The sequence below is a fragment of the Taibaiella lutea genome (assembly GCF_008629695.1).
Lineage (GTDB): Bacteria > Bacteroidota > Bacteroidia > Chitinophagales > Chitinophagaceae > Taibaiella > Taibaiella lutea.
This window is the reverse complement of sequence record NZ_VWSH01000004.1, coordinates 573,981-631,651: the sequence shown is the minus strand read 5'-3', so window position 1 is coordinate 631,651 and position 57,671 is coordinate 573,981. Positions and strand designations below refer to the sequence as shown.

Annotated in this window: 51 protein-coding genes (2 of these 51 cut by a window edge); 21 read left to right on the top strand and 30 right to left on the bottom strand. The window is 39.6% G+C overall.

Features of this window, described 5'->3' with window-relative positions; genetic code table 11:
- Together F0919_RS17725 and F0919_RS17720 are read left to right on the top strand one after the other, a co-directional pair.
- Positions 1-647, top strand: partial view of a metallophosphoesterase gene (locus F0919_RS17725; RefSeq protein ID WP_150034146.1) — the 3' portion only. The gene continues 616 nt to the left of window position 1, outside the view; 647 of the gene's 1,263 nt are visible here — the last part of the coding sequence; the start codon falls outside the window, past its left edge; the stop codon is at positions 645-647.
- 171 nt (positions 648-818) lie between these two features.
- Positions 819-1,430 carry an outer membrane beta-barrel protein gene (locus F0919_RS17720; protein WP_190277427.1) on the top strand — a complete coding sequence of 204 codons (612 nt, stop codon included), beginning with the start codon at positions 819-821 and terminating at the stop codon, positions 1,428-1,430.
- Positions 1,431-1,501: 71 nt separating this feature from the next.
- On the opposite strand, the gene F0919_RS17715 is transcribed toward F0919_RS17720, so the two are convergent.
- From F0919_RS17715 to F0919_RS17695, 5 genes are all read right to left on the bottom strand, one after another.
- Positions 1,502-2,629, bottom strand: coding sequence for a cysteine desulfurase family protein (locus F0919_RS17715; protein WP_150034143.1), 1,128 nt, complete (start codon positions 2,627-2,629; stop codon positions 1,502-1,504).
- 196 nt (positions 2,630-2,825) lie between these two features.
- Positions 2,826-3,275 (bottom strand): hypothetical protein, encoded by a 450-nt coding sequence (locus F0919_RS17710; RefSeq protein WP_150034141.1) that lies wholly within the window; start codon positions 3,273-3,275, stop codon positions 2,826-2,828.
- Between the two features lie 136 nt (positions 3,276-3,411).
- Positions 3,412-3,804 carry a hypothetical protein gene (locus F0919_RS17705; protein WP_150034138.1) on the bottom strand — a complete coding sequence of 131 codons (393 nt, stop codon included), beginning with the start codon at positions 3,802-3,804 and terminating at the stop codon, positions 3,412-3,414.
- Between the two features lie 162 nt (positions 3,805-3,966).
- Positions 3,967-5,598, bottom strand: a complete 1,632-nt coding sequence (locus tag F0919_RS17700; RefSeq protein ID WP_150034135.1) for an ABC-F family ATP-binding cassette domain-containing protein — start codon at positions 5,596-5,598, stop codon at positions 3,967-3,969.
- A 123-nt stretch (positions 5,599-5,721) separates the two neighbouring features.
- Positions 5,722-7,197 carry a carboxypeptidase-like regulatory domain-containing protein gene (locus tag F0919_RS17695; RefSeq protein WP_150034133.1) on the bottom strand — a complete coding sequence of 492 codons (1,476 nt, stop codon included), beginning with the start codon at positions 7,195-7,197 and terminating at the stop codon, positions 5,722-5,724.
- A 186-nt stretch (positions 7,198-7,383) separates the two neighbouring features.
- On the opposite strand from F0919_RS17695, the gene sucD reads away from it, so the two are divergent.
- Positions 7,384-8,265 carry a succinate--CoA ligase subunit alpha gene (sucD, locus tag F0919_RS17690; RefSeq protein WP_150034131.1) on the top strand — a complete coding sequence of 294 codons (882 nt, stop codon included), beginning with the start codon at positions 7,384-7,386 and terminating at the stop codon, positions 8,263-8,265.
- A 53-nt stretch (positions 8,266-8,318) separates the two neighbouring features.
- On the opposite strand, the gene F0919_RS17685 is transcribed toward sucD, so the two are convergent.
- The 7 genes from F0919_RS17685 to F0919_RS17655 form a co-directional block, all read right to left on the bottom strand.
- Positions 8,319-8,669, bottom strand: coding sequence for a hypothetical protein (locus F0919_RS17685; RefSeq protein WP_150034129.1), 351 nt, complete (start codon positions 8,667-8,669; stop codon positions 8,319-8,321).
- 15 nt (positions 8,670-8,684) lie between these two features.
- Entirely contained in the window at positions 8,685-9,422 is a 738-nt protein-coding gene (locus F0919_RS17680) for a DNA-formamidopyrimidine glycosylase family protein (protein WP_150034127.1), read from the bottom strand.
- Between the two features lie 71 nt (positions 9,423-9,493).
- Positions 9,494-12,175, bottom strand: a complete 2,682-nt coding sequence (gene ligD / locus F0919_RS17675; RefSeq protein ID WP_150034125.1) for a DNA ligase D — start codon at positions 12,173-12,175, stop codon at positions 9,494-9,496.
- Between the two features lie 252 nt (positions 12,176-12,427).
- A complete protein-coding gene (gene trxA / locus F0919_RS17670; protein WP_150034123.1) occupies positions 12,428-12,730 on the bottom strand; it encodes a thioredoxin in 303 nt (100 codons plus the stop codon).
- Between the two features lie 185 nt (positions 12,731-12,915).
- On the bottom strand, positions 12,916-13,845 hold the full coding sequence (locus tag F0919_RS17665) for an alpha/beta hydrolase (RefSeq protein WP_150034120.1): 930 nt from the start codon (positions 13,843-13,845) through the stop codon (positions 12,916-12,918).
- Positions 13,842-14,906 carry a cytochrome-c peroxidase gene (locus F0919_RS17660; protein ID WP_150034118.1) on the bottom strand — a complete coding sequence of 355 codons (1,065 nt, stop codon included), beginning with the start codon at positions 14,904-14,906 and terminating at the stop codon, positions 13,842-13,844. Before F0919_RS17660 ends, F0919_RS17665 begins: the two co-directional genes overlap by 4 nt.
- Before the next feature lie 7 nt (positions 14,907-14,913).
- Positions 14,914-15,477, bottom strand: a complete 564-nt coding sequence (locus F0919_RS17655) for a hypothetical protein (protein ID WP_150034116.1) — start codon at positions 15,475-15,477, stop codon at positions 14,914-14,916.
- A gap of 137 nt (positions 15,478-15,614) precedes the next feature.
- On the opposite strand from F0919_RS17655, the gene gldB reads away from it, so the two are divergent.
- The 3 genes from gldB to F0919_RS17640 all read left to right on the top strand — a co-directional run bounded on the left by gldB (position 15,615) and on the right by F0919_RS17640 (position 18,744).
- Positions 15,615-16,646 (top strand): gliding motility lipoprotein GldB, encoded by a 1,032-nt coding sequence (gene gldB / locus F0919_RS17650; protein ID WP_150034114.1) that lies wholly within the window; start codon positions 15,615-15,617, stop codon positions 16,644-16,646.
- A 79-nt stretch (positions 16,647-16,725) separates the two neighbouring features.
- Positions 16,726-17,733 carry a DUF3078 domain-containing protein gene (locus F0919_RS17645; RefSeq protein ID WP_150034112.1) on the top strand — a complete coding sequence of 336 codons (1,008 nt, stop codon included), beginning with the start codon at positions 16,726-16,728 and terminating at the stop codon, positions 17,731-17,733.
- A 174-nt stretch (positions 17,734-17,907) separates the two neighbouring features.
- Complete coding sequence (locus tag F0919_RS17640) at positions 17,908-18,744, top strand: segregation and condensation protein A (RefSeq protein ID WP_150034110.1); 837 nt, start codon at positions 17,908-17,910, stop codon at positions 18,742-18,744.
- A 68-nt stretch (positions 18,745-18,812) separates the two neighbouring features.
- Here the strand turns inward: F0919_RS17640 and F0919_RS17635 are convergent, their stop codons facing one another.
- The 3 genes from F0919_RS17635 to F0919_RS17625 all read right to left on the bottom strand — a co-directional run bounded on the left by F0919_RS17635 (position 18,813) and on the right by F0919_RS17625 (position 24,452).
- Positions 18,813-20,861, bottom strand: coding sequence for a T9SS type B sorting domain-containing protein (locus F0919_RS17635; RefSeq protein ID WP_150034108.1), 2,049 nt, complete (start codon positions 20,859-20,861; stop codon positions 18,813-18,815).
- 200 nt (positions 20,862-21,061) lie between these two features.
- The gene (locus tag F0919_RS17630; RefSeq protein WP_150034106.1) at positions 21,062-21,355 is read right to left on the bottom strand and encodes a hypothetical protein; all 294 of its coding nucleotides are present in this window, start codon (positions 21,353-21,355) and stop codon (positions 21,062-21,064) included.
- A gap of 160 nt (positions 21,356-21,515) precedes the next feature.
- The gene (locus F0919_RS17625; protein WP_150034104.1) at positions 21,516-24,452 is read right to left on the bottom strand and encodes a M16 family metallopeptidase; all 2,937 of its coding nucleotides are present in this window, start codon (positions 24,450-24,452) and stop codon (positions 21,516-21,518) included.
- 224 nt (positions 24,453-24,676) lie between these two features.
- On the opposite strand from F0919_RS17625, the gene F0919_RS17620 reads away from it, so the two are divergent.
- The 3 genes from F0919_RS17620 to F0919_RS17610 all read left to right on the top strand — a co-directional run bounded on the left by F0919_RS17620 (position 24,677) and on the right by F0919_RS17610 (position 29,057).
- A complete protein-coding gene (locus F0919_RS17620; RefSeq protein ID WP_150034103.1) occupies positions 24,677-25,360 on the top strand; it encodes a response regulator transcription factor in 684 nt (227 codons plus the stop codon).
- Complete coding sequence (locus tag F0919_RS17615) at positions 25,302-26,729, top strand: sensor histidine kinase (protein WP_150034102.1); 1,428 nt, start codon at positions 25,302-25,304, stop codon at positions 26,727-26,729. The genes F0919_RS17620 and F0919_RS17615 overlap by 59 nt, the downstream gene beginning before the upstream one ends.
- A gap of 726 nt (positions 26,730-27,455) precedes the next feature.
- Positions 27,456-29,057, top strand: coding sequence for a hypothetical protein (locus F0919_RS17610; RefSeq protein ID WP_150034101.1), 1,602 nt, complete (start codon positions 27,456-27,458; stop codon positions 29,055-29,057).
- A gap of 95 nt (positions 29,058-29,152) precedes the next feature.
- Here F0919_RS17610 and F0919_RS17605 read toward each other — a convergent pair whose 3' ends face one another.
- Positions 29,153-29,617 carry a GNAT family N-acetyltransferase gene (locus F0919_RS17605; RefSeq protein WP_190277426.1) on the bottom strand — a complete coding sequence of 155 codons (465 nt, stop codon included), beginning with the start codon at positions 29,615-29,617 and terminating at the stop codon, positions 29,153-29,155.
- A gap of 206 nt (positions 29,618-29,823) precedes the next feature.
- A complete protein-coding gene (locus F0919_RS17600) occupies positions 29,824-30,171 on the bottom strand; it encodes a DMT family protein (protein WP_150034099.1) in 348 nt (115 codons plus the stop codon).
- Between the two features lie 176 nt (positions 30,172-30,347).
- On the opposite strand from F0919_RS17600, the gene F0919_RS17595 reads away from it, so the two are divergent.
- The 4 genes from F0919_RS17595 (at position 30,348) to F0919_RS17580 (ending at position 36,058) form a co-directional block, all read left to right on the top strand.
- Complete coding sequence (locus tag F0919_RS17595; RefSeq protein WP_150034098.1) at positions 30,348-31,721, top strand: dipeptidase; 1,374 nt, start codon at positions 30,348-30,350, stop codon at positions 31,719-31,721.
- A 237-nt stretch (positions 31,722-31,958) separates the two neighbouring features.
- Positions 31,959-34,406, top strand: coding sequence for an outer membrane beta-barrel protein (locus F0919_RS17590; protein WP_150034097.1), 2,448 nt, complete (start codon positions 31,959-31,961; stop codon positions 34,404-34,406).
- A gap of 136 nt (positions 34,407-34,542) precedes the next feature.
- A complete protein-coding gene (locus F0919_RS17585) occupies positions 34,543-34,800 on the top strand; it encodes a hypothetical protein (protein ID WP_150034096.1) in 258 nt (85 codons plus the stop codon).
- A gap of 382 nt (positions 34,801-35,182) precedes the next feature.
- Positions 35,183-36,058, top strand: coding sequence for a T9SS type A sorting domain-containing protein (locus tag F0919_RS17580; RefSeq protein ID WP_190277425.1), 876 nt, complete (start codon positions 35,183-35,185; stop codon positions 36,056-36,058).
- A 119-nt stretch (positions 36,059-36,177) separates the two neighbouring features.
- Here F0919_RS17580 and F0919_RS17575 read toward each other — a convergent pair whose 3' ends face one another.
- Both F0919_RS17575 and F0919_RS17570 read right to left on the bottom strand, forming a co-directional pair.
- A complete protein-coding gene (locus F0919_RS17575) occupies positions 36,178-37,257 on the bottom strand; it encodes a tetratricopeptide repeat protein (RefSeq protein WP_150034094.1) in 1,080 nt (359 codons plus the stop codon).
- 2 nt (positions 37,258-37,259) lie between these two features.
- Positions 37,260-37,832 (bottom strand): RNA polymerase sigma factor, encoded by a 573-nt coding sequence (locus F0919_RS17570; protein WP_150034093.1) that lies wholly within the window; start codon positions 37,830-37,832, stop codon positions 37,260-37,262.
- A 126-nt stretch (positions 37,833-37,958) separates the two neighbouring features.
- On the opposite strand from F0919_RS17570, the gene F0919_RS17565 reads away from it, so the two are divergent.
- From F0919_RS17565 to F0919_RS17550, 4 genes are all read left to right on the top strand, one after another.
- The gene (locus F0919_RS17565; protein WP_150034092.1) at positions 37,959-38,438 is read left to right on the top strand and encodes a GNAT family N-acetyltransferase; all 480 of its coding nucleotides are present in this window, start codon (positions 37,959-37,961) and stop codon (positions 38,436-38,438) included.
- Between the two features lie 69 nt (positions 38,439-38,507).
- Positions 38,508-39,269, top strand: coding sequence for an alpha/beta fold hydrolase (locus F0919_RS17560; protein WP_150034091.1), 762 nt, complete (start codon positions 38,508-38,510; stop codon positions 39,267-39,269).
- A gap of 101 nt (positions 39,270-39,370) precedes the next feature.
- Positions 39,371-40,033, top strand: coding sequence for a CBS domain-containing protein (locus tag F0919_RS17555; protein ID WP_150034090.1), 663 nt, complete (start codon positions 39,371-39,373; stop codon positions 40,031-40,033).
- A gap of 133 nt (positions 40,034-40,166) precedes the next feature.
- Positions 40,167-40,922, top strand: a complete 756-nt coding sequence (locus F0919_RS17550) for an ABC transporter ATP-binding protein (protein WP_150034089.1) — start codon at positions 40,167-40,169, stop codon at positions 40,920-40,922.
- A gap of 81 nt (positions 40,923-41,003) precedes the next feature.
- Here the strand turns inward: F0919_RS17550 and dnaJ are convergent, their stop codons facing one another.
- From dnaJ to F0919_RS17535, 3 genes are all read right to left on the bottom strand, one after another.
- On the bottom strand, positions 41,004-42,173 hold the full coding sequence (gene dnaJ / locus F0919_RS17545; protein ID WP_150034088.1) for a molecular chaperone DnaJ: 1,170 nt from the start codon (positions 42,171-42,173) through the stop codon (positions 41,004-41,006).
- Between the two features lie 87 nt (positions 42,174-42,260).
- Positions 42,261-42,899, bottom strand: a complete 639-nt coding sequence (locus F0919_RS17540) for a nucleotide exchange factor GrpE (RefSeq protein ID WP_235903542.1) — start codon at positions 42,897-42,899, stop codon at positions 42,261-42,263.
- Positions 42,900-43,094: 195 nt separating this feature from the next.
- The gene (locus tag F0919_RS17535) at positions 43,095-44,063 is read right to left on the bottom strand and encodes a polyprenyl synthetase family protein (protein WP_150034087.1); all 969 of its coding nucleotides are present in this window, start codon (positions 44,061-44,063) and stop codon (positions 43,095-43,097) included.
- 159 nt (positions 44,064-44,222) lie between these two features.
- On the opposite strand from F0919_RS17535, the gene F0919_RS17530 reads away from it, so the two are divergent.
- The 3 genes from F0919_RS17530 (at position 44,223) to F0919_RS17520 (ending at position 47,042) form a co-directional block, all read left to right on the top strand.
- Entirely contained in the window at positions 44,223-44,705 is a 483-nt protein-coding gene (locus tag F0919_RS17530; RefSeq protein WP_150034086.1) for a TlpA family protein disulfide reductase, read from the top strand.
- A gap of 105 nt (positions 44,706-44,810) precedes the next feature.
- Positions 44,811-45,758, top strand: coding sequence for an arginase (locus tag F0919_RS17525; protein ID WP_150034085.1), 948 nt, complete (start codon positions 44,811-44,813; stop codon positions 45,756-45,758).
- Between the two features lie 57 nt (positions 45,759-45,815).
- Positions 45,816-47,042 (top strand): 4-hydroxy-3-methylbut-2-enyl diphosphate reductase, encoded by a 1,227-nt coding sequence (locus F0919_RS17520; protein ID WP_150034084.1) that lies wholly within the window; start codon positions 45,816-45,818, stop codon positions 47,040-47,042.
- Between the two features lie 13 nt (positions 47,043-47,055).
- Here F0919_RS17520 and F0919_RS17515 read toward each other — a convergent pair whose 3' ends face one another.
- Both F0919_RS17515 and F0919_RS17510 read right to left on the bottom strand, forming a co-directional pair.
- The gene (locus tag F0919_RS17515; protein WP_150034083.1) at positions 47,056-47,769 is read right to left on the bottom strand and encodes a glycosyltransferase family 2 protein; all 714 of its coding nucleotides are present in this window, start codon (positions 47,767-47,769) and stop codon (positions 47,056-47,058) included.
- Between the two features lie 122 nt (positions 47,770-47,891).
- Positions 47,892-48,344, bottom strand: coding sequence for a hotdog fold thioesterase (locus tag F0919_RS17510; RefSeq protein WP_150034082.1), 453 nt, complete (start codon positions 48,342-48,344; stop codon positions 47,892-47,894).
- Between the two features lie 186 nt (positions 48,345-48,530).
- On the opposite strand from F0919_RS17510, the gene F0919_RS17505 reads away from it, so the two are divergent.
- Positions 48,531-49,859 (top strand): saccharopine dehydrogenase C-terminal domain-containing protein, encoded by a 1,329-nt coding sequence (locus F0919_RS17505; RefSeq protein WP_150034081.1) that lies wholly within the window; start codon positions 48,531-48,533, stop codon positions 49,857-49,859.
- Between the two features lie 79 nt (positions 49,860-49,938).
- Here the strand turns inward: F0919_RS17505 and leuS are convergent, their stop codons facing one another.
- The 6 genes from leuS to rimO form a co-directional block, all read right to left on the bottom strand.
- On the bottom strand, positions 49,939-52,764 hold the full coding sequence (gene leuS, locus F0919_RS17500; RefSeq protein ID WP_150034080.1) for a leucine--tRNA ligase: 2,826 nt from the start codon (positions 52,762-52,764) through the stop codon (positions 49,939-49,941).
- 139 nt (positions 52,765-52,903) lie between these two features.
- Entirely contained in the window at positions 52,904-53,650 is a 747-nt protein-coding gene (locus F0919_RS17495) for a hypothetical protein (protein WP_150034079.1), read from the bottom strand.
- Between the two features lie 112 nt (positions 53,651-53,762).
- Positions 53,763-54,290, bottom strand: coding sequence for a peptide-methionine (R)-S-oxide reductase MsrB (msrB, locus tag F0919_RS17490; protein ID WP_150034078.1), 528 nt, complete (start codon positions 54,288-54,290; stop codon positions 53,763-53,765).
- A 27-nt stretch (positions 54,291-54,317) separates the two neighbouring features.
- The gene (msrA, locus tag F0919_RS17485; protein WP_150034077.1) at positions 54,318-55,016 is read right to left on the bottom strand and encodes a peptide-methionine (S)-S-oxide reductase MsrA; all 699 of its coding nucleotides are present in this window, start codon (positions 55,014-55,016) and stop codon (positions 54,318-54,320) included.
- A 318-nt stretch (positions 55,017-55,334) separates the two neighbouring features.
- Positions 55,335-56,426, bottom strand: coding sequence for an anhydro-N-acetylmuramic acid kinase (locus tag F0919_RS17480; protein WP_150034076.1), 1,092 nt, complete (start codon positions 56,424-56,426; stop codon positions 55,335-55,337).
- Positions 56,427-56,506: 80 nt separating this feature from the next.
- Positions 56,507-57,671: the 3' portion of a 30S ribosomal protein S12 methylthiotransferase RimO gene (gene rimO, locus F0919_RS17475; RefSeq protein WP_150034075.1), read on the bottom strand. Its footprint extends 146 nt past the window's final position; the window shows 1,165 of its 1,311 coding nt (coding positions 147-1,311); the start codon falls outside the window, past its right edge — the gene reads right to left on this strand; it ends in the stop codon at positions 56,507-56,509.

Genomic DNA, 57,671 nt, shown 5'->3' with positions numbered 1-57,671 from the left:
AGGCAGACCTTATATTGTTTACCGGCGATCTGGTAAATAATAAAGCAGAAGAAATAGTGCCTTATAAAGATATATTCAGTAAGCTCAATGCCCCAATGGGCGTATATTCCACCTTAGGCAACCACGATTACGGCGATTATATAGAATGGCCTTCCGCGGAAGCGAAAGTCCGCAATCTCGAAACCCTGAAACAGCATCATGCCGAGATGGGTTGGAAACTGATGATGAATGAACATGTCATTTTTGAAAGAGAACAACAAAAAATTGCTTTAATCGGCGTCGAAAACTGGAGTAATATGGCCAGATTTCCTAAACATGGCGATATGAAGAAAGCAACTGCAGGGCTTGAAGAACAAGATGTTCCTGTTAAGATATTAATGAGCCATGATCCTACACATTGGGATGCTCAGGTGCGGCCTTTATATGGCGATATTGACCTTACATTGGCCGGACATACACATGGTATGCAATTTGGTTTACGTCTGCCCTTTATGCAATGGAGCCCCGTTCAATATGTCTATAAACAATGGGCCGGGCTTTATCAGGAAGGTAAGCAATATCTGAATGTAAACGTTGGCTATGGCTTTTTGGGATATCCCGGCCGGTTGGGAATTTTACCAGAAATTACAGTAATCGAATTGGTATAGCTGAACCTTTATTTGCTTTCATTGTTGATGGTGTGAAACGAAAGATGTCAGGAAGAAATGCTATTTTATTACTAAAGTGTAACATAGCTGTCTGTTAATCGAAGATTGACTGTACCTTGCGCTTCATAACCAAAACCAAACCAAAATATGAAAGCTTTTAAACTAACATTTATGGCAGCTTTGACATGCCTGCTTTTCACAGCCAAATCCAACGCTCAGAAATTATATATAGGTGCCAAAGCAGGTGTAAACCTGAGCAAAACCAGCGGAGATAATCTGGATGGAGATTTTAAAGGATATTTTCTGGGAGGTGCAGTCGTTGGTGTAAAGTTATCTGCAATAAGGGTTCAGGGCGAATTATTGTTTACGCAAACCTCGCTTACTACCGGCGATAATTTCGGAAATGCTTTTGGCAACTACTTAACCACTGCCGGAAAAAACCTTAAGAATGGTACTTTTAAACAAAGCGAAATAGCTGTTCCTGTCACAGTCGGATTTAACCTTATTCCGAAACTGCTTTGGATCTCGGCAGGACCACAATTTTCAGGTGTCGTTTCAACAACCGATGCCAGCGAATTTGTAAAAGATACTAAATCTGTCGTAAAGAAAGGATATGTTTCGGGCGTCGTGGGTGCTGAAGTGCAACTGCCGTTTAAATTGAATGCAGGCGTTCGTTATGTTTTCGGACTTTCGGATATGAATAACGTAGGGGATGTCAGCGATTCCTGGAAATCAAGCCAGGTACAGGTTCACGTAGGAATTACCTTGTTTAACCTGCTGTAAAGAGATTTGCATTATATAAAATAAAGAAGGCTGCGTCACGACGCAGCCTTCTTTATTTATTGTATTTCTTCTCAGATAAATTCTTTTACTTTAGCAACAACAGCATCTACTTCTTCTTTAGTATTATGCCTTGAAAAAGAGAAACGCACAGGAACCTGATTCAGGTTTGTTCCAATGGAATTGATAACGTGGCTGCCCGCATTAGCCCCGCTGCTGCAGGCGCTTCCGCCTGATACGCAAATTCCCGCCATGTCAAGATTGAAAAGAATCATTTCTGTTTTTTCCGTTTTAGGAAAAGCAACATTCAATACCGTATATAAACATCGTCCGTTACAATCGCCGTTGAAACTGATACCTTCGATGTTGGTTTCCAAACGGCTCTTCATGTAATTTTTCAAATCCTGAATGTATGCGCTATCCTGCTCATAACGTGCAGTAGCAATTTCCAACGCTTTTGCAAAACCTATAATACCGTAAAGATTCTCCGTGCCCGCACGCATATTCCTTTCCTGCCCGCCACCGTTAATCATCGGTTTGATACTCACATTTTCATTGACATATAAAATACCGACGCCTTTAGGTCCGTGAAATTTATGGCCTGCCGCCGAAATAAAATGAACATTGATTTCTTTCAGGTTCAAAGGATAATGTCCTACTGTCTGAACCGTATCGCAATGAAAAATAGCATCGTATTCTTTACAAAGCTCACCAACTGCTTTAATGTCCAATAGATTTCCGATTTCATTATTGGCATGCATCAATGTTACCAGACTGCGTTCTGTTGATGCAGCAAGCAAAGCTCTTAAACTTTCCATGTCAACATGCCCTGTCTCGTCCAGTTTTATAAAGCTCAATTTAAGGCCGTCTTGTTTTCCCCAATATTCAACAGAATGCAATGTGGCATGATGTTCAATCGGAGAGCTGATGATATTTTTGCAACCTAAATCACGGATGGCAGCTGTGATTGCAGTATTGCTGCTTTCTGTCCCGCCTGATGTAAAAAATATTTCACCCGGATGCGCGCCCAATATTTTTGCAACCGATTTTCTTGCAGTTTCAATTGCAATTTTCGTTTCTCTCCCATAAGAATAAATGGAAGAAGGGTTTCCGAACTTTTCGGTTAAATAAGGCATCATTACCTCTAATACTTCAGGATCCAAAGCAGTAGTGGCGGCATTGTCGAAATATATTCTTTGCATGAGAACAAAAACTTGTAAATAAATTTATAAAAATGGCAGCCTCACAATAAAACACATTGTTTTTGTCAAAAGGCCCCGCAAAGTTAAATAAATGAAACCAAATTAAATGATGCTATTTGTTCCCGTCAGGATTTAGCAAAAAAGAAAAGCACACCAATTGATGATATGCTTTGGATTATTCATTTGAAACAATACTTTAATTCCTTCTTTTTTTTACATGGCCATCGGTAATTATCATCGCGACTGAATCTTTATTATTTGGTCGTAATTGTGCCTTAAAGATCCACTCATAAAAATTGGTATCATTTCTGTTTATTCTTATAATTTCACCTGATCTTGGATATAAATAACCGTATTTTCCAAATGTTTCAATAGTGCCTCCACCTAATCTATAAGTGTCAATCGGAGGATTCCAGTCAGGAGCATATAGAACGATAATAAGGTCAGCGTTTATTTTTATCTCTGTGGTCCTCCCTTGGTATATCGTCACTTGAGAAGAGTCTAAGACATGCTTAGTCCCATTTATAGTTACAGTGAAATCTTCTAATTTTGGTGCTTCAGGTTTATCATTAGGGGTTTTGGTGCACCCTAATGATAGCAATAAGGCGATTGATAAAGTAATGGTCAAAGGATTTTTTTGAGTCACGTTTTTTAAGATTTAGATATGATTGGAAATGCTTTTATGTGAATTTTTTGCCTTGTTTGGTTACCATTAGCAAGTCCTGAAAGGACGACATAAAACAGGATAGGGTAAAACCCTATCCTATAAAGTTTCAACTAATTTATTGCTTAGTCAATGTAAGTGTCTGCACTTTAGTAGAACCGTCTGTTGATTTCCAAACTTGTTCTTTTCTTTTATCTTCTATGATAAGCCAGCTTTTGGTAAGGTCTGATGTATCTCCTTCAATGCTTATGGTATTTTCATTTATTTTATGCCATTTAAAGGGTGCTTTGTCGGTGTATTCATTTTGAAAAATAGCATATTGAATGTCTTTTACGCCTGTATTGTTTTTGTCGAAAGTGATGGACCCGATATTTGCTACAGAAACGGTTGATTTGCCGGCTTCATTTACTTCGTATTTTTCAATATTCCAGGTTCCGGCCATTCTTGGGGAACAACTTGCAAATAATATAACAGTTCCGGTAATCAATAGATTTTTAGAATAGTTTTTCATAAATTTAGTACGATTTTTTGGTTACGGTTTATATAGCTCAAAAACCGTGCCAGAAATGAATATTCCTCCTTTTTATTTTGACATTAACATATTGTTTGTATTTTTAAATGAAAAAGCCCGCTCAATCAAAGATTAAGCGGGCTTTTATAATAAAGGAATTAATTAAGAAACAGTAACACCGTACATTTCAGCACGTAATTGTTTTACTCTTTCATCAACAATATATTCATCAAAAGGCATTTCCCTGTCTATTAAACCACCCGGAGTTATTTCCAGGATTCTGTCACAAACAGTTTGCGTCAATTCATGATCTCGTGAAGTAAAGATAATAGTGCCCCTGAAATCTTTCATGCCATTGTTCAACGCGGTAATCGATTCAAGGTCAAGGTGGTTGGTCGGTTCGTCAAATGTTAGTACGTTACCTTTCTGCATCATCATACGACTCAACATACAACGTACTTTCTCTCCTCCACTCAAAACATTACATTGTTTTAAAGTTTCCTCACCACTAAACAACATTCTGCCGAGGAAACCACGGATGAAAGTTTCATCCTTCTCTTCGGAATATTGACGCAACCAGTCAACAAGGTTCAGATTTACATTTTCGAAATACTCCACGTTTTCTGCCGGTAAATAAGCAGAAATAGTTGTTACGCCCCATTTAAACTCACCTTCAAAGTCTTTATCCTCTCCGTTGATGATTTTATAGAACGCTGTCGTTGCCAGACTGTTTTCAGAAATAACGGTTACCTTTTGTCCGCGTTTCAGATCAAAATTGATGTCTTTGAAAAGCACTTGGCCATTCAGCGTTTTACCCAAACCTTTTACTTCCAGAATCTGATCGCCCGCTTCCCTTATTTGATTATTGAAAAGGATGGCAGGGTATTTACGGTTGGAAGCCTGCATATCATCCAGATTGATTTTGTCCAATGCTTTCTTACGGCTGGTTGCCTGTTTGGACTTGGATGCATTTGCAGAGAAACGTGCAATGAACTCTTTCAGTTCTGCAATCTTATCTTCCTTCTTCTTATTTTGATCCGAACGTTGTTTCAGCAACAACTGACTTGATTCATACCAGAAAGTATAGTTACCCGTGAAGATATTGATCTTACCAAAGTCGATATCAGCAACGTGTGTACAAACCGTATCGAGGAAGTGACGATCATGCGAAACGACCAAAACAACTTTATCATAATCCGCAAGGAAGTTTTCCAGCCAGCCGATGGTCTGTAAATCCAGATCATTGGTAGGCTCATCCAGCAGCAGAATATCCGGATTGCCGAAAAGCGCCTGTGCCAATAACACACGTACTTTTTCGTTACCATCCAGATCTTTTACATTCATGTAATGCTTGTCTTCCTTAACACCAAGACTGCTTAAAAGCGTTGCGGCATCACTTTCCGCGTTCCATCCTTCCATCTCGCCAAAAGTGGCTTCCAGTTCTCCCGCACGCATACCATCTTCTTCCGTAAAGTCCTCTTTGGCATACAAAGCATCTTTTTCCTGCATGATTTTATACAGAACCTCATTGCCCATAATAACCGTCTGCAAAACCTGCACATCATCATATTTATGATGCTCCTGTTTCAAAACACTCATACGTTGCCCTTTGGGAATCTCAACCTTACCTGTAGTAGGTTCGATATCGCCCGAAAGAATTTTGATAAACGTAGATTTGCCCGCCCCGTTAGCGCCAATGATACCGTAACAATTCCCCTCTGTAAACTTCAGGTTTACATCCTCAAACAAAACACGCTTGCCGTAACGAAGCGATAAATTATTTACACTAATCATATTGAAAAAATACTGTAGAAATTAAAATGAAGGCGTAATTGGTACGCCATTTTCAGGGCGCAAAAGTACGAATATTATAGCTAATATTTTTAAAATTCTATCGTTGATAAAACCCGGCACATTTTACCGCTTATAGTCCAGAGGCAACAGCTTGTCTATCTTTTCATAAGCCCAATATTTCTCCATAAATAAATTGTAAGGATCATAATAATTGCCATTTGGTAAGATATAAATACCGTCCTGATTCCTGATGCTGATAATACTTTCCTGGTTGTCGGGTTTTTTATTGCTTTTAGAAGATTGGAAACCAATATATTCAGGTTCTTCTTGCTCTCCCAAATAGGTGATTTGCAGGAAATCTTTAAATTTAAAATTGACTCCGGCATTTGCATTTCTCGTTACAAAACTGTCTGTCGGCATTTTTTCGCGCCATAATACCTGATAAAGTACATTGGTTCTTTTAGGAAGCGGCACAGGCGAGCCGTCTTTATTGGTAAGCTTTATTTTAGAAGCCGCCATTTTTAGTGCAATGGAATCTACCGGCGTAAAGTTGAAATCGAAATATTGTATCCATATTTCATTATGTTGGTGCGGATTTTTTTTGATAACAAGCTTTTTGTTTACAAGGGAGTCGTCATCCGTACCATTAATTGTTACAGGCATCAGGGCCGCCGGGTCTTTACTCCAGTTTGTAATTAAGGTGGACCATATAGGGACTTCATTTTTACCGTAATTCAGATAAAGTTTAACCATACGGAGAATGAGAGAATCGGTTATGGCATTAAATGTATCCGTCTTGATAGGAACATACCTGCCATATTCCTGTGCGGTAACCCTTTTCAATAACCTTATTTCAAAACTATCCTCATAAACAGAATTATGGTAAACCGAACGCATGAAATGTTGTATGGAGCCACGATAAGCCGATTCGCGGTTGCTTTCCCAGCGTTCATTTGCTTTCTTTTTTCTCGATTCCAAAGCTTCAAATTGTGAATAACCTTTGAAAAACAATTTATGCTTCAGGTAATCTTTTTCGTAATCTTCCAGCCAATAAGTAATTAAATAGCCTGTAGCTTTATTTTTTATCATTAAAGGTTTTCGGGCTGTAACCAACAGTGTATGATTGGCCTTGTCATCCCTAAACTCAATCACTTCCTTATTCAGAATTTCACACTCTTTTGCAAAAGCAGAATAACCTATAAAATCTTTTGTAAACTCCTCGCCATATCTTGCCCAGCCATCTTTTTCGGGGCTGAGAATAACCACTTCGTTTAAATTCTGAATCTTTGGCTCCAATGCTATTTTTATTTCATCGCTTTGCTGTGCCGTTACATTATAAGTTGCTGTTTTATAACCAATTGAAGAAATAATAATCTGATAAGGCGGTACAGGAAAATTTACCATCTCAAAATGCCCGTTCTGATTGGCTTTACATCCGTAAGTCGTATTATTGATATAAACAGATGCTCCGGCAATCGCTTGATGAGTGCCTTTATCTGTTACAGTGCCTTTTAATTGTGCATTTGTATTTACACACAGTAAGAATAATGGTAATGTAAAAATGATAACCCTTAACAGATAATTGGAGCCGGTATTCATTAACAGTTATTATTGTATGGTTTATTGAGAAATTGCTGTGAATGTAATAAATTAATTGATTGTTGAATTCCCCGGCAATCCATTTATAATTTCTCCCTTGCCTATTTCCCATCTTATTGTATATTTGCGCCAATTTCGTACGAACCGGAAGGAAAAAACACAATATTAAATCTCAAAACATAGACAATGGCTGTATTAGTCAATAAAAATTCCAAAGTAATTGTACAAGGGTTTACCGGTACTGAAGGCACATTCCATGCTACGCAAATGATTGAATACGGTACGAACGTTGTTGGTGGTGTAACGCCGGGCAAAGGTGGTTCTACCCATTTGGATCGTCCTGTATTTAACACAGTAAAAGATGCTGTTGTTAAGGCCGGAGCTGATACTTCCATCATCTTTGTTCCGCCTGCTTTTGCTGCCGATGCTATTATGGAAGCTTCTGATGCAGGTATCAAAGTAATTATTTGTATTACGGAAGGTATTCCGGTTCAGGATATGGTTAAAGCACGTGAATATATCAAAGGTCGTGAGTGCCGTTTAATCGGTCCGAATTGCCCTGGTGTTATCACTGCGGGTGAAGCTAAAGTCGGCATCATGCCGGGTTTTGTATTTACTCCGGGCCGTATCGGTATCGTTTCCAAATCAGGTACATTGACTTATGAAGCTGCTGACCAAAGCGTAAAAGCAGGTTTGGGTATTTCCACAGCTATCGGTATCGGTGGAGATCCGATTATCGGAACAACTACTAAAGAAGCCGTTGAAATGTTGATGAACGATCCGGAAACAGATGGTATCATTATGATTGGTGAAATTGGCGGTAACATGGAAGCGGAAGCTGCTATGTGGCTGAAAGATAATATGCGTAAACCTGTTGTTGGTTTCATCGCGGGACAAACAGCTCCTCCGGGCCGCCGTATGGGTCATGCCGGTGCCATTGTTGGTGGTGCGGATGATACTGCTGCTGCAAAAATGAAAATCATGGGTGAATGTGGTATCCACGTTGTAGCAAGCCCTGCTGATATCGGTAAAACTATGGCTGCTGTGTTAAATGGTGTACCGGCTTAATTTTTAGTTCAGATTATTTCTTTTTATAGTAAAGCCTGCAAAATTTGCAGGCTTTACGCTTTTATATTCTTATCATAATAGTAGTTCATCCATTCTCCAAAACAATTTAACCATGCTCCGAAACGGTTCATCCATGCTTCAGAACGATTTATCCGTTCTTTGAAACGATTCAGCAATGCTTCAGAACGGTTCAGCCGTTCCTTGAAACGATTCATCCATGCTTTAGAACGACTTAGCCGTTCTTTGAAACAATTCATCCATGTTCCAAAACGATTCAGCCATGTTCCGAAACGATTTAGCCATGCTTCAGAACGATTTATCCGCTCTTTGAAACGGTTTATCCATGCTCCAGAACGACTCAGCCATACTTTGAAACGATTTAGCCGTTCTTTAAAACAATTCAACCATCCCCCAAATCTCTATGTATATTCTTTTTGGCAATTGTCGCAAAAGAAGCTTCGCCTTTTTGTTTTCCCTGTATGTTGTTTCTTTAGGGGGATATCGCAACGCGGACAGATTTTCTGGTTATAAGCCAGCCAATGTTTGCTCAATGTATATTCCTTTTTCCATTTCAGGAAATCAAAGCTATAATCCCTTGTCTGCTTAATCATTGCCTTCAATCTGGCCGGCGGTATTTTCCCTATGATACTCAGCGGATGAATTTTCGTCATGAACAATACTTCGTTTTTAATGATATTGCCACTACCCGAAAATATATCCTGCTGCAGCAATGCATCACAGGCAAACATATCCGGATGCTCTTTCAGGTGGGCAAGTGCCTGAGTAGGTTTCCAATGTTCAGACATGATGTCTCTGCTCCAGTCGTAATTCTCGTCTGCGGTTCCTTCCAGCAATTTTACTGAGCAAGTGTAAAAGTTAAGTTCGGCATCTTTGAATTGAAGACTTAATCTTGGTGTTGTTTCCTTTCGCTCATTGATGCGGTAAGTGCCAAACATCATCAGATGTATTCTTAGCGTAAAATCTTTGAAGCAAACAAGAAAATGTTTACCCCAGGAACGTATATCCGTAACTTTCTGATGCAATAATCTTTCTTTGTCTATTTTAGCATTGCCTTCCACATGCAGAATTTTCTTCCCCTTCAGGTGCAATGCTTCCACAGCCTCTCTCATAATTACAATCGATGGTCCTTCGGGCATGGTTCTAATGTTTAAATGGTTTTATGTTTGAATTGTAGAATTGTTGTATGGTTGAATCCGCAATCTCTGTATCATAACGACAGCGCATTACTTATAGCTTTTTCCATATCAATGCCCTTACCCAATACAGGCTTGAAAATATCGCCCATGCTTTGCGCTCTTTCCAATGCGTTGAAAATATGGAAGTCCGTCATTTTAAGTCCTTTCTTTACTTCTTCCCATTGCAGTGGCATCGATACCGTTGCTCCCGGTTTTGGCCTGCAGGAGTAGGGCGCTGCCAGCGTAGCCTGGTTCCTGTTCTGAAGAAAATCAAGATACATCTTGCCTTTGCGCGACCGTACATTACGTTCAAGGCTGGTAAATTTTGGTAACTCTTTATGTACAAGCGTTACGATGATCCTCGCAAATTCTTTGCTTTGGTCATAAGTATATTTCGCGCCGAGGGGTATATAAATATGGATACCCGTTGAGCCACTTGTCTTTACATAATTGTCAACCTTCAAATCGTCCAGTATGCGGTGTGTTACCTGTGCCGCTTCAATTACATCATCAAATGAATTTTTGTCAGGATCCAGGTCAATCACACACCAGGTAGGGTATTCAGGTTTTTTTACAGTACTGCTCCAGGGATGTATTTCGATGCAGCCCAGCGAAGCCATGTACAGTAACGTTGCTTCATCATTGCAAAGCAAAAAGTTCTTGTCCTTGTTGTCTCCCTCGCTCTGGTACCCGAATGTCTTCATCCATTCGGGTACTTTACCTGTTACATCTTTCTGGTAAAAACTTTCGCCTGTAATACCATTCGGATAACGGTTCAACGATTGCGGCCTTTCTTTCAGGTAGGGCAGGATATAAGATGCTATGTCATGATAATAATTGATAAGGTCGCGTTTCGTTATTTTTTCTTTCGGCCAGTATATCTTGTTGAGATTGGTAAAAGTCAGTTGATGCCGGTTAACTGTTTTTATAACGCTTTCTGTATCCGAAGTTTCAATGAATGGTTTTCCAGTTTTGGATTTAACAGGTTTTGTTTGCTTGTCTGCCGCTTTGGTTACCGGTTTTGTTTTGGAATGCAAAACTTCTTTTGTGTGTGCAGCTTTTTCCAGCTTTACTTCCTTTGCTTTTTTATCTTCTCTTAGTCCCATAAATGCAGGATGCCGCATCACATTATCTTTGGTCATTTCGGTAAAGGCTACTTCTGCAATAAGCTGTGGCTTCAGCCATGTGGTTGTTGCAATATGTGGTTTGGTGTAAAAATTATAACCGTGGGTTTTTTCCCTTTCTTCAAAAGGGCTTTTGTCGGTAACAAGGGCATTCATTTTTTCAAGCAGCTCTTTCTGCATCTTAATACTGAAACCCGTTCCCACTTTGCCCGTATATATAAATTTCCCGTTCTGAAATACGCCCATCAGTAAGGCGCTGAATGGTTTGCTCGTATCTGCATTTTTAGTGAAGCCTCCAATCACCATTTCCTGCCTGTTATTGTCCTTTATTTTAAGCCATTCCTTGCTTCTGTAATCTGTTTTGTAAAGGCTGTCAGCCTTTTTTGCCATAATGCCTTCCAGCCCTTTTTGCTTTACCTGTTGTAATAATTCTTTTGCACTTGTCTTAAAATCATCACTGAATTGTATGACGGTATCATCCGGCATTATGGATTTAAGTATAGCTCTTCTTTCATTCAGCGGCAATGCGGTCAGGTCTTTTCCCTCAAACCACAGAATATCAAAGACGTAATAGACCAATGTGCCTTCTTCCTCTTTCCCCCAGCTCTGCAATGCTTCAAAATCAGGAATGCCTTTGTTGTTCAATACCACAATTTCGCCGTCCACAATGGCATTCACATTCCATTGCTGTAACGCATCATATACATCGCCAAACTTTTCTTCAAACGAAACATTGTTTCTTGATTTGAGCACCACTTTTCCTTTGTTCATAAAAGCGACGGCCCGGTACCCGTCCCATTTTATCTCGTATATCCAGCCTTCTTCTTCAAATGGCTTATCGACCAATGTTGCCAGCATCGGACTGGCTATAGTGTAAAATGCTTTTCTTTTGCCTTGAGCTGCTATGGCGGTTGCATCAGCTTCATTGTCTTCTTCTCCTGCCGTTTCTTCTTCTTTTGTTTTTGCTGCTTTTTTGGCTTTGCCCGCTGTTTTTTTGGGCGTATATATTTTATCAGGTTGCTTTGCCATCTGTGCAATAGACTTTTTGGAAATAACCGATTTGTCTTTCGTAGTTATATCCGTTTCTCCTGCGTATTTGTCGTTATGTTTAATAAGCAACCATGCATTATCGGCCATGCCTTTGGTCTTTACCAATGCGAATTCGCCTTTCAGCTTCTTGCCATGCAGATTGATTTTTAATGAACCGGCTTTTAATTCTTTCAGCAATTCCTTTTCCTGTGCCCTCTTTCCTGTTATTTTTTCAATAGGTTCATAATAGCCCTCATCCCATACAATGACAGTGCCTGCGCCATAGTTGCCTTCGGGTATAGTTCCTTCAAATGTTCTGTAATCATAAGGATGGTCTTCCACCATCATAGCAAGCCTTTTTACGGTCGGGTTGATAGAAGGCCCTTTAGGAACGGCCCAGCTTTTAAGTACCCCTTCCATTTCCAATCTGAAATCATAATGCAGATGCGATGCGTCGTGTTTTTGTATCACAAAGCGTAGCGCAGTTCCGGCGGCAAGGCCGCCTTTGGGCTCGGGCGTTTCGTCAAAGCTTCTCTTCTGGTTGTATTTAGCTAAACTCATATCTGTTTAATTATGCTGTCGTAAATGAAAACATCAGAATGAGTTTGTTGTTCAATCGGGCGCAGAATAAGCTATAATCAGAAGAGATTATAGTTAGATATTAACAGGAAAATATCATGTCGTGTTTTAATAACAGCGGGCCTGTACACTTGTAGCAGGGAACTCTATGATTTTAAATAGTGTGGAGAAACCCTGAAAGGGTGAAATATAATAGCGATGTGTTTTCAACCATCGTTAAGATGGTTGAAAACACTACAGAGAAGTATATTGCCTGATAATTTTTTCCAGTTGAGCGGCCGGAACAACACCTGCTTGTTGCCAGAGTAATTTTCCCTCTTTAAAAAGCAAAAGCGCGGGAACGCCTTGCACCTGATAAGAAGCAGCCGTAGCGGGATTTTTATCTACATCAATCTTGATGATGCTTATAGAATCACCCATACGCTTTTTAAGGTCTGATAAAATGGGCGACATCATTTTACATGGTCCGCACCAGGTAGCAAAGAAATCAACCAACACGGGTTTCTCAAGTTGTATCAATTCGGAAAAAGGTAACATAACCGTTCATTTTTGATAGCTACAAAAATAACGGTTTTATGTTCACTCTGCTTTTACTAAACAGTCTTTTAATTGTTCAAAAATTCTATCACTGTGAGGGTATCTCACCCGCCATATAATGATAACATCTGTCATAATGCAGATTGAGACATTCATTGCACCATTGCATGAGATAGAGTGTCATATTATTTACAGACGTCTAAAAATTTCTCCACCGTTTCCATCCATTCATTTTTGTAATCATTCAGATAGCTTTCATGACCCGATAAGGGGAAGGTTTTAAGCGTTTTGATACAAGGTAAATTCCGATAAATGTTTTCTATCTCAAAACGCTTTACTCTGTCATCCTTTTCACCGAACAGTAATAGGGTGGGGGCTTGTATTTTTCCGGCATAAGTTTCAGGATTATGCGAAAATGCATTGAACCCGTTTTCTACACCACCCCAGAAAGTAAGCATATCGCCCAAAGGAAAATAAGGCATATGCATCATTTCAAATCTGTTTCTTACAGTCTGACGCATTGTACCAAATGGACATTCCAATATAATTCCTTTTACTGGTAAAGGTTCTAAATATTCGGCTCTCATTACCGCTGCTGCGCCCATTGATGTACCTAACAGATAAATGTTTTTAATGCCTTTTTGCTGAATGTAATTAACGCAGGTTTTCACATTTTCCGCTTCTTTATAGCCAATAGTACATTGATTGCCTTCTGATTTTGATGCACCCATAAAATCAGGCAACATTACATCATATCCCATATCAAGCAAAACATAAGCCCTGTCAAGCATATTTGATTTTTCTCCCCCATAACCATGAAACAAAATTATAGTGCCCTTGCTTTTCCGGGCAGTTTGCATTTGCCATGCATCAATAATAACATTGCTTTTTAAATGGATAGTTGTGAATGGTACTTTCGGAACAATTTTTGTTTCCGGTCTTGGAAGCGATACACCGGTAAACAGCATTCCTATTTTATCAAGAAATCCGATATTATTTGCATCTGTTCTTTGTTTTACGGATGTGCTGAAATGCGTGAATTTATAGGCATGAAACATAGCCATTATATTCACAATGATAAAGAGTGCAAGAATTAATTTTAATACTTTTTTCATTTCACATTAGGATCGCTGAAAGCTTTGTTTTTTATAAAAGAAGAATCCGTCAAAGTATTCAGGAATGCAACCAAATCTTCCTTTTGTTCTTTCGTCAGTCTCAAGCCTCTTTTTAATGGAATAATATGTTCGTCAAGATTAGGGCTTTCCGGATGAATGCCTTCACTGTAGAAATCTATTACTTCGCTCAGCGTTTTATATCGCCCGTCGTGCATGTATGGCGCGGTCAGTGCAATATTTCTTAAAGAAGGTACTTTCATTCGTCCCCGGTCAGTTTCCTTTCCTGTTGTATTGTACAGGCCGGGAAAGGGTAGCGTATCCAGGCCGTTATTTCTGAAATAATTGTCTGTCAACAGAACATCGCTATGGCAATGATTACAGCTTCCGAAACCAAAGAAGATGTCAAGCCCTCGTTCTTCTTTCGGAGTCAGTGCATCTGCCTGCCCTTCAAAATAATATTTATCGAAACGTGTGTTGAAAGAAAGAAGCGTTAATTCAAATTGTGTAATAGCTTTTAATACCATGCCGCTGTTAATGGTGTCGGTTCCGAATACTTTTTTGAACATTGCCGGATATTTGGGATCTTGCTGTAGCTTCGACAAAACCTGTCCCCATGTCGCAGCCATTTCAATTCTGTTAATAACGGGATCGTGCGCCTGTTCTATCAAAGAAGAAGCCCGTCCGTTCCAGAAGTATTTGCGTGCCCAACCCAAATTAAATAAAGGCATGGTGCTGATAATGCCCACACTATCGCCCATTCCCAGGCTCAACGCTTTGTTATCCGCAAAAGCAAATTGCTGTTTATGGCAGGAGCCGCAACTAATGGTATTATTACCGCTTAGTTTTTTTTCATAAAACAATTTACGACCTAATGCAATGCCTTCAACCGTTAAAGGATTGTCAGGATCCAAGGGCATTTTATCAAAATAATCGCCGACAAAAGAAGGTAGGGGCAATGTGTATGGAGTAAGAGCTGCAACTTTTTTTTTATTGTTTTTTCCTGTCAATGATGCAACGAAAAGCAGGCAGATTAAGGTTCCTATAACTTTTACTTTGTTCATATACAGACTAATTTTCAGCTTCAAACCTATTTACGGATAAAGACAAGGCCCTTCGGATGGCTTTTATAATAACACCATTGTCGCGTGGACTGTAACCCAATCTTTTGTAATAACCCTTGTGGCGCATACCGCCTCCCAGTACCAATATGGTCGGCATTCCCATGCCGCCGTAGAAGTCAACTTCCTTTGCGCCTTTTATAAAAATTGCATCCGGTGTAAAACCATTTTCAGTTACCCATTTTTTCATAGTCTTTGCATCTGTTACATCTTCATAAACAGTCTGATAGTATTTTACCCGGCCGGGATGGAGCCTGCGCATGGAAGTTATTATATTCTGCAAGCCTTTGCCTCCGGTAATGCAAGGCCTGCAGTTCATCATTACGTATTCGTGCACAATAACAAAACCACTGTCAAGTTTATTATACAAGTCAATTTCTTTGCCGCTCAAAACATCTTTTTTAACCCAGCGCATGGTATTGTAAATGTCTGATTTGGGAAAAGTATAATCATGCGTATGATTGGCTTCTTCCATGACAAATTGTGCATGTGCATGCTGGAAGCTTGTCATCATTATTATTAAAATCAAAATCCGTGACATGCTTCAAAGATAATTCTAAAAATAATAATCTGAAGGCCGTACAAAAGCATATTGAAAGTCTTGCGTTTATCATTAATTAATTAGTTTCGCACAAATTTCCATATTGGTACATGAATAAGCTTTTTATCTATTTCAGCATTGTTTTCGGTTGCGTTTTATGCCTGTTTTCCGCTTGTAACACACATGAAGGAAAAGATGTCCCCGATGTTTCCAAAGTCGATATTCCTTATCAGTCATATGCATTCTATAAAGATTTCTCGAAATTAAATCCGAAAGATATTGCTCCTGGTTTGCAACAACTCAAAGCAAAATACCCTGAGTTTGCGGATTTCTATCTTGACTCGCTTATAGGATTTGGCTATCATGGTAATTATGCACAGGACATTCCGATGATGGATTCTTTCCTGTTGCAGAAAGACTACCGCAGTTTGTTGGATACGGTGAACCTTGCTTTTCCGGATACAAAGAAATATGATGAATGGCTGAAAAAATCTTTTAAATACCTGGCTTATTACGACAGTACTTTTGATATTCCAGAACATGTCTATTATTTTGTTTCAGGACTGAGCGGCATACCCGCAGAATTACAAAGCGACAAGAATGTCGGCATAGGGCTGGACTATTATTTGGGCAGAGATTTTGTTCCTTATGCACAGATAGGTATTCCCGCCTATGCAACCGTCCGCTTTACAGATGTAAATATTCCCATTTGGTTGGGAAGAGCGATTTATGGCGATAAATATCCTTTCAGTCCTGACGATAAAGATTTGCTGGATTTGATCATCCAACGCGGAAAGGAACTTTATTTCCTTGAGAAATTTGCACCATATCTGGATGAGGAAGTAAAATTCGGCTTCACCAAAGAACAATTGGATTGGTGTAAGAAAAACGAATCAATGATTTATAATTTCTTTATTCAGAATAATCTTTTGTTCGATAAAAACCTTCAAAAAACATTGCGATACGTAAATGATGGTCCTTCCTCTGCCGGTATGCCGCCTGAAAGCCCGGGAAATACAGGCAGTTATATCGGTTGGATGATTGTGAAGAAGTACGTGGAACGTAATTCCGTAAGTATGCATGAACTGCTGGAAACAAAAGATGCCCAGAAAATACTTGATGGCTCAAAGTATAAACCTTAACGTTTTTTTACGATTGAAAATTGCCGGTCTTGTTTTTTTGGCACGATAATTGCTATTACCATTAGAAAATTGAAAAAACATGAGAAAAGCCTTACTTCTTTCAGCGCTACTAATAACAGGATTATATGTAAATGCACAAAATCTTAGTTATGATGAAATGGCAAAAAGATATACAGAAACAAAAAATATGGACACGATTGCCTGGATTTATTCAGGAGCATTGACAATGGGCATTAATCAGGGTATATTACATAACTGGGCAGCAGGTGGTGAATTGGCTTCGTTAACAGTAAACGGCTTGTTTAATGGTAACCTGACCAGATATTACAACCGCTCTGTATGGAGTAATACATTTGATGCGGCTTATGGTTTGTTCTATGCCTATTCCAATAATTTCATACCCCGCAAAACCGACGACCGCATTGACTTTACTTCCAAATACGGATACAGGCTCAGCAAAACAAGCGATTTGTATTTTACAGGCTTGTTAAATGCCAAGACACAGTTCAGTAAAGGTTATAATTATGATGCACCCGCCTGGGATACATTTTCAACTTCTAATTTTCTTTCTCCTTTATACATTACCATTGCTCCTGGTATAGAATACAGAAAAGGAAGCAATCTTACTTTGTTTTTGTCTCCCGCAGCTTCACGCCTTACTTTTGTAAGTGATTATTATACCTTGCAGGATTCGGCAGGTATGTATGGCGTTGAATATGGTAAAACTTTTCGCTTTGAGTTGGGCGCTTATTTTTCAGGGCGTTATATCAAAGATTTTACCAAGAATATTTCTTATCGCGGCCGTTTGGATTTGTACACCAATTATTTAGCCAAAGACAAGAAAGTAGGAACTGATATTGTAAAAAAAGACAATCCCGGTAATGTTGATGTGCTGATAGACAATGCTATTTCATTCAAATTTTATAAGTTTTTCTCCTTAAACATTGGTTTGGTGGCTATTTATGATAATGATGTTCCTTTTGAGAAGGATTTTGAAGATGGCTCCGTTAAAAAAGAACCTATTAATGGCTTAGGCTGGTGGCAGTTGAAGCAATTCATGAGTTTTGGCTTTAATTATAAATTCTAAAGTTTTACATCAATCCTGTTTAAAGAAATTATTGTATTTTGGCAGCCCCGATAAAGAGTCAATAGCCGCCATATCGACCGGAGCGAAGCGAAAAGGAGATATCTCCTAAAAAAATCGCCCTTATAGAGACTTCGCGGCTTTGTTGCACTTTAATGGTAAATGATATTATAGATTATGGCGCATGCAGGTTATCAGATAAAATTGCCGCAGTTTGAGGGTCCTTTCGACTTGTTATTGTTCTTCATTGAACGTGACGAGCTGGATATTTATAATATTCCCATTCATACGCTTACCAAAGATTTTCTGGATTATATACACCATCTCGAAAGCCTGAATATTGAGCTTGCAAGTGAATTCATCCTGTTTATTTCTACTTTGATGCGTATCAAATCGCGCATGTTGCTGCCTCGTAAGGAGCTGGATGCCCAAGGCAATGAGATAGACCCGAGGCATGAACTGGTGGACAAAATATTGGAATATAAAAGATTTAAGGAAGCGGCAGCAAGCATGGCCATGATGGAAGCGGAAAGATTATTGCAGGCCAAACGTGGCAATATCCGTAAAGAACTTGAAGAGTTGGGCCATGTATATGCGGAAGGAACAGAGGTACAGACCGTTTCTGTTTATAAGCTCATGAATACTTTCGAAAAAGTGATGAAACGCTTTAAGGAAAGAAATGAGAAGCCGCAACACGTTGTGGTGAAATATAATTATTCGCAGGAAGGGCAACGTTTATACTTGCTTGAGGAAATGAAAGAAAAGCGTAAGGCTTCTTTCGAGGCAATTTATACCATTTGTGAAAACAGAATTCACGCTATTTTTACATTCCTCGCCATGCTGGAACTGGTGCAGCAAAAATACCTGACCTTATTGGTGGGCATGGGGCGCAACAATTTTATATTGGAATGGAACGATAATCGCCAGGAAGATATCGATTTCAATATTGAGGATGAAATTAATAACAAAGAAGAGAAGCGTGGGGACGGACCCGATTTGTTTTCGGAAAATTGATTTTTTATTTTACAAATAACAAGGCCTGCGAAATTTCGCAGGCCTTGTTATTGTATGTTTCTCTGATTTTATCTGATTAATACAACATCACCTTTTTTCTTTACCAACGTACCTGAAACATCCTTGTACTGAGCATAGTAGAAATAGGTGCCGACATCTGCTTGACCGCTGTTGTAATGCCCGTCCCAGCCATCATTCAGGTCATTGCTTTGAAAAACACATTGCCCGAAGCGGTTAAATATCTTTAATGTAAAAGCCGTCATGCCGGGACAATTAAGTTTCGCTTTCAGTACTTCGTTTTTGTCATCACCATTCGGTGAAAAAGCATTTGGCATAAATATATTGCAGGAACAATCCATCGTCTTAATATTAACTGAATCTATAAAGTCGCCACATACATTGGAAGCTGTCAAAATATAAGTCCCTTCATTGTTGGCGGAAATATTCTCTGAAATTCCGCCAACATTCCATGAATAATTACTTTCAGGATATGCAGTTCCGTGCAGCATGAATGGTTGATTTTTGCAAATGGTAGTATCGGTTTCAACAATATTTACAAAAGGATCCATTATATTCACAAGAATACTGTCCGATTTACTGCATTTTCCGACTGTAACATTCACCTTATACATTCCAGCGTCTGCTGCAGTGTATGTTGGCAAAATGCTGTTATCCTGCCATCTGTAAATAGCGCCGGGTGTTGTTGCATCCAGTGTGATTTCTGTGCCTTCGCAAATATTGGTATCCGCTCCGAGGTTTAAATCGAAATTGATAAAATGAACTTTGAAACTATCAATATAAAGATTGCAGCTATTATAGCCATGTAACCAATAAGCGCCATCCTGGCTGACCGCTACTTCAGGTGTTGTAGCATTGGAAAACCAAAGGTAATTCTGGTAATTATCAGGTGCATGTAAAGTCAGGCTTTCTTCAAAACATAGTGTTGTATCCAGAACTGTTTGCACAAAAGTATCAGCAGAAATGTTGACGAATACTTTATTTCCAAATTCAGATACGAAAAAGACCTGAGGTGAAGTGTAAGCAGGAAGCTGATACACATTACTTACAAACTGACAACCGGCTCCAAGTGTGTTAGGGCTATTAATGACATCAAGATAATTAGAGTTGAAAGCCGAAAGGTAAATTTTATTATCGGGTCCCAGGCGTATAGCAGTGAGATGCGCCGTGTCTAACAGTAATTGCGTACTCTGCACGGCGGCTGTATTTGGCAATAATCCAAGATTAAACTGTATTAATCCTTGATAACTGGAAAGGTACAACTTCGTATTGTCAGGAGAGAATTCTACAAGCCCGCCTGACGATTGGGCAGCCTGAATCGTAAAGAAGGAAGAAAGAACACCTGTTGCTTTATTAAAGTACGATAGTTCAATTTCGTCACTGCTTCTTGCAAGCTGCGTACCATCCGTATTGAATTGTAAGTAACCATAAACCCAGGTAGTAGTGTTTCCTACCAACCCGTTTGAAATAACAGGAGTGGTTGAAATACCGTTATTGTCTATCTTGAAAGCGCGGTATTCGAAACCGAATCTGCTATGTAATATGGCCCAATAGCCCAGGCAATCTGAAGCAGTGGTCATAACAACACCTTCACTGATATCTGTTGTCAGCAATATATTTTTCTGCGTAGGAATTACATCACCTAACCCTCCGTTTAAAGTCATGTCAATAACCGAATAATAAGCATCATACATCTGGTCTTCTATTGCATCTGTAGTGATAATATAATATTGGTTACTGTTGGCCGGATTGGGGACGATAGCAACACCTTTGGAGCTGGAACCAAGATTTCCCGGCCATACACTCGGTGCAACAGGTCCGTTACCGCTCAGGCCTTGTCCGTTTGGCATTAAATTACCATTCCTGTCCCAGTTATAAGCACCGGAGCTGTAAAACAAAAGATTGCCCGCATTGTCGCAAATGCTGGCACTGCCTTCAAATACCCTCATATTTGTTTGGAAGAAAGAAGGCGGGTTAGTATTAAAATTAAATCCGTAACGCTGGCCGAAACACCATTGGTTATTTTCGCCTTGCGCCATTGTAAGAGTGGGAAAGCAGCTGCTTAAAAGAAAAATAAGAACGTAAAAGATTGGTTTCATTATTGGGTTTATTGCGGATATGGAAAATTACAAATATATTTTTGCATTTCGCTGCTCCCTACGTAACTATTTTAATGTCAACCTATCAAATTACTTCTAATTATCACATGCGTTTAAAGAATAATGAGTTATTTTTTGCGTTTCACGAAAAAAGCGTCAATGTATATCATTGACGCTTTTTAAACAAACAAATAGACATTCTAAGCAGAATGTTGTACAGGTAAAAAGCCGTTTTGATCTAAATGAGTCATAATATCTCTTTGGGCATCAAAAAGGAATGTGTTCACTTTGATATTTTCCACATTATTCGCAAGGCCTGCTTCTTTATAAGGCTCACTTTCAATTTTATATACGTTTTGTGTCATCCATTCAGGATTATTAAAATGGTCGTCAATACCGAATTCTAAAATAACCGTATTATTGGTTTCAACAACCGCAGTTCCTGTAATGGGTATAAACAATCCATCCGAATAAACTTCTAATATGTAATTCATCTTTTTGATTTTCTAAATGCTTTTGGTTAGTCAATGAGGTTCCTGCTCTATAAACACATTTTGCCGGAATTTGTTTGAAACCAACTTATAGATCCGGCAATTTTCTTTTAATAAAAAGGCGGCACCGTTAAGTGCCGCCTTCCTCATGTTCTTTTAATAATTAGTATCCGAAGATTTCTTCCAATGTAAGCTTTTTAAAATCGCCTAATTTTTTCATGTCCTCTTCTTTCAATTTATCCTGGTTGGCTACGATGCAATAAGTATATGGTTTATTGCTCAACTCTTTACCATGGAAAGTTTTTAAATCTGCAAAAGTGAAATTAGGTGTTGCGTCATACGTACTCTTACGAATGTCATAATCACGGCCCATACGCTCTGCACTGATATAGCTGAACAAAATGCCGTCTTGTGTAATACGGTCTGTTGCCAATGATTTACGTAAACCTTCTTTGGCATTATCCAAGGCTTTTTGAGATTCAGGTAATTCATTCAGCAATTCATTCATGCCGCCAACTGCTTCGTTGAATTTGTCTGCCTGCGTACCGACATAAGCCATAGCGCTGTTGCGGTATTCCTTACGGCTTGCCAGACTGAAATTTGCATAGGTAGAGTAGGCCAATGCTTTTGATTCACGGATAGTCTGGAATACGATAGAACCCATGCCACCGCCGAAATATTCGTTGAACATAGAAATGGTTGGTTGTTCTGTAGCATTATAATTATCTGCATTACGCACCCAGAAAACTTCTGCCTGTACCATATCATAATTTGCAAACAATACCTTGTTTTTATCCTGTGTCAACTGATCAAATTTCTTGGCAACAGGCAATGGCTTGAAGCTTGCAGGCGCTTTATGAACCGCGAGTAATTGTGTTCCGATTTCGGAAGCCGTTTTTGGTCCGTAATACAGAATACGATGTTGGAAATTGGCAAGGTCGTGCAGGATAGTTACTAACTGATCGGCAGTCAAAGCATCCAGTTCAGCATCTGTCAATTCATTATTGAACGGATTTTGCGGACCGTAAATAGCATAGTTGCGCAAGCCCGACATGATAGCGCCTTTGTTCAGCTTTTTGTTCACACGCGATTTTTTCATGCTCAGCTTATAGGCTGCCAATGCATCCTGATCTACCTTGCAGTTTTGCAAAAGATCCTGAAACAAGCTTACTGCTTTGTTGAAATTATCCTGAAGTCCGTCAATGCTTATGGTTGTGCTTTCGCCGCTTGCCGTAATATTCCAGGTGCTTGCAATCTTGTAAAAATCAGTACTGAACTGTTCGGCAGTTTTATTTTGTGTACCTAAATATTCCAGATAATTCACCGCAACAGGCAGGTATTTATTTGCCCAGCTTCCTGTTTCATATTGATAATACAAACGGAACAATGCATTGTCTTTATTTTGAACAGCCAATACATCATAAGAACCGCTTTTGCCACGTTGAATGTCTTTTTTATAATCCACCCAAACCGGATCTATCTTATTTTCAGGCATTGCATTCACCTTTTTCAGGAAGTCAGATTGCGCCTCACGGTTTACAGAAACAGGTGTAATAGTAGGTTTGTCTACTTTTACGATATTTTTATCCTCACCCTGACGTTTGTAAACGGCTACATAATTATTGCCAAGATATTTATTGGCAAAGGCAACAATATCAGCTTTTGTTATTTTACTTAAATCATTTACATAAGCTACTTTGTCTTTCCAGTCCGTTTCGTCCGTAAAGTTGCTCATCAGGTTGCTGGCGCGGCTTCCGTAATTTTCATTTTCTTCAATGATTCTTTTTCTTTCATTATTTACAATAGAAGAAATAAGGTCATCAGGGAAATTACCTTTTTTAAGATTTTCCAGTTCACCCAATAAAAGATTCTTCACATCATCCAATGATTGTCCGTCCGTAGGGTTACCTTGTAATAATAAAGTGCTGTAATCTTTCAACACATAAGGGAAAGCACCCGCACCCAATAGTTTTTGTTTCTTGACAAGATTCAGGTCAATGATACCCGCAGAACCGTTGGTAAGTATATTGCCTACTAATTCCAACATCTGTGCGTCTTTTGAAGATGCGCCCAGAAAGCGGAACCCAAGCATAATACTTTCAGGAGTCGGCCCGGTAACTTCTTTAATAATAGGATTTGCTATTGGCTTTTCAGGCTCAAAAGTATAAGGTGGAATAGCTTTCTGTTGCATAAAGGCAAAATCCTTGTCTATTTCTTTAATAACCTCATCCGGATTGAAATCGCCTGCCATAATGATGCCCATATTATTAGGCACATAATACGTGTTGAAATATTTCCTGATTTCAAGTAGAGATGGATTCTTCAAATCCTGTACTGTACCAATAGTTGTTTGCTTACCATAATTGTTATTAGGAAAAAGCGTTTCAAACATTTTCTCAATTACTTTTCTTCCATCATTATCAAGACCACGGTTTTTTTCTTCATAAACCGCTTCCAGTTCTGTATGGAACAAGCGTAAAACAGGTGCACGGAAACGTTCAGACTGTACCGCAAGGTATTTGTTCAATGCATTGCTTGGCACATCTTCGGTATAAACCGTTTGCTCAAACGATGTAAAAGCATTGGTGCCTTTAGCACCCATCGCACCCATCATTTTATCATACTCGTTGGCAATGGCATATTTTGCAGCTTCGCCCGAAACGCTGTCGATAGTTTTATAAATTGACTTACGCTTCGTTTCATCGGTGGTAGTATTGTATTGCTCATACAACGCATCAATCTGGTCTAAGATTGGTTTTTCCTTGCTCCAGTCTAAAGAACCAAAAGCATCGGTACCTTTAAAAAGCAAATGCTCCAGATAGTGTGCAAGGCCCGTATGTGTGGACGGATCTGTTTTGCTGCCTGCTTTTACCGCAATATAAGTCTGTATTCTCGGTTCTTTTTTAGAAGGACTCAGAATAACGGTCAACCCGTTTTTCAAAGTATAAAAACGCGCCTGTGTAGGGTCATCAGCAACGTACTTATAGGTATAGCCGCCGGACGTAGCCTGCTTCCATTCTATCTTGTTTTGTGCAAAAGTTCCATAGCTTATGCCCATTGTCATAAGCGCTGCCAGGGAAATAATTTTTACTAATTTCATATGTATGAATTTGTGTTGAGGTTCCAAAAATAGAGTCTATTTGTACTAAAACATCATTTAATCAATAAAAATTTATTTGGAAAGCATTTGAAGTACAGAAAAAAAAAGGTTAGATGTCTTTTGCGCTGTGCGTTTGCTGTTATGGCTTTATGCTGTTGATAAATATCTATGATATTCATAAAAATGACCTTAAATTTGTCCGGCACAACTCTAATTTCACGTAAATGTCCATTACTCGCATATTATTGGTAGAAGATGATTTAAACCTGTCAAAGGAATTGAAGCAGCAACTTCAGAACGAAGGTTTTGAAGTAGAAAATGTATATGACGGAAATACAGCCGAACAATTAATAAATGAAAATAAGTACGACATAATACTTGCGGATATAAATATACCCGGTCAAAACGGATATGAGCTTGTAAAGGGAATCAGGCAACAACAAAACACCGTTCCCACTATAATTATTACCGCCTTTGATGAAATTGATGATAAGCTTCAGGGCTTTGACTGTGGCGCAGATGATTATATTACCAAACCATTTTTTTTCAAAGAATTGCTTGCACGGATAAAAGCAATACTGAAAAGGTCCGATCATCACACCGGTGCCGAGCTGATTGTTCATTCCGATATGATAATCGATGCACGCAAGAGAGAAGTGAAACGCAGGGACGAGTTAATCCGTTTAACTTCGAGAGAGTACGAAATATTATTGATGCTGGCAGATGCCAACGGGCAGCCGGTATCTAAAAAAGATATTCTTACCAAAGTTTGGGGCACATCATTTAGCGCAAATACAAACACTATCGAAGTATTTATTAATTTGCTGAGAAACAAAATAGACAAAAATTTTGAGCCTAAACTTATCAGGACGCGGATTGGCTGCGGGTACTATATCGGAGAGCATTAGGAATCTGCCGTTACGCTATAAATTGACATGGGGATACACTATTGTGTTCACTTTGTTTTTTGCCATAGGCTTTACTACAGTATATATTATTTCCGAAAAGTATCGCAAGGAAGAGTTCTACCAGCGGCTGGAAGACCGGATGCACACTACTTATAAGATATTGGTGCAGGTAGACCAGATAAGCCAGGAATTGCTTAAAATTTTTGACCGGAATACCATCAACAGGCTTTCTGATGAAAAAATCCTGCTTTTTGATGCAGACGGAAATGTTATTTATAACAGTATTGATGATACAAAAATCGCTTATTCAAAAGTGATTCTGAAGCGGCTTATGAACGGAGAAGGCCGTATTGAAATGACAGATGGTAAATACGAATTGCTTGCCCTTCAGTTCATGAATGATAAACAGGTTTTTTATGGCATTACCAAAGCTCACGACCGTTTCGGGAAAAGAAAAATTGCTTTCCTTAAAAACGCATTGATTGTTATATTTTTTACAGTAACGCCGCTCCTTATTCTCACCTGCTTATGGTTGTCGCGTGTTATTATGCAGCCCATAAGCCGTCTTACAAAAGATATTGCCACTATTTCGCCCAAAGACCTTTCGGTGCGCATCAGTGAATCAAGGTCAAAAGATGAAATCAGCATCCTTACAGATAAGTTTAATGAATTGCTCGATAAAGTGGAAAGCGCTTTTAAGTTTCAGTATCACTTTGTCCATCATGCTTCCCACGAATTAAAGACTCCGTTATCTGTTATGATGAGTAACGCAGAAGGAGCTTTAGCTGATGGAAACGTAGAAGCTTTGAAAAAAAGCATGGAATTTCAGAAGCATAATCTGATGGAAGTTTCTTACATCATAAATGCCATGCTGGAAATCTCCAAAACCGAAAATCAGATTAATGATATTTTTTCAGGACCCATTCGTGTCGATGAACTTTTGTTTGAATGCATTGATGAAATCAGTTATCTGGATACGCACCTGCAAATTGATTTTATCTTTTCCCACAAAATAGAAGATAGTGAGATGCTTACCATAAAAGGCAATAGCAGAATGCTTAAGATAGCCTTTATGAACCTGTTGAAAAATGCCATGAATTTTGCCGTTTCCAATCCGGTTATTGAGGTATTGCCGGTTGAAGACAAACTCTTGCTGCGTTTTTCAAATGATGGAGCTATAATACCCGTATCCGATCGGCTTAAATTATTTACCCATTTTTTCCGTGGTGACAACAGTAAGGATAAAAAAGGTTTTGGCTTGGGGTTGGTGCTGGTTCAACGGATTATAAGCCTGCATAACGGGGAAATATCTTATTGTGTTTCTGAAGACGGCAAAAATTATTTTGTTGTCGGCTTTCCCATATCATAACCGGCTTTCCGTGAGGAATCGGGCAGATTAATTGTTTTACTTCTTTTCCCCGCATATAAGCCGCTGAATCTGAGCTGAAACAATAAGGGAGGCATATCAAAAGATATGCCTCCCGGAACAAAAAAACATTCAAAAACTTTACCGGATCAAAAATACTGTGTTTTATCAGACGCAAACATAAAATTCCTTTAAGGAATGATGTGAAGGATCTGTGTGTTATAATAACAACTTCCCTGTTTTGTTAACTTAATGCCTGCATTGCTTCCGCATCTCTCAAACAAAAGATACAGAGGATATTACCTTGTCAGGTGATATATTGAATAGGGTAGAGATAAAAATTCCTTAAGGTCAACGACACCTTTAATGGTGCAACATGCATAAACACTACATCTTATGATTTAGGTGCCTCACCTTAAGGAATTTTTATGTACGTCGCTTTTAAATACTATTATTTTTGTGCCGATAGCTATTAATAGCAGGTTTATATTTTGGAATGCCCTGGATATAACTCATAGAACCTTTTCGTTTTAATAGACCATTTTTTAACCAGTCAGGATGCCGGATTAGATAAACATCAGGTTTGTTTATCGGCATGCGCCTATATAAAACCAAAACAACAAAATACCAGACAAACCTGCCCATAACGAGCATTGCCGTCACATATCGCTTATGGTCAATCTACAATTTTCAATTAACCAAATATCAAATCAAAAAACAATTTACACTATGAAGAAAATATTATACATAGCTGTTGCTTTATTCAGTATTTGCTTTACGCAATGTACCAAGCCCTCGAAGGATTTTACATTCAGTATTAATCCCAACCCTTTCGACCATACGGTTACGATGAATTTTTATGATGCTGCACATCCCGGCACTCCGCCTGCTGGTATCATTATTACAATTAGTGGTCAGGATGCAAATGATGTTTATGAGATCAGTGGTGTAAAGCGTTATAACGTAGTTGACGGAATTTTATCGTTAGGCCTGTTGTATAAAGCAAATCCGACCGATGGAAGTCCTGCTAAATTTACGGTAAAAGCTGAAGCTCCCGGTTATCTGCCGGTTCTTATTCCTGTTACCATTAAAGTTGGTCAGCCGCTTAAACTGATCAATGTAAGTATGATTAATAAAGCAGATCCTCCTGCAGGAGTAAATGTAAACGTAACAACAACAACACTTACAGGCGACAGTACTTCAACTAATGTAGTTATCCCTCCTCCTGCAAGCGCCGGGCCAAATGATCAGGTAGTATCTATTGATATTCCCGCCGGTACTTCTTTTAAGGATGAAGCGGGTAATGTAATCAGCGGTTCAACACTCACCAGCACAGTTGTAAGCTTTAGCTCTACCAGTCCTTCATCCCTTAATGCATTCCCCGGCGGAACTGCATCTGATAATATTAAAGATGCAAGTGGTAACACCGTTGCAGGCCGTTTCCGCACTGCTGGTTTTGCCGACATCACAATGGCTGTAGGCGCTACAGAAGTAAAAACGTTTACTAAGCCGATTACATTGCACATGGGCGTAAGCAGTACGCAGATTAACCCTGCTACGGGTACTGTTTTCTCTGCGGGTCAGACAATTCCGGTATGGAGTTATCAGACTGCTACAGGCCAATGGAGCTACGAACAGGTGGCAACAATTACCAATGGTGCAAATGGCCTTGAAGCAAACTTTCCTACTACCCACCTTACTTATTACAACCTTGCTGTAATGGAAAATATCTGTAACAGCTCTTCTGTTGTATTCAATACCGGACTGACATCATCTGAAAGTTTTCTGATAGATATCTTTGCTGCAAACGATCCTAATATTCCGGTAGTAGCTGGCTTCCTCGTTCAGGTCGCAAATGGCGGAACAGTTACTTTTGACAATGTGCCTACAGGTAACCTGAATGTTAAAGTTTACAGAAATACCGCTGCCAACAGCCAGACAAACTTTATGGTAAGAGACGGAAGCCCGGTCGGCATTTATTCAGGTGCATTATGTGGCAACACGCCAACTATTACATTGAATATTCCAGTATTAACACCCATTACTTTTGATATTCAGGGTCGTTGCCCAAGCAGTTCTGCCAACCCTATTGTAAGGCCTACCGTTGGTGTATGGTATCGTGCGTATGGTTCAGGAAGCGCTTATCAGTTATTGGGCCAGGTAATACAGGGTTATTTCTCAACCACCAATTTGTCGCTGAATGCCAAATATGATTTCAAAGTTATCTGGGGTGGCAATAAAGTTTTCTTAAAAACCAAAATCGTTGACAGCACCAGTTATCACAGAACGGTTGTAGTTCCTCCGGATCAGATTTCAACTTTTTGTCAATAAAAATAACTCTTTGCATTTTATAAAATGAATAATTTCCGGCCAATGTCTATCCGCAAGGATGGCATTGGCTTTTTCTTTTAGCGTAAGAAAATGCACTAACCGTGCCAGCAAATCTTCACGGCCTTCATTTGCGGTATGTCAAGGATGACATTCTCAACTAACTGAAATCCGTTTTTAAGGTAGAAATGCAACGGAGCCCTGTAGGCTGAACCATCCGATTTAAGATATCCTCCTTCATCTATAACCCAACCGCTCAATGCAGCGTTATGTTCTTTAAGGTGGCTTAAAATCCTGCTTCCTGCTCCTTTCCCCTGAAAGTCTTTATTTACAATAATAGCAAACCACTTTTCATTATTCCTTATAAAAGTAACAGCCCAACCGGCAATTACATCATCCGTGTCCATAAAGAAATAATGCGTTACCTCTGCAAGACTGTTCAGATAGTCATCAAGCTGATCAATAGAATTATAAACAATCGTAGAAGGATATGCTTCATTCCAGAGTTTATAAATACATTCCTTCTGGAGTGGATTGATATTCTCGGTTGCTATGATTTTCATGGTTGGCATCTAAGTCTAAGTTGCAGTAAAATAAAGACAGGAGGGAAATATAATAGGTAAGTGCTAACCAGAGATCATTTATTAAGCGCTTAATTAAAACCTGTGAGGTTTTAAAAACCTCACAGGTTTACTAAATACGATCAAATTAAAAATGGACAAGCGTCAATCCTTTAGTTAATGATATTGAATGCAAATTCTATATACCCTTATTTAGAAGAAGGTATAAACATGAAATACACCGCACCTATAATAAACACAAAGGCAACCAGATAATTCCACCTGAACTGTTCTTTCAGGAATACAAGCGCGAAGATGAAAAACACCGATAAGGAAATAATCTCCTGAATGGTTTTTAACTGAAAAGGGCTGAAACCTTCCTGCTTCCCGAAGCGGTTATTGGCCGGCACCATAAAAACATATTCAAAAAAAGCGATGGCCCAGCTGATTAAGATAAGTTTTATCAGCGGCATATTTGTAGTGTCTTTTTTCAAATGGCCATACCAGGCATAAGTCATAAAACAGTTGGAGGCAATCAGGCATAGTATGGTGCGCATATAATCTGGAGATTTTTTTTAAACTTGCCGGAACACGGAAGCCACATTTAAAGTGCTAAAATAAAAAACGAATGCCCTTATTGTTCGAAAATTTTTCTTTTTATTTCTAATTGACCAAGGTATTATCATAATTAAATCATTTCTCTTACTTTTGAACCTCTAAAAACATAAATATCATGCAAGTCTGGAAAGATTATCTTGAAACAAATAAAGACCGTTTCCTTGATGAATTATTGGAACTGTTACGCATTCCTTCCGTTAGTGCCGACAGCAAATATAAAGAAGATGTAGCCCGTTGTGCCGAAGCTGTAAAGCAACACATGCTTGCAGCAGGTTGCGATATGGCTGAAGTTTGTCCTACAAAAGGCCATCCTATTGTTTATGGCGAAAAAATCGTAGATCCTAAACTGCCTACAGTTTTGGTTTACGGCCACTACGACGTTCAACCTGCAGATCCTTTGGAATTATGGACCAGCGGACCTTTCGAGCCTGTTATCAAAGATGGTAAAATATATGCACGCGGCGCCTGTGATGATAAAGGACAAATGTTCATGCACATCAAAGCATTTGAAGTAATGGCTAAAACCAATACTTTGGCTTGCAATGTAAAAATGATGATTGAAGGTGAAGAAGAAGTTGGTTCTGATAATCTTGGTAAATTTCTGGAAGCTAATGTTGAGAAACTGAAAGCTGATATCGTTCTGATTTCCGATACTTCCATGATCAGCATGGAAAACCCTTCTATTGAAAGCGGCTTGCGTGGCCTTGCTTATATGGAAGTGGAAGTTACAGGCCCTAACCGCGATTTACACAGCGGTGTTTATGGCGGTGCTGTTGCAAACCCTATCAATCAGTTGTGCAAAATGATTGCATCTTTGCATGACGAAAACAACCACATCACTATTCCGGGCTTCTACGATAAAGTTCTTGAACTGAAAGCGGAAGAGCGTAACGATTTAAACAAAGCTCCGTTCGATTTGGATGAATACAAAAAAGAATTGAACGTAAGCGATGTATGGGGCGAATTGGGTTATACCACGCTGGAAAGAACAGGTACACGTCCTACATTGGATGTAAACGGTATCTGGGGCGGATATACAGGTGAAGGTGCCAAAACAGTTTTGCCATCCAAAGCTTATGCTAAAATATCCATGCGTCTGGTGCCAAACCAAATCAGCACCGAGATATCCAATTTATTCTCTGATCATTTCAAGAAAATTGCTCCTGCAGGCATTACCGTAAAAGTTACGCCGCATCATGGTGGCGAACCTGTTGTTACGCCTACAGATTCTCCTGCTTATCAGGCAGCGGCAAAAGCTATCAAAGCTACATTCGGTAAAGACCCGATTCCTACACGCGGCGGCGGAAGTATTCCTATTGTGGCTTTGTTTGAAAGCGTATTAGGCTTGAAAACAGTATTGCTTGGTTTTGGTCTGGATAACGATAATATCCATTCGCCAAATGAAAAATATGATGTTTTCAATTATTACAAAGGCATCGAAACAATTCCTTTCTTCCATAAATACTTTGCAGAAAGCGAAGCCAAATAAGGTTTCCATATTCTTTCAGAAAGATTCGGGTTCTAAAGCCCGGATCTTTTTTTATTATAATGAACGTAGCAATTAAATATCGCAAATATTTTTTGTCATTACGAGTTGTTTCGTATGTTTGCTACGAATTGATTCGTAGCGTAGCTTTCGGGAATTATTTTCCAATTTGCACATTGCGGATAGAGGGCGAAAGACAGGGTGGCAAGGCCGGTACATAAATCTTAAACAAAAAACACCATGAATTACAGACTGTCTTATTTACTTCCGCTATTCCTGTTTCTTTCCCTCAACCTCTTTGGTCAGGCTGTCATCTCCAATAGCATTGAAGGTGTGGTGATGAATGAAGACGGAACACCTGTTGACGGCGCCGTTGTGTCTATAATGTATGCCAAAGACTCTTCTATTTTCAAAGTACTGATTACCGAAAGCACCGGAGATTTTGCCGTTGATCAGTTAAAACCTGATCGCTATCTTTTGTACATAACCAATATGGGTTATCACAACTACTGGAGCAGCGCCTTCCTTATAGACTCCGCAACTATGCTGAAACTGCCCGTCATACAGCTGAAGGTTAGCGACAATCAATTGGGAACGGTTACTATTGAAGCTAAAAAGAACCTTGTTGAACGCAAGATTGACAGGACTGTTATAAATGTAAATTCTTTCATTGGCAATGCGGGGAACAATGTACTGGAAGTATTGCAGAAATCTCCGGGTGTTTCTGTCGATGCAAATGACAATATACAATTGAAGGGAAAGTCGGGCGTGGTTATATATATTGACGATAAACCGACTTATTTGTCTCAGCAGGATCTGGCCAACTATTTACGTTCCCTTCCTTCAAGTTCGGTAGATGTTATTGAGTTAATGACCAATCCTCCTGCAAAATACGATGCGGCAGGCAATGCAGGCATTATCAATATACGCCTGAAGAAATCAAAAGCGCAAGGTTTTAACGGAGGCTTTAACCTCAGCTACGGACAAGGCTTTTATGCAAGAACGAGCAACAGCCTGAACTTCAATTACCGTGTCAATAAAGTAAATTTCTTTAGCAATGCAAGCTATAACATCAGCAACAATTATCAGGATCTCTTTATTGAAAGGAATTACTACAAGCCCACGGGAGAGCTGCTTTCCATGTTCAACCAGCATTCTTATATTAAAAGAAACAACAAAGGCGCTAACCTGAGGTTAGGTATGGATTACTATATCAATAAGAAGTCCACCTTCGGTATTGTGCTCTCCGGTTTCAGGAATGTGGACCATAGCCCGGTCAATAACACGGCTTCCATATTCGATTCTACGGGTACCGTTGCAAACAATGTAAAGGCTTATTCGCTTGCAGATAAGGTATTAAAGAACAAAGGCGTCAATCTTAACTACAATTATAAAATTGATTCCTCCGGTAAGGAAATATTGGTGAACCTCGATTATTTGGATTACGACGGGGCCTTAAACAGTTCCTTGCTGAACAGCATCTATATGCCTGACGGCGCTTTCTTAAGCAAAACAAACCTAATTGGCGACCTTCCATCCAATATTAAGATTGCAACCGCTAAGGTAGATTATACGCATCCTTTAAAAAGCCTGGGAACGGTTGGCATTGGTGCAAAGACAAGTTTTATCAAGACAAATAACGTAGCCAATTTTTACGATGAAGAAAACAGCGAACTGACCGTAAACAATGATTTCTCCAATAATTTCACTTACAAGGAAAATATAAATGCTGCTTATGTAAACTATAGTTTTGAAAAAGGGTGCTTCTCCATGCAGGCAGGATTGAGGTTTGAAAACACCATTATCAACGGTCAGCAACTGGGGAATGCCGTAAGGCCCGATTCTTCTTATGACAGAACGATGAACAACTTTTTCCCGACTTTTTACCTGAACTATAAATTGGATAGCCTTGACAATAACCAAATCGGCTTTTCGTATGGCAGAAGGATTGACAGGCCCAATTATCAGGATATGAACCCCTTTACTTACCCGCTCGACAGGTTTACTTTGTATGGCGGCAACCCGTTTTTACGCCCCACTATCTCCAATAATTTTGAACTGTCCCATACATTTAAAAACAAAATCACAACGGCTTTTCAGTTGACCTATACCAAAGATTTGATTTCGGAAACCATTGAGCAATCAAACGGTATTTTCTTTAGCCGTCCCGGTAACCTGGGTGAGCAGCTTTCTTACGGACTGACCATGAATATCAATGTTAATCCTATGAAATGGTGGACACTACAGGTTTACACCGAATTACTGAATGATAATTTTAAAGCCACTCTGTACAATGAGGCTATAAACAACTCAGGTGTGCATTGGGCAGTGAATGCAACCAACCAATTCCAGATTAATAAATCATGGACAGCCGAGCTGTCGGGCTCTTACCAAACCAAAGCATATTACGCACAGTTTATTGTTATTCCCTCCGGAAGTATTTCGGTAGGCGTTGCAAAAAAGATACTGAATGATAAAGCTACCATTAAAGCCAACTTCAACGACCCCTTTTATCTTTACAAAGCCGGCGGCAGCATTATAGGACTTAATAATTCCGATGCCCTCTGGCGCAGCCGTTTCGACAGCCGCGTATTTACGCTTTCCTTCAGTTATCGTTTCAATAAAGGACAAAGCCTCAAAGCAAGATCGAGCGGTGGCTCTGATAGCGAAAAGGGTAGGGTGTCTTAATGTTTTTGCGGTGGCTGAACTTGTCGAAGCCGCAATGGTGAGGAAAGTCCGATAAGTAGTATTGAATTTGCCAAAGCATCGGTGAAGTACCTTCATCAATCGTAACGCATTTGCGTCGGTTGCACAAGCCATTGCGTTGATTGCACAGACCATTGCATCAGTTGCACAGACCATTGCGTCGGTTGCGCAAGCCATTGCGTTGATTACACAGACCATTGCGTCGATTGCACACGCCATTGCGTCGGTTGCACAGACCATTGCATCAGTTGCACAAGCCATTGCGTCGGTTGCACAAGCCATTGCATCGGTTGCACAGACCTGTGCGTCGAGTGTATTGATTGAATTGACCTCAGTGTCGTGTTTATTGCTATCAATATGTTATGCAATTGAATGAAATTCAATTATTTAAAATAAATAAACATATCTAAAATAGCGTGATGGTGGAGCTTATTGAAGCCGCATTACTGCCGGTTGGCTCGCCGCGGTTGGTGTCTTCACCAACCGCAATACTTTTAATTAACTTGCTGGTGAAAACACCAACAAGGGCGGAACACAATTCTATATAATTAATTTCCTATGTCCCTATGTGTTTCATTTAAACCCATAGGGAAAATAGAATTAAGGTTTGTAGAAAGAAAACAGTAAAAGGTATAATACTTTCAGGATGATACCCGGATATTTATGCAGCAATACTATAATTCGTTATAAAAAGTCCGTCTTGTTATTAAAAGGTGCATTCAATGCCTTGTAATACCAAACAACCAAAACTGCGAATTATGAAAAAAATACTTTTACTTTCAGGCATCATTTTATCATCTGTAAACGCCATTGCCCAGATACCCAATTCCGGATTCGAATTGCAAAATGGCGATGGCACACCCAGGCTCTGGAGACAGGCGAATGCCATTGCAATCCCGATTGACACGACTTGTCAATGGATAGGTTCGGATAGTGTAAGATTTGTTACGGACGATGCGCATACCGGCACAAGGGCGCTGGAATTAAGAGTGGCAAAATACTGTGACTTTACCTATGGTGGCGACATCAAGCCGGTAAATTATGATGCCGATTCATTTGTAGATCAGCGTATTGCTTTTACTACAGCGCCTTCCAAAATTTCGTTTTATTATAAATTAATGCCGACGGCGGGCGATTATGCCCGTGTAGATGTTTTACTGGAAGGCGAAAGCGGGAACGCACTGGCCGATACATCCATAAAACTGACAACAGAGCAACTGAACTGGACTTTACAGTCTATTCCATTTCATTACAGCAGTATGGAAACGCCCGTTTATATGACATTGAAACTAAAAATCTCAAGTGATTCCCTTACTCATTACGGCAGCCGTTTTGTGATGGATGATTTTAATACGGAAAGTGTAACCGGCATCAACGATCTCAAAAATGAGCGGATAACTCAGTTAAAATGTTTTCCGGTGCCGGCAAATGATAAATTGTCTGTATGCCTCTCCGGCGGCGGTGCAGAGTTAAGTGGTTCTCTCAATATCATTGACGCGACGGGTAGGGTTGTTCAGCACCGGAACGTAAAAACGAAAACAGCTATTTTTGATATTGCATCATTACAATCGGGTGTTTATTGTCTGGTTTACACTTCAGGCAACAATATAACTACTTGCAGGTTTACGAAATAATACCGTCCTCGTTTAGTGGATAGGATTTTATCCTATCCTGTTCTCTGTCGCCCTTTCAGGGCTTGAAGGAATGCAGAAAGGGTGAAATAAAAAAGCGATGGATTGAATCCATCGCTTTTTTATTTATTCAGATCATCCAGTTGTTTTTGTGCGGCCTTTGCCTGTGACGCTTTTGCAGCAACCACACGTTCGAAATATTTAACGGCCTTTCGTTTCCTGTCAAGGCTTTTGTTACACATGCCCGATAAATAAACGGCTTCCCAATGTTTAGGGTCTTTATCGTTTGATTCTGCTGTCTTGAAATAAAGTAAGGCGCTTGCAAAATTATTTTGCTTGTATTGCTGCATGCCAAGCTCAAAATCGCTTTTGGCAGTTTTTGTATCTTCTTCTTTCTTAGGAGCCATAGCCGCTGACGGTGCGGCAACTTGTTTCTTCGCAGTTGGTTCAGGCGGGTTATTTGTTTCTTCTTTCTCTTTTTCGTTTGCCGCCAGTAAAGGTTTGTCCGCACTCACAATTACAGTATCAGCCTTACGGGCAAGCGCAATGTTTGCCAGGCTGTCTTTTTGTGCTTTTAATTTTTCGACTTTTACCGTTGCCAGATAAACAGAATCTTTTGCCTTTTTTTCGGCAAGCAATTGCAGGGAATCCGGTTTGGGAGCGGCAAGGCTCTGCGTACTCATATCGTTTACAGGACGTGGCTCCGTATCGGCATTGGGTATATTGGCAGCTATGTTTTCTGTATTCTTTTTGGAACCCAATTCATAATACCATATCAAGCCAAAACCGATTATCAATGCAGCGGCGGCGCCCATTGTTTTGAGCCAGATGCCCTGAGGATTGGAATTATATTTATTAGGTTCAGGAGCAGCCGCTTCGGCATTTACCTTAACTCTCGAACGTTTTTTGGAAGGTACGTAAGCAGGCTGTGCTTCGGGTTCTTTCTTTTCTACAGGTTTTTCAGGCAGGATTATGGCAGGCAAAACAGGAGGAACCATCGATGCAATAAGGCTTTCGGCATTCTGGACTGCTTCAAAACCATCAAGTGCATCATTGCAAAGGGTGCAGCTGCTTAAATGCAATTCGACAGCGCGCAACTCTTCCGGATATAAACTACGATTCAAATACCCCAATAGCTGGCTCTTGCTGAGACAGGCGCTTTGGTCAAGTATTTGCAATATTTTATGGTCGTCGTTGTGCATGGTCAGGCCTGGTTCGTAATCTTTTGTTTAAGGCAATTCTTAAGATTTCGTCTGCCGTTTTGAATATTGGTTTTTACTTTTTTATCTGAAAAACCTGTTAGTATAGCTGTTTCGTTATAACTTTTCTGGTTCAGGTAAAAATGCTCGATGCATTGTTTTTGTTCGTTATTCAATGCTTTCAGGCAAAGGTGTAATGTCAGTATCAGATGTTCTTCGTTAAGCTTATGATGCAGGGTTTCTTCCGATTCCATAATATCCATATCCCAGTCTGCTACTATTTTCTGATTAGGGTCTTTTTTCCTCAGCTCCATCAGGCAATGGTTCTTTACCACCTGATAAAACCAGGGTTTAAATTTCCGTACCTGATGCTGGTGCACATCGGTCCAGATGCGTACAAAAATTACCTGTACCGCATCTTTGGCTAAATCAGGCGACTTTAAATACTTGATGCACACGCCGAGCGCCAGGTGAAGGTAGCGCTGGTATAAAACACCAAATGCTTCCTGATCCTGCTTTATGGCAATGCGGTGCAGCAAATCCTCGTCGCTGAGGTTTCTGTAATTATTATTAAGCAAACAACGGGGGTTTTAAAAAAATCTGTTGCTGTAAAAATAGGATTTTAAGTTTATGCCAAAATCACAACCCTTATATTTATTCCTAAATCTTTTATAAATAAACTTAAAGCCTATAGTTTTGCAATCATGGACAGTAATAAGAGTATTAACATACGAAAAGCATTGCCCGGAGATACGGAAGCCATGATGCGTCTGATACACGAACTGGCATTATACGAAAAGGCACCCGAAGAGGTTACGGTTTCACCGGAGCATTTTAAGGAAAGCGGATTCGGTTCAAATCCTGTTTGGTGGGCCTGGGTAGCAGCGGTGGAAGATTCGGCGCTTATGACATCAGAAATTGTAGGATTTGCCTTATATTACATTCGATATTCAACATGGAAAGGCCAGCGCATGTATCTTGAAGACATTATTGTAAATGAGCAATGGCGGGGCAATGGCATCGGAGGAAAATTAATGGATGCATTGATTCAGGAGGCAACAGAAAAGAAATTCAGCGGCATGCTCTGGCAGGTATTGGATTGGAATGAACCGGCTATCCGCTTCTATAAAAAATACGAAGCACGGTTCAGCAGCGAATGGTTGAATGTCAGCATAGAATTATAAAAATTTTTTCCTGAAAAATAATGCTGTCCTAATATAATAAACCTATTTTAGCAGCCAACACACAATTGTATGGAATTACAAGTTCAAACACTCGGCAAATTCAAATTCGTTGAAGAAGGCGAAGGAGAACCATTAATTTTATTGCATGGTCTTTTTGGGGCGCTCAGCAATTTTAAAGACCTTTTTGATTATTTTAAAAGTAAGTACAGAGTCATTATTCCAATGCTGCCTTTGTTTGAACTGGGTTTGGACACAGGCGTTGGTTCGCTGGCGAAATATGTTCAGAAGTTTATAGAATCGCGAGAATTTGACAAGGTGCATTTAATGGGTAATTCTTTAGGTGGCCACATCGGTTTGATTTATACTTTAGCCAATAAGGACAGGGTAAAGACGCTGACATTAACCGGCAGTTCGGGTTTGTTTGAAAACGGTATGGGCGAAACTTATCCCAAACGCGGCGATTATGAATTTATCCGCAAAAAAACGGAACTGACTTTTTATGATCCTAACATTGCGACTAAAGAACTGGTAGATGAGATTTACGATATTGTAAACAACCGCCTGAAAGCTATAAAGATTATTGCTTTGGCAAAATCTGCCATAAGAAATAATCTGAGCGATGAGTTGCGCGAAATCACAGTGCCCACTTGCCTTATCTGGGGAAAAAATGACACAATTACTCCGCCAATGGTTGCGGAAGAGTTCAAGCAATTATTGCCTAATTCAGAATTACACTGGATTGACAAATGCGGTCATGCTCCCATGATGGAGGTTCCGGCTGAGTTTAATGAGATTTTGTCTGAATTTTTGAGCAAGCATTCAGCCAGCTGATTGTAGCATAAAGAAAGATTATACACTATTGCACATCTTTGGAACAGTTTTTGACGTTGATATAATAAAGAGACGATTAGCAATTTAAAAACGCAATAGCCATGTTTATATACCAACTTATATCATCAGAAATTCCTTCCCTTACAATGGAAGATACCGGAGACAAGGCATTGCAGCTAATGCAGGATCACCAGATTTCCAATATCACGATTGTGGAAGGCGATGAATATAAAGCTTTGATTAAAGAAGAAGATTTACTGAATTGGGAAACGCCTGAAAAAGCTTTGTCTTCTGCTGATTTTACCAACTTTAAGCCTGTGGTTTATGGTAACCAGCATCCTTATGAAGCCATCAGAAGAGCTTTACAACAAAATATTTCTATTGTTCCTGTACTGAATGAAGACAATAAGTATATGGGCAGCGTCAGCAGGAACGCTTTATTCGAGTTTATTTGCAACAATTCCGGTTTAGACAAATCGGGCGGTATACTTTGCCTTGAAGCAAAACCTGCCAATTACAGTCTTTCTGAAATTGCACGTATCTGTGAGAGTAACGACGTTATCATTACCAATCTGCAGGTATTTACTTATCCGAATCAGGAATTGATGGAAATTGTTATTAAAACGAATACAAAAGACATTCAAAGCCTGGTAGCTTCTTTTGAAAGATATGAATATGAGGTTAAGGAAGTGTTTGGCGAAATGCCGGCAATGGAAAGCATGATTGACCGGTATCAGTCGCTGATGCATTATATTAACATGTAACTCCAATTAAAAATTCGGCGAAATTACTTAAGAAATAGAATTTCGGTTCACATCTTAAATCCCTCCTTAAACGAGGGATTTTTTTTGTGTAAATTTGCAATCTCTCAATAAGTTTAATTAACAACGATTCGAAATGGCAATAATCAGTGTTCAGCATTTAGTGAAAAAATATGGTGATTTTACGGCTGTAAATGACCTTAGTTTTGAAGTGGAAGAAGGAGAGGTTTTCGGCTTGCTGGGCCCGAACGGCGCGGGTAAAACCACAACGCTTGAAATCATTGAAACACTACGGGAAAAGACGTCCGGTACGGTTATTGTTGATGGTAAAAATCTGGATACGCATCCTAATGAAATAAAAAAGGTAATCGGAGTTCAGTTACAGGCGGCAGGATTTTATCCTAATCTTAACCTGAAAGAACTGATTGAATTGTTTGCGGGTCTTTATAACGTAAAGACCGATGCAATGACTTTGCTGAAAAGTGTGAATCTTGAAGATAAGGCAAAGAATAAGTTTAAAGAGCTTTCGGGCGGCCAGAAGCAACGGTTTTCCATAGCAACAACTATTATCAATAAACCTAAAATCATTTTCCTTGATGAACCGACTACGGGCCTTGACCCGCAAGCCCGCCGTAATCTCTGGGATTTGATACGCGAGTTGAAAGCCTCCGGTACAACGGTTGTAATCACGACGCATTATATGGATGAAGCAGAAGAGCTTTGCGACAGAGTTGCCATTGTAGATACCGGTAAAATAATTTCTTTAAATACGCCCGATACATTGATAGACAATTTAATAGCATCCGGATTTGAACGTAAAAAGAAAGTCAAAGAAGCTAATCTGGAAGATGTATTTATTGCACTTACGGGTAAAGAATTGAGGGAAGGGTAGTTGGTAAAATACATTATAATAAAAGCCTGCAAATCATCAAGGTTTGCAGGCTTTTCAATATCCAATTATATCAGATGCTTATTAACTGAAAGCATCTTTTATTTTCTCAAAAAAACTTTTTTCTTTTCTTGCATCTTCACCCGGTTCAAAATTCGGGGAACCTTTTAATTTCTCCATAATCTTAAATTCTTCATCGCTCAGGTTTTGCGGTGTCCAGACTTTTACCTGAACCAATTGATCGCCTTTATTATAACCCTGAACTTCAGGGAAACCTTTTCCTTTCAACCTGAATATTTTCCCGCTTTGTGTTCCCGCCGGAATCTTGATTTTAGCTTTACCGTCAATAGTCGGCACTTCAACCTGTGTTCCTTTAATTACATCATAAAACGATAATGGAAGCACATACTGAACGTCGTTACCGTCACGAACCAATTCCGCATGCTTTTCTTCTTCAATCAGAATCAACAAATCACCTGGTTGTCCGCCACGCTCACCAACATTTCCTTTGCCGCTCATGCTTAGTTGCATGCCGTCCTGAACACCTGCAGGTACTTCTATGGTAATTGTTTCTTCGCCGTAAACCCTGCCTTCACCTTTACATGACGCACATTTAGCCGTAATTGTCTGCCCTTCGCCATGACAGGTAGGACAAGCTGTTACCGTTTGCATTTGTCCCAGGAACGTACTTTGAACCCTGCGAACCTGGCCGCTGCCACCGCATGTATTACAATTCTGAACCGAGTTTTTATCCTTAGCGCCGGAGCCGTTACAAGTGCTGCAATGCACATGCTTTTTTACTTTGATTTTTTTGGTAGCGCCGTGTGCAATTTCAGCATAGTTCATCTTTAGTTTTACACGAAGATTGGAACCACGGGAACCGCCACCGTTACGGCCTCCACCCTGACGTCCGCCACCAAAGAAACTACCGAACATATCATCTCCGAAAACATCGCCGAAATTGGAAAAGATATCTTCCATGCGCATGCCACCGCCAAATCCGCCACCGCCATTACCACCTGCAGCGCCACTCATGCCTGCATGCCCGAAACGGTCGTATTGTGCTTTCTTATTGGTATCGCTTAAAACTTCGTAAGCTTCCGCAGCTTCTTTAAATTTATCTTCGGCAGCCGCATCTCCCTGATTTCTGTCGGGGTGATATTGCATGGCTACTTTGCGATAAGCTTTTTTAATCTCATCAGCAGATGCACCTTTCTGCACTCCAAGCACTTCGTAATAATCTCTCTTGCTCATATTTGGTTTTTCCTGAACTATCAGGAAATAGTTTTTATAGTACTAAAATTTATTCTTTGTTGGCGATATCGGTATTGCATTAATCGATTATTTACCAACCACAACTTTTGCGTGACGAATGATTTTATCGTTCCAGAAATATCCTTTACTCACTTCGTCTATTACTTTTCCTTTCATTTCTTCGGTCGGAGCAGGAATTTCAGTGATGGCTTCATGCAATTCCACATCAAAATCCTGATCTTTACTTTCCATTGCTTTTAAGCCACGGTTTTGTAAAGTGTTTTTTAATTTGTTGAATACCAGATTTATACCTTCTTTAATTGAAGGTAAATCTTCTGATGATTCCATTTGTTTTGCGGCTCTTTCCGAGTCATCGACAACATCCAATAAAGCTTTCACAATATCTTCACCGGCTGTTTTGGTCAATTCCATTTTCTCTTTTGCCGTTCTTTTCCTGAAATTGTCAAATTCAGCAACAAGGCGTAAATACCTGTCGTTGGATTCTTTTAATTGGTTTTCCAACTCCTGAAATCTATCAATTTCTTCATTAGCCATTTCGTCATTCAAATGCGTCGTTCCTGACAAACTATCATCTGCATTGAAGTTTATGGCAGCCTCATCGATATTATGCTCTTTATTTTCGTTATCGTTATTTGCTTCATTTTGAAGCTCCTGGTCTTTATTATTCATTTCTTTCTTTTTATTAAATGGGTTAAATCTGCTCATCTGATTTATATTGTTCAAAAGTTTTGCCAAACATAGCGATTAAGTCAAATTGACATTTTGAATGCCGTTTTATTTGTTGGTAAAAACGCCAACAAAGGCGAATCGGAATTTGGATTTTAAAGTTTTCACTTTGTGTCTTTCTTTCTTTTGTCCTTTTTACTATTGACAATTTACTAACGACTATCGACTTTTATTTTAATACTGTCTGTCCAGTAACCACTCTGCCAAGCTTCTCAGGTAAACCTTTTTTTCTTCCGGTAAATTAATCTTATCCAAATAATTGAATGATTCGGTAGAATATTGATTTATAATGTCTTTGCTATGCTTATCAATATTTAATTCAAGAAATAAATTACGAACATTCTCCACTTTTTCATCATCATCCTGTTCCAAAGCCACATCCATTTGAACCAAAGCATTTTCATTGGCCAATTCGCGCGATTTCAACATCAGGAAGGTCTTTTTATTAGCCCGTATGTCGCCACCGGGTTTTTTACCTATTTTTTCTTCTGTACCGAAAGTGTCTAAATAATCATCCTGCAATTGAAAAGCGATACCCATGTGCTTGCCGAACTCATACAAATTATGTGCATCTTCTTCGCTCGCTCCGGCAAGAACAGCGCCCATTTTAAGGCTTGCAGCCAAAAGAACGGATGTTTTTAACTCAATCATTTTCAGGTATTCATGAATAGATACTTCATCCTGATTTTCGAAATCCATGTCCCATTGCTGTCCTTCACAAACTTCAATCGCTGTTTTATTGAAAATGGCAAAAATACCCGGCAGATATTGCGGACTCACCTGACCTAAGCATTGATAGGAATAAATACCCATAATGTCTCCGGAAAGAATGCCTGTCGTTAAGCCGTATTTCGCATGAACAGTTGGTTTGCCTCTTCTCAACGGCGCTTTATCCATAATGTCATCATGGATAAGTGTAAAATTATGAAACAACTCTACTGCCATTGCCGCATGAAAAACATCTTTATTTATCCCGCCAAACATTTCGGCAGCCATAAGGCACAATGCAGGCCTGATTCTTTTCCCTCCGGCTTCCAATAAGTAACGGCATGGCTCATACAAATTTTCCTGATGAGCGGGAAAGGGAACGAAACTTTTAAGATGTTCTTCAAATATCAATGATATGTCCTGAAATGATTGCATTATCGGTTGTTTTCTAAGCGAGCAAAGCTAAGATAAGTATAGGAATGTTTCGTTCAAAAAATCGTCTGTCGGGGTAAGAAACGGTGGTAATTAATTGTAAGCGCCTTTGTTCCCCATTCGCAGCATAATATGTTCGGATAACTGTCCTACCTTTGTTTTATGAAAAAGTTATGTTTCCTTGTTTTCGTGTTTTCACTTTTAGCTGCAGGTTCATCCCGTGCACAAAACATCGCTTCTTATGCTGCCGATGACCTGAATAAAAGAACATCGGGCAAGGATACAATCTATATCGTCAATTTCTGGGCGACATGGTGTATTCCATGCGTAAAGGAACTGCCTGCTTTTAATAAAGTGCAGGAAGCCTATAAAGACCGGCCCGTAAAAGTCATCCTTGTAAGTTTTGACTTTAAGGAACAATATCCCGATAAATTATCAGCCTGGGTCAGAAAGAAGCAATTGAAACCCGAAGTAGCATGGTTCAATGAAACCAATCCTACTTTATATATTCCCAAGCTTGCTCCCGAATGGGAAGGTGGCTTGCCTGCAACTATCTTAATCAATAATACCACCGGCGAACGTTTGGTAAAAGCTAAGGAAATTACTTTTGAAGAGTTGAAAACATGGATTGACAAACAGTTGTAGCGAAATGTCTTTAATCTTTTATTTTAAGAAATTCAATAAGATAATCGTTTAAAAAGGCAATAGTTTTTCGAAAAGCTATCGCCTTTTTCGTATTTTTGACCCCGTATGAGAAATATTAAAATCATAGAAGTCCGATCGGAAATTGGTGCGGGTACACGTGGTGCCAGTTTAGGTGTAGATGCCATTAAAGTTGCTGCTCTTGATTTCATGAGTAGCCTTTTTGTTAATATACCTACCGAAGTTATTCCGGATGAAAATAAATTATTGTACGAACCGGTTGAATCGCCTTACGCCAAAAGGATTAAAGGGGTTTATACCATGTACGAGCGTATCTCTCAGTCGGTAAATGAAACCCTGAAATCAGGTTTATTCCCTATTATCCTGGCGGGCGATCACAGTACTGCCGGAGGTACCATTGCAGGTATCAAAATGGCAAAACCCAAAGGTCGTTTAGGTGTTATATGGATTGATGCCCATGCTGACATGCACACACCTTATACCACACCTTCAGGCAATATGCACGGTATGCCTCTGGCTGCCTCTTTAGGTGAAGATAATACGGAAAACAAAACGCATAAGCTGGATTCCAATACTGTGGAATGGTGGAACAAACTGAAAAATATCGGTAAGATCTTTCCGAAGATTATGCCGGAAGATATTGTCTTTATTGGCTTGCGCGATTATGAAAAGGAAGAAGAAGCTTTGCTGAAAAAACATAACATCAAAGTTATTCCGGTACAGGAAGTACGTAAAAAAGGTGTTGAAAATATTGTACGTCAGACTATGTTGCATCTGAGCAATTGCGAAGATGTATATGTTTCGTTTGACGTAGACAGCCTGGACAGCTCAATTTCAAGAGGAACCGGAACGCCTGTCAGCAATGGCCTGAAAGAAAAAGAAGCAGAAGATATTTTAGCAACATTGATGCAGAATCACAAGATTTGCTGTTTTGAAATTACAGAAGTAAACCCGACTTTGGATAAAGAAAACCTGATGGCTGAAATTGCCTTCAATATTCTTCAGAGAAGTGTCAACTTATTACTGGTGAATTAGTTAAGAAATGAAAATGGAAACATCATTATTGGTGTTTTCGCACCTACAACATAACAGATGAAATCGTTTGAAGTTCCTGTGCATTACCGTAGCCCGCTCATTACGGCCATAAAGAACCAACGCAGGAAAGAAGATAAATTGAAAAAGGATTTTAAGCCTACCATATTGCATATCGGTAGCCTTGAAGTTATATTGGCGCGTCACTTCGGTTTTTGTTACGGTGTTGAAAATGCTATTGAAATTGCATTTAAGGCTGTAAGCGAAAATCCGGGTAAAAGGATATTTCTTTTAAGTGAAATGATTCATAACCCACAGGTGAATGCTGACCTGATTGCAGAAGGCGTCCGATTCATTATGGATACTTACGGCAAACAAATTATTCCCTGGAATGATATCAATGAAGATGATATTGTAATAATCCCGGCCTTTGGTACCACACTCGAAATTGAATCCATTCTTAAAGAAAAAAACATAGAGCCTACCAAATATAACACTACATGTCCTTTTGTTGAAAAAGTATGGAACCGTAGTGAAAAGATTGGCAAAGATGGTTACACGATTGTTGTTCATGGAAAACCTAAACATGAAGAAACGCGAGCAACATTCTCACACAGTAAAGCGCATACGCCAACGATTGTAGTAAAAGATTTGAAACAGGCTGAAAGGCTTGCCAAATATATATCAGCTGAAGTACCCGCTGCGAATTTTTATGAAGAGTTTGAAGGGCAATATTCTTTAGGGTTTGATGTAACGACGGATCTTGAAAGAATAGGAGTTGTGAATCAGACAACTATGTTGGCCAGCGATACACAGGGTATTGCAGATTATCTGAAACAAAAGATTGCGCAACATTATAATCTGGATGAAACCGGCATAAAAGACAGGTTTGCTGATACACGCGATACATTGTGTTATGCTACCAATGACAACCAGACAGCCGTAAGCGGCATGCTGGAAACAACGGCCGATTTTGCACTGGTAATCGGTGGTTATAACAGCAGCAATACTTCTCATCTTGTCGAGCTATGCGAATTGAAACTGCCGACTTACTTTATCAATCATGAAGATTGCCTTATAGATCTGAATACAATAAAGCACTTTGATTTACACCAGCATCAGGAAAAAATAACGGAACAATATTTTCCTGCACACGAACCTGTAAAGGTGCTGATTACTTCAGGAGCCAGCTGCCCCGATGCTTTGGTGGAAAGGGTTATTAACAGGTTATGTGAGCTTTCGGGAAATGCAGTTGAATTGATGAAAGTGCAGGAAGCCCTGATTTAACTTGTTGCTATTATCAGGCTTTTTTTTCTTTTTCCTTTAGAAACTTATACTTCCAATAAGTATAGATAGCATTCCCCTTTGCAATTTTCCAGCCACGGGCACCATCTAAGAAACCGGCCTGAAAAACAAATTCTTTTACAAAAGAGAATAGGGGAGAAATATATCTTTTTAGCGGTGTTGCTTTCTTGTCTTGCTGAAAATATTTATCAGCTGAAAGCCTTGCGTATCGCTGTGATTTATTTAAAAATGTCTGATAATCATCAGCAGTGAAATGCATCAGACTGCCTTGCAATTTCTGATGAATGGTTTCTGCATCTTGCTCCAGTGATTCATGGACCAGGGCATTGTCCCATTGTGTCCGGGTTTTGTTATATAACCTCCTGACATTGTCATTTCCCCAGGAACCATGCTTCATCATTTTACCTTCAAAAAAAGAATACCGCCGGATACTGAACTGTGTTTTCGTAGAAAGCGTATCAAAATTTAAAGCGCAGATGGCAGATACGAGACTTTCATCAGGCACTTCATCACTGTCCAGAGATAATATCCAGTCATTGGCAGCAGTCAAGGCAAGTTTGTTTTTTGTAATACTGTATCCTTCCCATTCAACAGGTACTATGCTGATCGCCTTATGATTTAATGCAGGAGATATTTCATTTAAATTACCATCATAGCCTATGCGAATTTCTGATACTTTATCAGCAAGACGATTGACGATGTCATCCAATTTTGGGTGCCAGTTATTAGTTACGATACAAACCGAAACAGGAATGACGATGATTTTATTTGAAATAAGAGGTTCGATAATTAACAGAATATTTGGTTAAAATGCGGTTTGACAAAGATAGGCTAAGATATCTGACTTTTTGTATCTTCTCTTTTCTTCAGTATAGCAACTGTCAATCTGCTGACACAAATCAGCTTCCGGTTTTCATCAGTAATTTTTATATCCCAGACATGGGAACTTGCGCCCAGGTGTAAAGGTGTTGCAGTGGCTGTAACAATGCCATTTTTAACGCCTTTCAGATGATTGCAGTTGATTTCAATGCCAACGCAAATTTGCTTTTCATTATTGATACACATAGAACTTGCCACGCTACCTATTGTTTCTGCCATTGCTGCCGACGCTCCGCCATGTAATAATCCGTAAGGCTGCCTTGATCTATTATCAACCGGCATTTCCAATTTAAGGAAATCATCTCCGATTTCTGTAAAGATCATGCCTAAAGTTTCGGCCATTGTGTCCTTTCCAAGCCTGTTCAAAGCTTCAATTGTGTAGTTTTTGTCGTACCAGATGCTCATTTTTAAGACATTTTGGGGTAAAAAATTATGTTAAAGACAGATTAGTTACCCAATTCATCTATAATTTATAAAGATTGCAATTAAAATAGCCATCTTTTTATTTATGTAAAAAAAATTAATTGCATTAAAGATTATCTTTGCTTCATCAATTTTAATTCAATTACGTAAAATACAAAAAGATTCTTTATGATGAAGGTACTTATTGCCGGGGCGGGCAAATCATCCTCTCATTTGATTGACTACATGTTGACCAATGCAAAACAAAAGTGGAGAGTAATTGTTATGGATTCAAATCCGGAAATGATTGCAGAGAAATTAGCGGGGCATCCAAAGGGCGAGGCAGCAGTAATTGATATAAAAGACGAAACAGCAAGACAAGCTTTGGTAAAACAGGCTGACATCGTAATTTCATTGATGCCACCTGATTTGCACTATTTACTGGCAAAGGATTGTATTAAGTATAAAAAGAACCTGATCACTTCTTCCTACGTTTCCGATGAGCTTAAAGCTTTGGATGAAGAAGCCAAGAATGCAGGTGTTTCTTTCATGTGTGAAATGGGTTTGGATCCGGGTATAGATCACATGTCTTCAAGTTCTATCATTCATGGCGTACAACGTATTGCCGGTTCTATCGTTAGTTTCAAGAGTTTTTGCGGTGGTCTTATAGCGCCGGAAAGTGATGATAATCCATGGCATTACAAAATAAGCTGGAACCCGAAGAACATTGTACTGGCAGGAAAGCAAGGTGCGGTTTGGCTTGAAAACGGTAAAATCCATGAAGCCAAATACGAACAGCTTTTTTCATCCACAAAGAAGATTAAAGTAGAAGGTGTAGGGCCTTTAGGTTATTATCCTAACAGGGATTCCATAAAATATCTGGATCTTTATAACCTGGATGATGTTAAAACCTTTATGAGGGCTACGTTGCGTCACCCTTCATTTATGAAAGGATGGAATATAGTTATCGAAGCAGGTTTGGTAAATGAAGATGATTCGCTTGAGGTTGATAATCTTTCTTATGCTGACTGGGCAGCGCAAGTTACCGGTAGTAAGAATGATGCTTCTTTGAAAGATAATTTCAAAAAGCAATTTGATGCGGATGATAAAGAGATAAAACAAATTGAATGGCTTGGTTTATTTGATAACAGAAGAATAAACGGTATAGGCAAAATGAGTTCTGCACAGATTCTGCAAACCTTGTTAGAGGAAAAATGGAAAATGAGGGCATTGGATAAAGATCAGGTTGTAATGGAACATCAGATTGAATATGAACGCCGCGGTGTTATTGTGAAGTTCAACAGTACAATGGTTGTTACAGGTGAAAGCCGCCAGCACAGCGCTATGTCTAAAACAGTAGGCTTACCGATGGCTATATTGGCTAAGAAGATTCTGTTACAGGAAATAAATACCAAAAGTATTTTGGGTGTGAACATTCCTGTTATGCCGGAAGTATATGTTCCTGTTCTGAAAGAATTGAAGAAGCATGGTATTGAGTTTATGGAATCGATTGATTAGTTTTTTAGTATCCGACCCAAATATAGAAAAGCGGCCAACAGAAATGTCGGCCGCTTTCGCTTTGATTAAAATAAGACTATTAAATAACGACGTTAATCATCCTGCCTTTTACATAGATGAATTTCTTGGGCTCCTTGCCATCCAGCCATTTCAGGATAACAGGGTTTGCAAGAACTTCCTTCTCTACAAATGCAGGATCAGCATCAAGGTCAAACTCAAGTTCTGTGCGGCTTTTACCATTTATTGCTACAGGGTATACTTTGGTATTTTCAACCGTATATTTACTTTCCCACTGAGGGAAAGGAGCATGAATAATTGAACCTTCATTGCCCAATTGTTTCCAAAGCTCCTCTGCAATATGCGGCGCATAAGGACAAATTAATTGTACCAATGGTTCCAGTATAGCGCGCTTGTTGCATTTCAAATCCATCAGGTCATTCACGCAAATCATAAACTGGCTTACGGCTGTATTGAAAGAGAAACGCTCGGTATCGCTTTCAATTTTTTGAATCGTTTTATGCAATACTTTTAGTTCCGCATCAATAGGCGTTTCATCGGTTACTTTCCAGCCTGTTTGTTCGTCATTGAACAAACGCCAGAACTTTTTAATAAAACGGTGTACGCCTTCAATGCCTTTGGTATCCCAAGGTTTGCTTACATCAATAGGTCCGAGGAACATTTCGTACATACGGAAGGTATCGGCACCGTATTCAGCTACTACATCGTCCGGATTGACTACGTTATAATATCTTTTACTCATTTTTTCAAGAAGAGAGCCGCAGATATATTTCCCATCTTCTAAAAGAAATTCAGCGTTAGCATATTCTTCCCGCCATTGTCTGAATCGTTCAATATCCAACTGTACACCGTCCACGATATTTACATCAACATGGATTTCATCACATGTATAATTATCCTTCAATCCTGCTGATACAAACTTGTTAGTTCCACTTATTCTATAAACCAATCTTGAACTTCCTCCAATCATTCCCTGATTCACCAATCTTTTAAAAGGCTCATCAAAACTAAGGAAACCCAAATCAGACAACGCTTTTGTCCACATACGGCTGTACAACAAATGTCCGACGGCATGTTCCGTTCCGCCAATATACAAATCCACCTGATTCCAGTAATCGGTTGCATTTTGGGAGGCAAATGTTTCCTCGTTGCCATTATCCATATAACGCAGGAAATACCAGCTACTGCCGGCATAACCCGGCATGGTGTTGGTTTCGCGCTTCAATATCTCACCATCATTATTGGTAACCATCACCCAGTCTGCAATATTTGCCAACGGCCCTTCACCTTCAGGTCCCGGTTTGTAATTCTCAACATGAGGTAGCTCCAAAGGCAGTTGCTGCATGGCTTCCGGAAGGTTGGCTCCAGCTTCATTGATGATGTAAGGCACATTTCCTTTGTAAACCACCGGAAACGGCTCGCCCCAATAACGTTGACGGCTAAAACCTGCATCGCGCAAACGGTAATTGATTTTGCGCGTACCGATTCCTATTTCTTCCAATGCCGCTAAAACCTTTGCAGCAGCTTCTTTTACACTAAGTCCGCTTATAAATTCGCTGTTCTGAATCGTAACATTCTTATCAGAAACAGCAGCCTCGCCATTATATAAATCACCGAAAATATTGGTAACCGGAATATTGAAATGTTTTGCAAAAGCATGATCCCTGTCATCACCTGCAGGAACGGCCATAATTGAACCTGTTCCGTATCCGGCCAATACATATTCAGAAATCCAAACAGGAATTTCCTTTCCTGTAAACGGATGCACAACATAAGCGCCGGTAAAGCAGCCGCTTATTTTCTTCTCTGCCTGACGCTCGCGCTCACTGCGGCTCTTAACATAAGCTACGTATTTCTCAACTTCTGCTTGTTGCGCTGCTGTTGTTATTTCATTGACGAGTTCATGTTCCGGAGCCAACACCATAAAGTCAACACCAAAGATGGTATCGGGTCGGGTAGTGAAGACCTCTATGACCCCACTCGCATCTTCCTCTCCTTTGGAGATGGCCGGGGAGAGGTGAAATTTCACAGATGCTCCTTCACTCTTTCCAATCCAGTTGCGCTGCATTTCTTTCATGGCTTCGCTCCATTCAAGGTTGTTCAGGCTGTCAATCAGCCTGTCTGCAAATTCAGTAATGCGCAAAAACCATTGGCTTAGTTTCTTTTTCTCTACAGGATAGCCACCACGCTCACTTACTCCGTTCACTACTTCATCATTAGCCAACACCGTTCCCAATGCTTCACACCACCAGACTTCTGCATGATCAAGATAAGCCAAACGGTATTGCATCAATACAGCGCGTTGTTCTGCTTCATTTTTCAGGTTCCATTCTTCGGCAGTAAAAGACAGGGTATCATCTCCCGGAGCCGGGTTTGACGCATTGCCTTCTTTATTGAACAGTTCCATCAATGATTCAATCTTTTCCGCTTTCTGGGTTTTCCTGTTAAACCATGACTGGAATAATTGTACAAAGATCCATTGTGTCCATTTATAATACTTTGCATCGCTCGTGCGTACTTCGCGTGTCCAGTCGTAATTGAAACCGATGTTATTCAACTGTTCTTTATAGCGGGCAATATTCTTTTCAGTTGTAACAGCAGGATGTTGACCGGTTTCCAGGGCATATTGTTCCGCAGGCAAACCAAATGCGTCAAAGCCCATAGGGTGCAGCACGTTAAAACCTTTCATGACTTTATAACGTGCAAAAATATCGGAAGCAATATAACCTAAAGGATGACCGACATGCAGACCTGCACCACTCGGATAAGGGAACATGTCCAAAACATAATATTTGGGTTTGGATGATTCGTTACTTACTTTATATACCTGCTGCTCCTGCCAGAATTCCTTCGCAGCCTTTTCTATTTGTTGAAAATTATATTCCATCTTTTATTTTGTGTTCGACTTTTGATAAGAAAGTTGCCAACTTTTAATAAAGCTGGCAACTTTACGAGAACGCAAATTTACTCTAATCTTAATAGTTAGAAAAATACAATTGAGGTTGTGTAATTTATAGCCGAACTTGTTATTGTATTTTTATCTCTGCCGTATCGGTATAGGTCACTAATTTCTTCATGATATCATCTTCGGTAGTGCCGCCATTATGCAGTTTGACAGCTTTTATCTGATAAACAGAGAAAGTACCATCCTGCATTTTGTTCAATTTACAGTCATATTTCGTTTCGACGGTATCGCCCGCTTTGTAGTTTGGCAGAAAATCGCCGCCGCAATCAACTATTGATTGTGAATGTGCAGAGAATAAATTTCTTTTTTTGCCGCCCTTGAAATTGATAATGTCATAAATATCATGGCATTCACCCATCCATACTGTAGCACTGCGAATTACAATTTCTTTAATGCCGTCATTATTTAAATCCTGAATATCAGATGCAGAAAATTCACCTTCCTGGCCCTCCCAAAGCAATTTAAAATTGTCAGAAAATAACAATAATAAATTGCGTGCCGTACCGGAAGAAGAACCGGCTTCACCGGATAGCAATATGAGTTCCGTTTTATAATGCTTATCTGTAAAATAATCTTTGCTGTCAAAAAAATCTGTGGTGTCGACATCCGACAAATTCCAGATGTTTTCACCATGATTATTAATTAAAGAATCGGCAATCCGGTAAATAAGCTCTGTTTTGCTGCTGTTATCAATTTGCTTTACGGTATCAGTAAGGGCAGTTTGCTCCTCCGGCGCTTTGTCGGATGATGGGTTTTTACAGGAGAAAAGGAATAACAAAATTGGAAGAAAGGCTAAAAGTTTTTTCATTTTCTTATTTGGTGATTGTTTTTGTAAAGCTAATGAATTACATAACCTCAAAAAAAAAGAGTTGCCTGCTTTTTTAAAAAGCAGGCAACTCTTCAGATAATAAAATCAATTGTTATTTAATGTTATCCGGTTCAAAATCCAGTGAAACGGAGTTCATGCAAAAGCGTTTGTAGGTTGGAGCTGGGCCATCGTCAAATATATGTCCCAGGTGCGAATTACATCTTGCGCATTCCACTTCCGTACGTTTCATGCCATAAGAATTATCTTCTTTATATATGACACTGTTGGGCCTTTCCGTTTCGAAAAAGCTTGGCCATCCGCAGCTGCTGGCAAACTTCGCGTCAGAACGGAATAATTTGTTGCCGCAAACGGCGCAATAATAAGTTCCGTGAGCATCTGCATCCCAGTATTTACCCGTAAAAGCACGTTCCGTGCCTTGTTCGCGGGAAACATTGTATAAATCCGGAGGAAGAATTTTCTTCCATTCTTCATTGCTGACATTCAAATGCGCAGTATCTGTGCGCGAATAATAAGGATTGTTTTTATGATTTTGTTCCATTACGCTTTTGTTTTGTTGTGCATTACCATTACATCCTGCTAAGGTACAAAACAGCAAAATCAATAGAGGGATTGCTTTCATTTTTAATATTGCTTTTTGTTTTTAAAATTATTGTTTCAACTTATCTTTAAATACCATTCGGAATTTATCAAGCTTCGGCCTTATGACCATTTGACAATAAGGCTGATTGGTATTGTTATCATAATAATTCTGATGATAATCTTCCGCATTGTAAAAAACAGTGTAGGGACTTACTTCCGTAACAATTTTACTGTTGTAGGCTTTTTCTTCATCCAATCGCTTAATGTAATATTGCGCCAGTTTCTTCTGCTCGTCATTGTGATAAAAAATAGCGGAACGGTATTGCGTTCCTTCATCATTGCCTTGCCTGTTCAGCTGGGTTGGATCATGTGCCACAAAGAAGGCGGCCAATAATTCATCATAAGAAATTTTGGAAGGATCGTAAATGATATTGCAGGCTTCGGCATGGCCTGTTGTTCCTGTGCAGACAAGCTTATAACTTGGGTGAGGAACGTTTCCGCCTATAAAGCCGGATGTTACGCTCGTTACTCCGTTTAGCTGTTTGAATTGTTCTTCTACGCACCAGAAGCATCCGGCTGCAAAAGTTGCGGTGTCCGTTGTTTTCTTGTCAATGTTGCTGTCCTTTTGGGGACTTGTCATTTCATTAAAAGCTGATGTAGGCTTCATGTGCTCGCCCTGTTGCCCGCAAGCAGCGAAGGGAATAGCGAGCAATAAGAAATACAAGTGTTTTATTTGCTTTCTGAAAGCAGAAAATGTGTAGTTCATTCTTTTTCCTTTTTTTAATTGATAAAATTTACGAAAATTTCATCGGTTTATTCAATATGATTCGTTAAATCTATGTTTCCGGAACCTATAGAGATGGGTAGTTCCTTCTATAAATATACGGTTTTAACGCTCTTTTGGTTTTGATATTGCCGCCGGAAATCAACAATTGCTTTTTGTCAAGCATGACGTTATCATTATTTTCTATCGGTTTTATTTAGCCTTATAATAACTAAGTTGATAATTGGCAATATCTAAAAAAGCAAGGCTGCCGGGCCTTGCTTTTAAAAATGTATTGATTTGGGAATTGCAAAGTATTATTTAATCTACCGGAGGCAGCCACATGGCGCCACCAACGCTGCTACGCGTAGCTCCGGTAACAGAATGCAGTACATTGATTTCTTCTCTCCAACGTAAAGCGCCGATTAAAGCCATTGCCAATGCTTCTTTATGCTTGATGGTTTGCTCATCAGGAACCACCAATTCTATATTGCCGTTTTTATTGAGCTCTTCCTGTAAGATTTCCAGTAAAAACTCATTGAAAGCGCCACCACCGGTTACAAGCATCCGTTGTGTCTGTAAAGGGTTTTGGTAAGGTAATATTGCGTTTGCAATCTGAGTAGCTATATGTTTGGTAGCAGTATGCAGCGCATCATTATCATTGGTAATGGAAGCGAAATGAGGCAATACGGCTTCGTGTACAAAATCGTTATGCAGGGATTTTGGCGCTTGCTTTTTATAAAATGTAATATCATTTGCCTGTTGCCATACATCTACATTATGAACACCTGCTTTTGCCATCAGGCCTTTGTCATCGTATTCTTTGGATTGTTTGTTGGCAAAGAAATTTAATAACTGATTGGCAGGACAAATGTCGAAAGCCAGAGGTTCTTCGGTACTGTTGATAGTGACATTTGCAATGCCGCCTATATTCAGACAAAAATCATAATCGCTGAACAGCATTTGATCCGCAATGGGCACAATGGGAGCGCCTTGTCCGCCGAGGGCTATATCCATATTGCGTAAATCGGTTACGGTTGGCAGTAATGTCCAGGCTGCAATAGCAGCGCCGTCCCCGATTTGGGTAGTTGTTTTTGTATTAGGTTCGTGCCAGACAGTGTGACCGTGAGAGGAAATAAAGTGAACTTTATGTTGCAGGTTATTTCTGTCAATAAACTGAACGACCTGTTCTCCAAGGTAATGCCCAAAACTTGTATGTAAACGTAAGAATTCAGGAACAGACATTTTACTGGCACGCTTCAAATCATCGGCAAGCATGGAAGGATAGGGCACACATTCGGCATTCAATATTTCAAAGCTCCATTTGCCACTGATCTCCGTCAATTGTGTAAAGGCAATATCAAGCCCGTCCAAAGAGCTGCCTGACATTAAGCCGATAACATTATAAACCATTTCTTTTGTATTTGATTTTCTCACAAAGGCGCAAAGACACAGAGCTATTACTTGGAGCCTTTGTGTCTTTGTGAGCTGTATTATTTAATGACTTCCGCTTCCAGATCATAATCAAAAGCCTTTGTAATTCTCGCCTGTACAAAATCGCCAATTGGTAAGTCTTCGTCGGAATGGATAATTACTTCATTGTCCACTTCCACGCTGTCGTATTCCGTACGGCCTATATATCTTCCGGCTTCCATTTTATCAATCAAAACCTTGAATTCCTTGCCAATCAATTCCTGATTTTTTTCGTAAGAAATTTCCTGCTGCACTTCCATAATTTCCTGGGCGCGTGCTTCTTTTTCTTCGGAAGATAAAGTGTCTTCTAAATCATAGGCAGAAGTATTTTCTTCATGCGAATAGGTAAAGATACCGACACGCTCAAAACGCATTTCTTCCAGATAGGCTTTCAGCTCTTCCACATCATCGCGTGTCTCACCGGGAAAGCCGGTAATCATTGTGGTACGCAATGCTATTTCAGGGACACGGTCACGGATGGAGTGAATCAAATCCGTCATTTCAGCTTTGGTAATCTGACGTTTCATAGCTTTCAACATATTGTCGCTGCAATGCTGCAACGGCATATCGAGGTAATTACAAATATTGTCGCGCTCTTTTATTACGTCTAAAATATCCATCGGGAATTTGGAAGGATAAGCATAGTGTAGGCGAATCCAAGTTAAACCTGGAATGTCGGAAAGATGCCTTAATAAATCGGGCAGGGCACGCTTTTTATAAATATCCAAACCGTAGTAAGTCAATTCCTGCGCAATCAGCATGATTTCTTTTACACCATTCTTCACCAGATGTTTTGCTTCGGTGACAATTTCTTCAATGGTTTTGGAAACATGTCCGCCGCGCATTAAAGGAATGGCACAAAAAGAACAGGTACGGTTACAGCCTTCCGATATTTTGAGGTAAGCATAATGTTTGGGCGTTGCCAGCATACGCTCACCCAACAATTCTTTCTTAAAATCGGCGTTCAGCTCTTTCAGCATGAATGGCAATTCTAAAGTTCCGAACCATGCATCCACTTCCGGGATTTCTTTTGCTAAATCTCCACGGTATCTTTCACTGAGGCATCCGGTAACATAGACTTTATCAAGGCGGCCTGCTTCTTTGTAAGCAACCTGCTCCAATATGGTATTGATAGATTCTTCCTTCGCTTTATCAATAAAACCGCAGGTGTTTACCACTACGATA

What these genes read in the sequence shown, in the direction of transcription:
- F0919_RS17580 (WP_190277425.1), top strand. Translation starts at nt 35,183, where the DNA reads ATGAAAAAAATACTTTTACTTTCAGGCATCATTTTATCATCTGTAAAC.
- trxA (WP_150034123.1), bottom strand. Translation starts at nt 12,730, where the DNA reads ATGTTACCTTTTTCCGAATTGATACAACTTGAGAAACCCGTGTTGGTT.
- F0919_RS17645 (WP_150034112.1), top strand. Translation starts at nt 16,726, where the DNA reads ATGAGAAAAGCCTTACTTCTTTCAGCGCTACTAATAACAGGATTATAT.
- F0919_RS17510 (WP_150034082.1), bottom strand. Translation starts at nt 48,344, where the DNA reads ATGAGCATCTGGTACGACAAAAACTACACAATTGAAGCTTTGAACAGG.
- F0919_RS17590 (WP_150034097.1), top strand. Translation starts at nt 31,959, where the DNA reads ATGAATTACAGACTGTCTTATTTACTTCCGCTATTCCTGTTTCTTTCC.
- F0919_RS17600 (WP_150034099.1), bottom strand. Translation starts at nt 30,171, where the DNA reads ATGCGCACCATACTATGCCTGATTGCCTCCAACTGTTTTATGACTTAT.
- F0919_RS17695 (WP_150034133.1), bottom strand. Translation starts at nt 7,197, where the DNA reads ATGAATACCGGCTCCAATTATCTGTTAAGGGTTATCATTTTTACATTA.
- F0919_RS17535 (WP_150034087.1), bottom strand. Translation starts at nt 44,063, where the DNA reads ATGCAATCATTTCAGGACATATCATTGATATTTGAAGAACATCTTAAA.
- sucD (WP_150034131.1), top strand. Translation starts at nt 7,384, where the DNA reads ATGGCTGTATTAGTCAATAAAAATTCCAAAGTAATTGTACAAGGGTTT.
- F0919_RS17660 (WP_150034118.1), bottom strand. Translation starts at nt 14,906, where the DNA reads ATGAACAAAGTAAAAGTTATAGGAACCTTAATCTGCCTGCTTTTCGTT.
- F0919_RS17505 (WP_150034081.1), top strand. Translation starts at nt 48,531, where the DNA reads ATGATGAAGGTACTTATTGCCGGGGCGGGCAAATCATCCTCTCATTTG.
- gldB (WP_150034114.1), top strand. Translation starts at nt 15,615, where the DNA reads ATGAATAAGCTTTTTATCTATTTCAGCATTGTTTTCGGTTGCGTTTTA.
- F0919_RS17565 (WP_150034092.1), top strand. Translation starts at nt 37,959, where the DNA reads ATGGACAGTAATAAGAGTATTAACATACGAAAAGCATTGCCCGGAGAT.
- ligD (WP_150034125.1), bottom strand. Translation starts at nt 12,175, where the DNA reads ATGAGTTTAGCTAAATACAACCAGAAGAGAAGCTTTGACGAAACGCCC.
- F0919_RS17575 (WP_150034094.1), bottom strand. Translation starts at nt 37,257, where the DNA reads ATGCACAACGACGACCATAAAATATTGCAAATACTTGACCAAAGCGCC.
- F0919_RS17620 (WP_150034103.1), top strand. Translation starts at nt 24,677, where the DNA reads ATGTCCATTACTCGCATATTATTGGTAGAAGATGATTTAAACCTGTCA.
- msrB (WP_150034078.1), bottom strand. Translation starts at nt 54,290, where the DNA reads ATGAAAGCAATCCCTCTATTGATTTTGCTGTTTTGTACCTTAGCAGGA.
- F0919_RS17605 (WP_190277426.1), bottom strand. Translation starts at nt 29,617, where the DNA reads ATGAAAATCATAGCAACCGAGAATATCAATCCACTCCAGAAGGAATGT.
- F0919_RS17625 (WP_150034104.1), bottom strand. Translation starts at nt 24,452, where the DNA reads ATGAAATTAGTAAAAATTATTTCCCTGGCAGCGCTTATGACAATGGGC.
- F0919_RS17520 (WP_150034084.1), top strand. Translation starts at nt 45,816, where the DNA reads ATGAAATCGTTTGAAGTTCCTGTGCATTACCGTAGCCCGCTCATTACG.
- F0919_RS17715 (WP_150034143.1), bottom strand. Translation starts at nt 2,629, where the DNA reads ATGCAAAGAATATATTTCGACAATGCCGCCACTACTGCTTTGGATCCT.
- F0919_RS17540 (WP_235903542.1), bottom strand. Translation starts at nt 42,899, where the DNA reads ATGAGCAGATTTAACCCATTTAATAAAAAGAAAGAAATGAATAATAAA.
- dnaJ (WP_150034088.1), bottom strand. Translation starts at nt 42,173, where the DNA reads ATGAGCAAGAGAGATTATTACGAAGTGCTTGGAGTGCAGAAAGGTGCA.
- F0919_RS17665 (WP_150034120.1), bottom strand. Translation starts at nt 13,845, where the DNA reads ATGAAAAAAGTATTAAAATTAATTCTTGCACTCTTTATCATTGTGAAT.
- F0919_RS17700 (WP_150034135.1), bottom strand. Translation starts at nt 5,598, where the DNA reads ATGATTAGTGTAAATAATTTATCGCTTCGTTACGGCAAGCGTGTTTTG.
- F0919_RS17525 (WP_150034085.1), top strand. Translation starts at nt 44,811, where the DNA reads ATGAGAAATATTAAAATCATAGAAGTCCGATCGGAAATTGGTGCGGGT.
- F0919_RS17610 (WP_150034101.1), top strand. Translation starts at nt 27,456, where the DNA reads ATGAAGAAAATATTATACATAGCTGTTGCTTTATTCAGTATTTGCTTT.
- F0919_RS17555 (WP_150034090.1), top strand. Translation starts at nt 39,371, where the DNA reads ATGTTTATATACCAACTTATATCATCAGAAATTCCTTCCCTTACAATG.
- F0919_RS17655 (WP_150034116.1), bottom strand. Translation starts at nt 15,477, where the DNA reads ATGATGACAAGCTTCCAGCATGCACATGCACAATTTGTCATGGAAGAA.
- F0919_RS17595 (WP_150034098.1), top strand. Translation starts at nt 30,348, where the DNA reads ATGCAAGTCTGGAAAGATTATCTTGAAACAAATAAAGACCGTTTCCTT.
- F0919_RS17480 (WP_150034076.1), bottom strand. Translation starts at nt 56,426, where the DNA reads ATGGTTTATAATGTTATCGGCTTAATGTCAGGCAGCTCTTTGGACGGG.
- F0919_RS17550 (WP_150034089.1), top strand. Translation starts at nt 40,167, where the DNA reads ATGGCAATAATCAGTGTTCAGCATTTAGTGAAAAAATATGGTGATTTT.
- F0919_RS17560 (WP_150034091.1), top strand. Translation starts at nt 38,508, where the DNA reads ATGGAATTACAAGTTCAAACACTCGGCAAATTCAAATTCGTTGAAGAA.
- F0919_RS17640 (WP_150034110.1), top strand. Translation starts at nt 17,908, where the DNA reads ATGGCGCATGCAGGTTATCAGATAAAATTGCCGCAGTTTGAGGGTCCT.
- F0919_RS17680 (WP_150034127.1), bottom strand. Translation starts at nt 9,422, where the DNA reads ATGCCCGAAGGACCATCGATTGTAATTATGAGAGAGGCTGTGGAAGCA.
- F0919_RS17635 (WP_150034108.1), bottom strand. Translation starts at nt 20,861, where the DNA reads ATGAAACCAATCTTTTACGTTCTTATTTTTCTTTTAAGCAGCTGCTTT.
- F0919_RS17720 (WP_190277427.1), top strand. Translation starts at nt 819, where the DNA reads ATGGCAGCTTTGACATGCCTGCTTTTCACAGCCAAATCCAACGCTCAG.
- F0919_RS17630 (WP_150034106.1), bottom strand. Translation starts at nt 21,355, where the DNA reads ATGAATTACATATTAGAAGTTTATTCGGATGGATTGTTTATACCCATT.
- F0919_RS17530 (WP_150034086.1), top strand. Translation starts at nt 44,223, where the DNA reads ATGAAAAAGTTATGTTTCCTTGTTTTCGTGTTTTCACTTTTAGCTGCA.
- leuS (WP_150034080.1), bottom strand. Translation starts at nt 52,764, where the DNA reads ATGGAATATAATTTTCAACAAATAGAAAAGGCTGCGAAGGAATTCTGG.
- msrA (WP_150034077.1), bottom strand. Translation starts at nt 55,016, where the DNA reads ATGAACTACACATTTTCTGCTTTCAGAAAGCAAATAAAACACTTGTAT.
- F0919_RS17705 (WP_150034138.1), bottom strand. Translation starts at nt 3,804, where the DNA reads ATGAAAAACTATTCTAAAAATCTATTGATTACCGGAACTGTTATATTA.
- F0919_RS17495 (WP_150034079.1), bottom strand. Translation starts at nt 53,650, where the DNA reads ATGAAAAAACTTTTAGCCTTTCTTCCAATTTTGTTATTCCTTTTCTCC.